This is a genomic window from Sphingobacterium bambusae (assembly GCF_033955345.1).
Taxonomy (GTDB): Bacteria; Bacteroidota; Bacteroidia; order Sphingobacteriales; family Sphingobacteriaceae; genus Sphingobacterium; species Sphingobacterium bambusae.
The window spans coordinates 3,632,256-3,689,926 of sequence record NZ_CP138332.1; the positions used below are offsets into that span (position 1 = coordinate 3,632,256).

The 57,671-nt window shown below is 46.0% G+C and carries 40 protein-coding genes, 2 tRNA genes and 3 rRNA genes (2 of these 45 cut by a window edge); 28 read left to right on the plus strand and 17 right to left on the minus strand.

Translation table 11 applies throughout. The features are described 5' to 3' along the window. The 4 genes from SCB77_RS15100 to SCB77_RS15115 form a co-directional block, all read left to right on the plus strand. Positions 1–612, plus strand: partial view of a deoxyguanosinetriphosphate triphosphohydrolase gene (locus tag SCB77_RS15100; protein WP_320182833.1) — the 3' portion only. The gene continues 735 nt to the left of window position 1, outside the view; the window shows 612 of its 1,347 coding nt (coding positions 736–1,347); its start codon lies beyond the left edge, outside the window; its stop codon occupies positions 610–612. A 92-nt stretch (positions 613–704) separates the two neighbouring features. Then, positions 705–2,816, plus strand: coding sequence for a type IA DNA topoisomerase (locus SCB77_RS15105; protein WP_320182834.1), 2,112 nt, complete (start codon positions 705–707; stop codon positions 2,814–2,816). Positions 2,817–2,891: 75 nt separating this feature from the next. Then, positions 2,892–3,875: a hypothetical protein gene (locus SCB77_RS15110; RefSeq protein ID WP_320182835.1), complete on the plus strand. Its 984-nt coding sequence runs from the start codon at positions 2,892–2,894 to the stop codon at positions 3,873–3,875. A gap of 33 nt (positions 3,876–3,908) precedes the next feature. Continuing rightward, positions 3,909–4,337, plus strand: coding sequence for an energy transducer TonB (locus SCB77_RS15115; RefSeq protein ID WP_320182836.1), 429 nt, complete (start codon positions 3,909–3,911; stop codon positions 4,335–4,337). Between the two features lie 50 nt (positions 4,338–4,387). Here the strand turns inward: SCB77_RS15115 and lat are convergent, their stop codons facing one another. Then, complete coding sequence (lat, locus tag SCB77_RS15120) at positions 4,388–5,680, minus strand: L-lysine 6-transaminase (RefSeq protein ID WP_320182837.1); 1,293 nt, start codon at positions 5,678–5,680, stop codon at positions 4,388–4,390. 33 nt (positions 5,681–5,713) lie between these two features. Beyond that, positions 5,714–7,243, minus strand: coding sequence for an L-piperidine-6-carboxylate dehydrogenase (gene amaB / locus SCB77_RS15125; RefSeq protein WP_320182838.1), 1,530 nt, complete (start codon positions 7,241–7,243; stop codon positions 5,714–5,716). A 719-nt stretch (positions 7,244–7,962) separates the two neighbouring features. Here amaB and SCB77_RS15130 point away from each other — a divergent pair. From SCB77_RS15130 to rrf, 5 genes are all read left to right on the plus strand, one after another. Next, positions 7,963–9,491, plus strand: a 16S ribosomal RNA gene (locus tag SCB77_RS15130). A gap of 182 nt (positions 9,492–9,673) precedes the next feature. Next, positions 9,674–9,747: transfer RNA gene (locus SCB77_RS15135), tRNA-Ile, on the plus strand. A gap of 93 nt (positions 9,748–9,840) precedes the next feature. Next, positions 9,841–9,914, plus strand: a tRNA-Ala gene (locus SCB77_RS15140). Between the two features lie 214 nt (positions 9,915–10,128). Continuing rightward, positions 10,129–13,012: ribosomal RNA gene (locus SCB77_RS15145) — 23S ribosomal RNA — on the plus strand. Positions 13,013–13,151: 139 nt separating this feature from the next. Beyond that, a 5S ribosomal RNA gene (rrf, locus tag SCB77_RS15150) occupies positions 13,152–13,264 on the plus strand. The 16S, 23S and 5S rRNA genes sit together here with 2 tRNA genes alongside, the layout of an rRNA operon. A 387-nt stretch (positions 13,265–13,651) precedes the next feature. On the opposite strand, the gene SCB77_RS15155 is transcribed toward rrf, so the two are convergent. Further along, a complete protein-coding gene (locus SCB77_RS15155) occupies positions 13,652–13,831 on the minus strand; it encodes a hypothetical protein (protein WP_320182839.1) in 180 nt (59 codons plus the stop codon). A 370-nt stretch (positions 13,832–14,201) separates the two neighbouring features. On the opposite strand from SCB77_RS15155, the gene SCB77_RS15160 reads away from it, so the two are divergent. The 7 genes from SCB77_RS15160 (at position 14,202) to SCB77_RS15190 (ending at position 27,098) form a co-directional block, all read left to right on the plus strand. Beyond that, a complete protein-coding gene (locus SCB77_RS15160; protein ID WP_320182840.1) occupies positions 14,202–14,390 on the plus strand; it encodes a hypothetical protein in 189 nt (62 codons plus the stop codon). A gap of 245 nt (positions 14,391–14,635) precedes the next feature. Then, complete coding sequence (locus tag SCB77_RS15165; RefSeq protein WP_320182841.1) at positions 14,636–18,508, plus strand: TIM-barrel domain-containing protein; 3,873 nt, start codon at positions 14,636–14,638, stop codon at positions 18,506–18,508. 230 nt (positions 18,509–18,738) lie between these two features. Then, positions 18,739–19,797: an efflux RND transporter periplasmic adaptor subunit gene (locus SCB77_RS15170; protein ID WP_320182842.1), complete on the plus strand. Its 1,059-nt coding sequence runs from the start codon at positions 18,739–18,741 to the stop codon at positions 19,795–19,797. Positions 19,798–19,809: 12 nt separating this feature from the next. Continuing rightward, positions 19,810–22,887 carry an efflux RND transporter permease subunit gene (locus tag SCB77_RS15175; RefSeq protein ID WP_320182843.1) on the plus strand — a complete coding sequence of 1,026 codons (3,078 nt, stop codon included), beginning with the start codon at positions 19,810–19,812 and terminating at the stop codon, positions 22,885–22,887. A gap of 4 nt (positions 22,888–22,891) precedes the next feature. Next, positions 22,892–24,196, plus strand: coding sequence for a TolC family protein (locus SCB77_RS15180; RefSeq protein WP_320182844.1), 1,305 nt, complete (start codon positions 22,892–22,894; stop codon positions 24,194–24,196). Positions 24,197–24,468: 272 nt separating this feature from the next. After that, positions 24,469–25,884, plus strand: a complete 1,416-nt coding sequence (locus SCB77_RS15185; protein WP_320182845.1) for a Gfo/Idh/MocA family protein — start codon at positions 24,469–24,471, stop codon at positions 25,882–25,884. A 131-nt stretch (positions 25,885–26,015) separates the two neighbouring features. Further along, a complete protein-coding gene (locus SCB77_RS15190) occupies positions 26,016–27,098 on the plus strand; it encodes a formylglycine-generating enzyme family protein (protein ID WP_320182846.1) in 1,083 nt (360 codons plus the stop codon). 46 nt (positions 27,099–27,144) lie between these two features. Here the strand turns inward: SCB77_RS15190 and carB are convergent, their stop codons facing one another. Further along, entirely contained in the window at positions 27,145–29,964 is a 2,820-nt protein-coding gene (gene carB / locus SCB77_RS15195; protein ID WP_320182847.1) for a carbamoyl-phosphate synthase large subunit, read from the minus strand. Between the two features lie 289 nt (positions 29,965–30,253). On the opposite strand from carB, the gene SCB77_RS15200 reads away from it, so the two are divergent. Further along, positions 30,254–30,751: a hypothetical protein gene (locus SCB77_RS15200; protein WP_320182848.1), complete on the plus strand. Its 498-nt coding sequence runs from the start codon at positions 30,254–30,256 to the stop codon at positions 30,749–30,751. Positions 30,752–30,812: 61 nt separating this feature from the next. On the opposite strand, the gene SCB77_RS15205 is transcribed toward SCB77_RS15200, so the two are convergent. After that, the gene (locus tag SCB77_RS15205) at positions 30,813–33,062 is read right to left on the minus strand and encodes a glycoside hydrolase family 20 protein (RefSeq protein ID WP_320182849.1); all 2,250 of its coding nucleotides are present in this window, start codon (positions 33,060–33,062) and stop codon (positions 30,813–30,815) included. A gap of 148 nt (positions 33,063–33,210) precedes the next feature. On the opposite strand from SCB77_RS15205, the gene lipA reads away from it, so the two are divergent. The 3 genes from lipA to SCB77_RS15220 all read left to right on the plus strand — a co-directional run bounded on the left by lipA (position 33,211) and on the right by SCB77_RS15220 (position 37,223). Beyond that, on the plus strand, positions 33,211–34,092 hold the full coding sequence (gene lipA / locus SCB77_RS15210) for a lipoyl synthase (RefSeq protein ID WP_320182850.1): 882 nt from the start codon (positions 33,211–33,213) through the stop codon (positions 34,090–34,092). A 129-nt stretch (positions 34,093–34,221) separates the two neighbouring features. Continuing rightward, positions 34,222–35,949 (plus strand): DUF1800 domain-containing protein, encoded by a 1,728-nt coding sequence (locus tag SCB77_RS15215; RefSeq protein ID WP_320182851.1) that lies wholly within the window; start codon positions 34,222–34,224, stop codon positions 35,947–35,949. An 11-nt stretch (positions 35,950–35,960) separates the two neighbouring features. Next, entirely contained in the window at positions 35,961–37,223 is a 1,263-nt protein-coding gene (locus tag SCB77_RS15220; protein WP_320182852.1) for a DUF1501 domain-containing protein, read from the plus strand. Positions 37,224–37,225: 2 nt separating this feature from the next. On the opposite strand, the gene SCB77_RS15225 is transcribed toward SCB77_RS15220, so the two are convergent. Further along, positions 37,226–38,869: an amidohydrolase gene (locus SCB77_RS15225; protein WP_320182853.1), complete on the minus strand. Its 1,644-nt coding sequence runs from the start codon at positions 38,867–38,869 to the stop codon at positions 37,226–37,228. 93 nt (positions 38,870–38,962) lie between these two features. Then, positions 38,963–39,373: a BrxA/BrxB family bacilliredoxin gene (locus tag SCB77_RS15230; protein ID WP_320182854.1), complete on the minus strand. Its 411-nt coding sequence runs from the start codon at positions 39,371–39,373 to the stop codon at positions 38,963–38,965. A gap of 222 nt (positions 39,374–39,595) precedes the next feature. On the opposite strand from SCB77_RS15230, the gene ahcY reads away from it, so the two are divergent. After that, positions 39,596–40,912, plus strand: a complete 1,317-nt coding sequence (gene ahcY, locus SCB77_RS15235) for an adenosylhomocysteinase (protein ID WP_320182855.1) — start codon at positions 39,596–39,598, stop codon at positions 40,910–40,912. A gap of 69 nt (positions 40,913–40,981) precedes the next feature. Here the strand turns inward: ahcY and SCB77_RS15240 are convergent, their stop codons facing one another. From SCB77_RS15240 to upp, 4 genes are all read right to left on the minus strand, one after another. Beyond that, positions 40,982–41,551, minus strand: a complete 570-nt coding sequence (locus SCB77_RS15240; protein WP_320182856.1) for an ATP-binding protein — start codon at positions 41,549–41,551, stop codon at positions 40,982–40,984. Continuing rightward, a complete protein-coding gene (gene pnuC, locus SCB77_RS15245) occupies positions 41,496–42,110 on the minus strand; it encodes a nicotinamide riboside transporter PnuC (protein WP_320182857.1) in 615 nt (204 codons plus the stop codon). Before pnuC ends, SCB77_RS15240 begins: the two co-directional genes overlap by 56 nt. 60 nt (positions 42,111–42,170) lie before the next feature. Next, on the minus strand, positions 42,171–42,644 hold the full coding sequence (locus SCB77_RS15250) for a ribonuclease H-like YkuK family protein (protein ID WP_320182858.1): 474 nt from the start codon (positions 42,642–42,644) through the stop codon (positions 42,171–42,173). 77 nt (positions 42,645–42,721) lie between these two features. After that, complete coding sequence (gene upp, locus SCB77_RS15255) at positions 42,722–43,369, minus strand: uracil phosphoribosyltransferase (protein ID WP_320182859.1); 648 nt, start codon at positions 43,367–43,369, stop codon at positions 42,722–42,724. A 131-nt stretch (positions 43,370–43,500) separates the two neighbouring features. Here upp and uvrB point away from each other — a divergent pair, with 131 nt between their 5' ends. Next, positions 43,501–45,543: an excinuclease ABC subunit UvrB gene (gene uvrB, locus SCB77_RS15260; RefSeq protein WP_320182860.1), complete on the plus strand. Its 2,043-nt coding sequence runs from the start codon at positions 43,501–43,503 to the stop codon at positions 45,541–45,543. Between the two features lie 12 nt (positions 45,544–45,555). Here the strand turns inward: uvrB and SCB77_RS15265 are convergent, their stop codons facing one another. Beyond that, positions 45,556–45,981, minus strand: a complete 426-nt coding sequence (locus SCB77_RS15265; protein WP_320182861.1) for a hypothetical protein — start codon at positions 45,979–45,981, stop codon at positions 45,556–45,558. 147 nt (positions 45,982–46,128) lie between these two features. Between SCB77_RS15265 and proB the strand changes: the two genes are divergently transcribed. From proB to SCB77_RS15280, 3 genes are read left to right on the plus strand one after another with little or no spacing between them, the layout of a single operon-like run. Beyond that, complete coding sequence (gene proB / locus SCB77_RS15270; RefSeq protein ID WP_320182862.1) at positions 46,129–47,163, plus strand: glutamate 5-kinase; 1,035 nt, start codon at positions 46,129–46,131, stop codon at positions 47,161–47,163. Between the two features lie 32 nt (positions 47,164–47,195). Further along, positions 47,196–48,446, plus strand: coding sequence for a glutamate-5-semialdehyde dehydrogenase (locus SCB77_RS15275; RefSeq protein WP_320182863.1), 1,251 nt, complete (start codon positions 47,196–47,198; stop codon positions 48,444–48,446). Between the two features lie 3 nt (positions 48,447–48,449). Beyond that, entirely contained in the window at positions 48,450–48,857 is a 408-nt protein-coding gene (locus SCB77_RS15280; protein ID WP_320182864.1) for a hypothetical protein, read from the plus strand. Positions 48,858–48,886: 29 nt separating this feature from the next. On the opposite strand, the gene SCB77_RS15285 is transcribed toward SCB77_RS15280, so the two are convergent. Beyond that, on the minus strand, positions 48,887–50,023 hold the full coding sequence (locus tag SCB77_RS15285; protein ID WP_320182865.1) for an acyl-CoA dehydrogenase: 1,137 nt from the start codon (positions 50,021–50,023) through the stop codon (positions 48,887–48,889). Between the two features lie 172 nt (positions 50,024–50,195). On the opposite strand from SCB77_RS15285, the gene SCB77_RS15290 reads away from it, so the two are divergent. After that, positions 50,196–50,831 (plus strand): peroxiredoxin, encoded by a 636-nt coding sequence (locus SCB77_RS15290; protein WP_320182866.1) that lies wholly within the window; start codon positions 50,196–50,198, stop codon positions 50,829–50,831. A gap of 69 nt (positions 50,832–50,900) precedes the next feature. Here SCB77_RS15290 and SCB77_RS15295 read toward each other — a convergent pair whose 3' ends face one another. The 3 genes from SCB77_RS15295 to SCB77_RS15305 all read right to left on the minus strand — a co-directional run bounded on the left by SCB77_RS15295 (position 50,901) and on the right by SCB77_RS15305 (position 54,345). Further along, positions 50,901–51,995 (minus strand): S1C family serine protease, encoded by a 1,095-nt coding sequence (locus SCB77_RS15295; protein WP_320182867.1) that lies wholly within the window; start codon positions 51,993–51,995, stop codon positions 50,901–50,903. 14 nt (positions 51,996–52,009) lie between these two features. Further along, the gene (locus SCB77_RS15300; RefSeq protein ID WP_320182868.1) at positions 52,010–52,579 is read right to left on the minus strand and encodes an RNA polymerase sigma factor; all 570 of its coding nucleotides are present in this window, start codon (positions 52,577–52,579) and stop codon (positions 52,010–52,012) included. Positions 52,580–52,791: 212 nt separating this feature from the next. After that, positions 52,792–54,345, minus strand: coding sequence for an SUMF1/EgtB/PvdO family nonheme iron enzyme (locus SCB77_RS15305; protein ID WP_320182869.1), 1,554 nt, complete (start codon positions 54,343–54,345; stop codon positions 52,792–52,794). A gap of 185 nt (positions 54,346–54,530) precedes the next feature. On the opposite strand from SCB77_RS15305, the gene ispF reads away from it, so the two are divergent. Beyond that, on the plus strand, positions 54,531–55,010 hold the full coding sequence (ispF, locus tag SCB77_RS15310; RefSeq protein WP_320186632.1) for a 2-C-methyl-D-erythritol 2,4-cyclodiphosphate synthase: 480 nt from the start codon (positions 54,531–54,533) through the stop codon (positions 55,008–55,010). Here ispF and SCB77_RS15315 read toward each other — a convergent pair. Next, a complete protein-coding gene (locus SCB77_RS15315) occupies positions 54,994–56,190 on the minus strand; it encodes a TCR/Tet family MFS transporter (RefSeq protein ID WP_320182870.1) in 1,197 nt (398 codons plus the stop codon). The genes ispF and SCB77_RS15315 overlap by 17 nt on opposite strands. 240 nt (positions 56,191–56,430) lie before the next feature. Here SCB77_RS15315 and porW point away from each other — a divergent pair, with 240 nt between their 5' ends. Continuing rightward, positions 56,431–57,671, plus strand: partial view of a type IX secretion system periplasmic lipoprotein PorW/SprE gene (gene porW, locus SCB77_RS15320; RefSeq protein ID WP_452654012.1) — the start only. Its footprint extends 1,921 nt past the window's final position; only the first 1,241 of its 3,162 coding nucleotides appear in the window; it begins with the start codon at positions 56,431–56,433; the stop codon falls past the right edge of the window.

The window sequence follows — 57,671 nt, forward strand, 5'->3', positions numbered from 1 at the left end:
GTGGAGGCTGCAGATGACATCTGTTATAATATCATCGATTTGGAAGATGCCCATCACCTTAAGATACTCGCTTACAAAGAAGTTGAAGAGTTGTTGCTTCCCTTATGCGGCGGCGAAGATCTCCGTGCTCGACTGGATGGCTTGACCGATACGGGGAGTAGGGTGGAGCTGCTGCGTGCAAAAGCAATCAATACACTTATACACGGCTGCGCTAAAGTTTTCGCGAAAAACCAAGACAAGTTTTTGGCGGGTAGCTTTGAAAGTGCACTGATCGATGCGTTGGATGCTCCTATTGTGGAGCAGATGAAGAAAATATCCAAGCTGTCGGTTGCGCAGATCTATAATGCGCCCACGGTAGTGCAGATTGAGATTGCTGGTTACAAGGTGATGAATGCACTTTTGGAAGAATTTGTGCCGGCCTATCTAAAAACCAACAAAACGATGTTTGATAAAAAATTGGTCGCGATGATTCCCGAGCAGTTTCATACCGATAGTAACGAGGCCTATGCAAAGATTAGAGCCGTGTTGGACTTTGTGTCCGGCATGACGGATGTGTATGCCGTGGATCTTTACCGAAAAATTAAGGGTATATCTATTCCCTCGTTGGATTAGGTAGATCCTAACAAATAAATTTTATGTTGCAGCTTTGCCAGCCCCTTTGATCTGGATAGGCAGCTTTTTTATTTTTACGTTTAATTTACCAAATGAAAGTCGTTATTGCGGAAAAGCCATCGGTGGCGAGAGATCTAGCGCGCGTTATGGGTGCCAAGGAGGTGAAGGATGGATATATCGCCGGCAATGGCTATGCATTCACCTACGCTTTCGGCCACTTAGTGCAGCTGTGCACACCACAGGCCTATGGCTATGCGACATGGTCGGTGTCTAATCTGCCTATCGTGCCCACGAGCTTTCGCTTGGAAGCGAAAAAGGTAAAAAGAGACGGCAAGCAAATCGATGATGCGGGGGCCGTCAAACAACTTAATACCATCAAACGCCTCTTAGAGGAAGCCGAAGAAATTATCGTAGCCACGGATGCTGGGCGCGAAGGAGAATTGATCTTTCGGAATATTTACTATTTCCTGAATTCGAAAGTTCCGTTTAAGCGATTGTGGATTTCCTCGCAGACCGATAAAGCCATTAAAGAGGGCTTTGCCAACCTGAAAGAAGGGACAGCATACGATAGCCTTTATATGTCTGCACGTTCACGATCGGAGTCCGATTGGTTGATCGGCATTAATGCCACGCAGGCGCTGACCTTGGCTGCCGGAAACAAGGGCTTGCTGTCGCTTGGTCGCGTGCAAACACCTACCTTGGCGATGATATGCTCCCGTTATCTGGAGAACAAGGATTTCAAACCGCAGGCATTCTATAAAATACAGGCCGGATTCGAGAAGGACAACATAAAATTTAAGGCCACCTCCAACAAGATCGATAAGAAGGAGGATGCAGAACAGGCTGTAGCGAAGATCACGGTAGGGTCGGAAGCCAAAGTGGTCAAGGTAGAGGCAAAGGAGACTAAAGAACCGCCTCCCTTGTTGTTCGATCTCACCTCTCTACAGCAAGATGCTAACAAAAAATACGGCTATTCGGCCGATCAAACATTAAGCATTGCCCAAACGCTCTATGAGAAAAAAGTCATCACCTATCCGCGTACGGGATCACGCTATATCGGTGAGGATGTTTTTGAGGAAATAGACAAACTCTTTCAGCATCTGGCCGATACCGCAGAGGAGGGGATTGCGACCATCAGCCGTAATCTTATCGGAGCTAAATTAAATAAGCGATCGGTAGACGATAAAAAGGTGACGGATCACCACGCGCTCTTGGTAACCGATGAAAAGCCAGGCCCCATGTTGAAGGAGCAGCAACATATCTATAATATGATCGCCAAACGCATGGTAGAAAGCTTCTCAGAGATATGTATTAAGGATATCACTACCGTGACCATCGATGCGCAGGGTGTTGAACTGATTGCTAAAGGTACCGTGATCAAGCAGTACGGATGGCGCCTTTCCGCCGATCAGGTGGAATTGCCGGATGAGGATAAAAATACCGACGATCAGGATAATGAAAATGCACAGCTTCCACGTCTTAGCGCCGAGGAGCTCTTGGAGATTCTATCGCTCGAGCTCGCCGAACGTTTCACGAAAGCGAGGCCAATCCATACGGAAGCTTCCTTGCTGAAGGCCATGGAAACTTCGGGTAAGGAAATCGAAGATGATGAGATGCGCCAAGCTATGAAAGATTGTGGTTTGGGTACACCTGCAACGCGTGCCGCTACTATCGAAACCTTGTTTCAACGCGACTACATCAAGCGGGAGAAGAAGAAGCTCATCCCAACAGAAAAGGGACTGGCTGTCTATAATTTGGTGAAGGACCGATCCATTGCAAAAGTAACGCTAACCGGAAAATGGGAGCAGAAACTGGAGGAGATGCGCGAAAACAAGGTGTCCTATGATATCTTCATGAAGCATATCAAGGATTACACCATCAAGATAACTAAAGAATTGCTGCAGTTGCGTATAGCAATACAGCAAGAGGAGGTTAAGCCTTTGCAGAAGGGGAAGATAAAATGCCCTAAATGTGAGCCTGGCCTTATCCAGCTATACGATAAGGTGGCGCAGTGCGATCACTATGCACGAGGCTGTGACTTTAAGATTTGGCGAACGCTGAACGGTGTGTTCTTGGAAGAGAAGGAAATGAAAAATTTGCTCGAGAAAGGGAAAACATCGGTCTTGAAGGGGCTTCGTACCAAAGAAGGTCAAGTATTGGACGGCAGTTTGGTTTTTCAGGATTTTAAGGTGAATGTAGGCTAGCTGGGGTCTTCTCCGCTAGCAAAATTGACCTCAAACAAACAAATGCACTTCTGAAAAGCAATATCTTTGCCCCCTATGGCAGCTACACTGTATAATCCGTTTTTGGATTTCAAATTCGATAATGATACCTGTTTTCTTTCGGGCCAAGCATTGAAATCACGCGATGAGCAGATTCAGGTCTTCCCATTATGGATGATGAGGCAATTTGATCTGGAAGAGAAACCTTTCAAGATGCTGGATGAGAATATCGTGACCTATAAGGCGCTCAAACTTCCTTGTTCGGCGGATACGGCAGCTTTATTCGAACAGCTCGAAGCTGACGTGGAAAAAGCGATGCAGCAAGGTTATGATGCCGTTAAGCAGCTATCTCAGGTGCAGCTTTTTCAGTGGGTAGCTAAGATCCTATATGGCGTAGTATTTAATGAAATTCAATCGGGCGTGCGGCAAGCGATGTTGAGCGGCGAGCCCATGAATTTTTCACAGGCCTTGGTACATAAATTTCGGAATTTGCATTTTATGCTGCAGTCTATCCGCACGGCGATGGAGTTCGAACATCGGAACCCATTCTCCGTTTTGATCCTTCCGGTAGATAATGCCACGGAAAACTTCAATTACCGCGACGAGATTAATACGCTTATCTTTTCGTTCAGGATGAACGATTTTGCGATTATAGCCACCTTGCAGGATAATGGTACACATGCCATCTATCATGAAGAGATACTGCAGGCTGTTGCCAATCAGCGATTGCATCCCATACAGTTTGAAGAAATCTGTGCCCGTTATTTTTATTCTGCCTACCTTTTTAATCGTTTGCCCGAATACACTTATATGGAAACTCCCGGCAAGGTGTATGTAGAGCCTATGCCACTCAACGACTGGACCATGAAGCCAATCTTTGACAACTGGCAGGTGAAAACATATGGACAGGTTTTGGAAAATTTTTGGAAACCTTGGGGTTTTACGCTGTTTGAGATTATTAAAAATCCGGATAACCCGATGAGCTTCATACGTGATGATCAGGGATACTTTAGGCAGGATGTGGATTTGGCGAAGGCGTAAATCTTCCTTATCTTTGGGTAATAGGAGGTTAGGATGAAAAAATGGACAATTTTTCTTTTTCTATTGGTTGCGTCTTGCTGGGTTCATGCGCAATCCATGCCCGATACCGCTATAGTAACCTCGGTAGATACTTATCCGCAGTTTAGGGGCGGCGTTCGTGGATGGAATAGGTTTGTACAACAACATCTAAATGTGCGTGATCTGCTTCAGAGCATCGATAGTACGTCCTATGTAGACTATGGACTGCGGCAGACTGCCGTGATGGAGTTTACCGTGTGCGAAGATGGGCGCGTGTGTGATGTGGAGATCGTGAACAAAAGCAAGATAAGCCCCGAATTTGCAGCGGAGGCGTTGCGCGTGATGAAGAAATCGCCCAAGTGGACACCCGCCAAGAAAGATGGACAAGGTGTCCGAACCCGCTTTAAACAGTCTATCACCGCACTTTTGGAGTCACCGAATTAACAACTTCAGCAGCCCGCTGTGCGGAGGCTGTTGAAGCTGTTCCAATTTTTTTACGCATGCAGCGATTGCTCAACGATAAGCATCGCTTGGTCTATATCTGCTTGTTTCACGTTTAGATGCGGCCTAAAACGAATACTTTTCTCCCCACAGCCGAGCAGTAGTAGTTTGTTTTCCATGGTTTTGGCAAGGAAAGAATCCCGCTGCTCGCTCGTCTCAAAGTCGAACGCCACCAAAAGGCCAAGTCCGCGTGGGTTCGAAAGGAACGTCTTGCGGCTTACCAAATCGCTTACCTTTCTCAAAAGATACTCGCCCACTTGAGCTGCGTGATCGACAAGGTCTTCCTGTTCGATGATCTCTAGAATAAACTGAAAGCGCAGCATGTCGACAAAGTTGCCGCCAAAGGTCGAGTTGATCCTACTTGATTGGACAAATACATGATCCTCCACACGGTCAAATTTTTCTTTGTTGGCAAGTATGCCGCATACTTGGGTTTTCTTACCAAAGGCGATCAGATCTGGAATAATCCCAAAATGTTGATAGGCCCACATCTTACCTGTCATTCCCAAGCCCGTTTGTACCTCGTCCAAAATCAGTAGTATATCATGCTGATCGCAGATGTTGCGTAATGCTTGGAAAAACTCTTTTCGGAAGTGGTTGTCTCCGCCCTCGGCCTGTATGGGCTCAAGGATAATGGCGGCAATATCATCCGGATTATTGCTGATGGCCGCTTCGATCTGCCTTATCGCTTCTTTTTCATTTTCGATGGTTTCGTTAACGGATGCCTCTGTTAGGGGGAAATGAAGTTTTGGGTTGCTGATGCGCGGCCAGTCGAATTTGGGGAAGTACATATATTTTCTGGGATCCTTGGTGTTCGTCATGGATAGTGTATAGCCAGAACGACCATGGAAGGCCTGCTTAAAATGTATGATTTGCGAGGCTTCCTTTGTTTTTCCTTGACGCAGGTTAAGCCTCGTTTTCCAGTCGAAAGCTGCTTTTAGTGCATTCTCCACAGCCAATGCTCCGCCACAGATGAAAAAGCAGTAGGGGAGCTCGGTAGGGATGGCAACACGGGCAAAGGTTTCAATGACGGCACCGTACTCCTGTGGGTAGGCGTCCGATAGCGCAGGTTTGTTTACGGCCATCTTGCCGAGAAATTCTTGTTGCGCAACGATATGTGGGTGGTTATACCCGACAGGGGAGGATGCGAACATGGAAAACATATCGAGGTAAGTGTCGCCATTTACATCCTGTATATAGGAGCCGTTGGAATGGATAAGGTCAAGCACAATAGGCAGTCCATCCGCTAAGATATGCTGTGCTAATATTTCGTGTAGCGCTCTCATGATTTTTTAGGGTTTTGATGAACCTGTTGTATGCTACAGGTTGAATGTGATACCTTGCGCGAGCGGTATGCTGTCGCTGTAGTTGATGGTGTTTGTTTGTCGGCGCATATAGGCTTTCCATGCATCGGAACCCGACTCGCGTCCGCCGCCAGTTTCCTTCTCGCCGCCAAAGGCGCCGCCAATTTCTGCGCCCGAGGTGCCGATATTTACGTTAGCAATGCCACAGTCGGAACCCCGATGGCTTAAAAAATGCTCGGCTTCGTGCAGGTTATTGGTCATGACGGCCGATGACAAGCCTTGGGCGACGTCATTTTGAAGCGCAATGGCATCGGCTATGGTCCCTTCGTAGCGTATGAGGTATAGGATCGGAGCAAATGTTTCGGTTTGCACGATGCGGTAATAGTTCTCCGCTTCGGCTATGACGGGTTTCACGTAACACTTACTTTCATAGCCCTTGCCCTGCAGAACTCCACCCGCAACGAGCAATCGACCACCTTCAGACTCGATATCTTCCAGCGCAGCGAGGTAATTGTCTACCGCCTGTCGGTCGATTAACGGACCAACGTGGTTTTCCACATCCAGCGGATCTCCGATTTTTAGTTGCCCGTAAGCATCAATAAGTGCGGTTCGTACTTGATCGTACACGTCGTTATGCACGATAAGCCTGCGCGTGCTGGTGCAACGCTGGCCTGCCGTACCCACGGCGCCAAACACTGCCGCCATGGTGGTCATCTTTAAATCAGCATGGGGCGTGACAATGATCGCGTTGTTGCCGCCCAATTCTAGAAGTGATTTTCCTAGACGTGCTGCCACTGTGCTGGCCACCTCCTTGCCCATACGGGTCGATCCAGTCGCTGACACGAGATCGATGCGTTTGTCTGCAGCCATCCATCGTCCAAGTTCCGCTCCGCCTGTGCAAATGGACGAAATACCTTCCGGTAGATCATTATCTGCCAATACTTCGGCGAGGATCATTTGGCAAGCAATGCTGCATACAGGCGTTTTCTCGCTCCCTTTCCATATAATGACGTTCCCGCAAACCAAGGCGAGGGCGGCATTCCAAGCCCAAACGGCCACGGGAAAATTAAATGCGGAGATGATGCCTACGATGCCTAAAGGATGATATTGTTCGTACATCCGATGGGCCGGACGTTCTGAATGCATGGTGAAACCATATAGTTGTCGTGATTGACCTACTGCGAAGTCACAGATATCTATCATCTCCTGAACCTCGCCCAGTCCTTCTTGGTAAGATTTTCCCATTTCATAGGATACCAATTTTCCGAGTGCCGATTTTTGCGCACGTAGTCGATCGCCAAATTGACGGACGATTTCTCCTCGCTTCGGTGCTGGGATACTCGACCATATACCTTTCGCAGCGATAGCCTTTTCTAGTACTTGCTCGTAGTCTTGCTTGCTGCTGGAGAAGACGCGTTTAAGGTCTTTTCCGTCCACCGGAGAGCTTGATGTCAGTATTTCTCCCTCTCCAAACCAGTGCTGACCAGTGGACGTTCCTTCTTTGGTAGAAGCGATGTTTAATGACTTTAATTCTTTTCTTATCATAAAATGGTTTATTTTATTCTTTTGTATTGTGAATATAGTGAATTTTATTTTATTATTTTCATTTTGGGTTGAAGAAATCTTTTATCGAAAAAAATGGGAAAGGGTAGCTTTGTCTATTAAAAGCTTAATTACATATTGTGCGAGGTCTATATTTCCTGTGGTCTTATGCTCAATGCGGTTCTGCGGAGCTTTTACTTTAAATCAGGAATCTATTTATCAAAAATATAGCACAGTATTCCAGCGTCTTGTGTGCTGTCTGAAAGAAATAAGCTGGAATAATTTGCAAGATATGTGCCAAAGTTTCTATCTTTGCACCACTCCGCAAGGGAGGGACGATTGAAAAGCGAAAAACAGAAGATGGAAAAAGCCTTTAACGAAGGGCGTTTCCACGGTTAGAAAGCCTGAAAGGGTATCGAAAAAAAAGTTCAACTTTATTTTGCGAAACCGAAAAAGTCTTCTACCTTTGCAGTCCCAACGAGAAGGAGGGAAACAAACAAGATAATTCGGGCAGCGATGCCACGATATATAAAAAGCCAAAGCGCGACGCGGCGGCGAGAAAAGTTCTTTAAGAAAGATGATCATGTAGCGTAACGAGTAGTCGGAAGATGAAAGTTATACAATAACAAAAAATCAACCTGTCAATTACGGATCGTAAGATACAACAAAAACGATTCCGGTTATTTATTAGTAAATAGCTTGGTATCGAACAATTCATTATTACAATGGAGAGTTTGATCCTGGCTCAGGATGAACGCTAGCGGCAGGCCTAATACATGCAAGTCGGACGGGATCTATCGGAGAGCTTGCTCGAAGATAGTGAGAGTGGCGCACGGGTGCGTAACGCGTGAGCAACCTACCCATATCAGGGGGATAGCCCGGAGAAATCCGGATTAAGACCGCATGAGACAGCACCTTCGCATGGAGAAGCTGTTAAATATTTATAGGATATGGATGGGCTCGCGTGACATTAGCTAGTTGGTGAGGTAACGGCTCACCAAGGCGACGATGTCTAGGGGCTCTGAGAGGAGAATCCCCCACACTGGTACTGAGACACGGACCAGACTCCTACGGGAGGCAGCAGTAAGGAATATTGGTCAATGGGCGGAAGCCTGAACCAGCCATGCCGCGTGCAGGACGACTGCCCTATGGGTTGTAAACTGCTTTTGTCGAGGAATAAACCTATCTACGTGTAGATAGCTGAACGTACTCGAAGAATAAGGATCGGCTAACTCCGTGCCAGCAGCCGCGGTAATACGGAGGATCCGAGCGTTATCCGGATTTATTGGGTTTAAAGGGTGCGTAGGCGGTTTTTTAAGTCAGGAGTGAAAGACGGCAGCTCAACTGTCGCAGTGCTCTTGATACTGAAGAACTTGAATGCCGTTGAAGATGGCGGAATGAGACAAGTAGCGGTGAAATGCATAGATATGTCTCAGAACTCCGATTGCGAAGGCAGCTATCTAAGCGGTGATTGACGCTGATGCACGAAAGCGTGGGGATCGAACAGGATTAGATACCCTGGTAGTCCACGCCCTAAACGATGATGACTCGATGTTAGCGATATACCGTTAGCGTCCAAGCGAAAGCGTTAAGTCATCCACCTGGGGAGTACGCCCGCAAGGGTGAAACTCAAAGGAATTGACGGGGGCCCGCACAAGCGGAGGAGCATGTGGTTTAATTCGATGATACGCGAGGAACCTTACCCGGGCTTGAAAGTTACTGAATGATCTAGAGATAGATCAGTCCTTCGGGACAGGAAACTAGGTGCTGCATGGCTGTCGTCAGCTCGTGCCGTGAGGTGTTGGGTTAAGTCCCGCAACGAGCGCAACCCCTATGTTTAGTTGCCAGCATTTAAGGTGGGGACTCTAAACAGACTGCCCGTGCAAACGGTGAGGAAGGCGGGGACGACGTCAAGTCATCATGGCCCTTACGTCCGGGGCTACACACGTGCTACAATGGATGGTACAACGGGCAGCTACACAGCAATGTGATGCCAATCTCTAAAAGCCATTCACAGTTCGGATCGGGGTCTGCAACTCGACCCCGTGAAGTTGGATTCGCTAGTAATCGCGTATCAGCAATGACGCGGTGAATACGTTCCCGGGCCTTGTACACACCGCCCGTCAAGCCATGAAAGTTGGGGGTGCCTAAAGCATGTAACCGCAAGGAGCGTGTTAGGGCAAAACCGATAATTGGGGCTAAGTCGTAACAAGGTAGCCGTACCGGAAGGTGCGGCTGGAATACCTCCTTTCTAGAGTGTCCTAATTGACACTCGTTGCGCCACATCATGATCGTTAAAAAGTATTTAGTAGATAGTATGTAGTATATAGACCCTGTCTAAGTACTAATATCTACCTACTAACATCTAAGAAAAGAAGAAAGTGCCCACCCCGAGAGGACGTGGATACCGAGAGAAGATGAGAAAGATAAGCTAGTCCCGTAGCTCAGTTGGTTAGAGCACTACACTGATAATGTAGGGGTCAGCAGTTCAAATCTGCTCGGGACTACGGAAAGTAATGCGTATAGCGTATTGCGTACCGCGAATTTTTATGGCGACATTGAAATCGCACTACGCACTACCCATTACCCACTACAAAAAAGGGGAATTAGCTCAGCTGGCTAGAGCACCTGCCTTGCACGCAGGGGGTCAACGGTTCGAATCCGTTATTCTCCACATTTCAAAGTAAAAAGTCAAAATTTAAAAGTCAAAAGCTGTACAGTTTTTTTAATTTTTACTTTTTAATTTTTACTTCGAATCCGTTCTTTGACATATTGAAAGAAAGAAAACACAAGAGAAGACAACAATGGTCAGAACGTGTTCGAGCATTAGTGCACGAATACAAGTAGGACAAAGGCAGCCATATACCTAGCAAAAGGGGTATATGAGCGAAGAAAGTAACAAAGGGCACACGGGGGATGTCTAGGCTCTCAGAGGCGATGAAGGACGTGATAAGCTGCGATAAGCCACGGGGATCAGCAAATGTGACTTGATCCGTGGATTTCCGAATGGGGCAACCTAACATACTGAAGGTATGTTGTATAATACGCGAACGCGCCGAACTGAAACATCTAAGTAAGCGTAGGAGGAGAAAATAATAATGATTTCCCAAGTAGTGGCGAGCGAACGGGAAAGAGCCCAAACCGCTATTGTTACGGCAATAGCGGGGTTGTAGGACCACGAGATGTGATTCGTCGAGCGAAGTGGAACCGGATGGGAAGCCGGGCAATATGGGTGATAGCCCCGTACACGTAAGCGGAACGACGCTAGTGGTATCCTGAGTACCGCGGGACCGGAGAAATCCTGTGGGAATCTGCCAGCACCATCTGGCAAGGCTAAATACTCCTGAGAGACCGATAGTGGACCAGTACCGTGAGGGAAAGATGAAAAGAACCCCGAACAGGGGAGTGAAAAGAACCTGAAACCGTGTGCTTACAAGCGGTCGGAGCAGATTTATTCTGTGACGGCGTGCCTTTTGCATAATGAGCCTACGAGTTACTCTTATCTGGCAAGGTTAAGTCCTTCAGGGACGCAGCCGAAGCGAAAGCGAGTCTGAATAGGGCGCATAGTCAGGTGAGGTAGACGCGAAACCTTGTGATCTACCCTTGGGCAGGTTGAAGTTGCGGTAACACGTAATGGAGGACCGAACCGATAAACGTTGAAAAGTTTCCGGATGACCTGAGGGTAGGGGTGAAAGGCCAATCAAACTGGGAAATAGCTCGTACTCCCCGAAATGTTTTTAGGAACAGCGTCGGCATAGAGTCTAGTAGAGGTAGAGCTACCGATTGGGTGCGGGGGAGTCAAATCCTACCAAATCCAGACGAACTCCGAATGCTACATAGATATGGCCGGCAGTGAGGCTTTGGGTGCTAAGGTCCAAGGCCGAGAGGGAAAGAACCCAGACCATCAGCTAAGGTCCCCAAATATACGCTAAGTTGAACTAACGAGGTCCGGTTGCCCAGACAGCTAGGATGTTGGCTTGGAAGCAGCCATTCATTTAAAGAGTGCGTAACAGCTCACTAGTCGAGCGGCCGGGCGTGGATAATAAACGGGCATCAAGTGTATTACCGAAGCTATGGATTTGTAGCACAAGCTACATCTGGTAGGGGAGCATTCTATGAGGGGTGAATCCGTCAGGTGACTGATGGTGGACTTTATAGAAAAGCAAATGTAGGCATAAGTAACGATAAGGCGGGTGAGAAACCCGCCCACCGAAAGACTAAGGTTTCCTGATCAACGCTAATCGGATCAGGGTTAGTCGGGGCCTAAGGCGCATCCGAAGGGAGCAAGCCGATGGACAACGGGTTAATATTCCCGTACTTTTTATAACTGCGATGTGGTGACGGAGTAGTGACACTGCCGCGAACTGACGGAATAGTTCGTTAAAGTGCGTAGGTATACAGACTGTAGGCAAATCCGCAGACTGTGCTGAAACATGATAGTACCGCAAACCTTCGGGGGCGTGGATAGTGCAGGTAATCAGACTTCCAAGAAAACCCGCTAAGCTTCAGGTTATAAAAACCCGTACCGTAAACCGACACAGGTGGTCGAGGAGAGAATCCTAAGGTGCTCGAGTGAATCATGGCTAAGGAACTCGGCAAAATGGCCCTGTAACTTCGGGAGAAGGGGCGCTGTCTCGCAAGAGCAGCCGCAGTGAAAAGGCCCAGGCGACTGTTTAGCAAAAACATATGGCTTTGCGAAATCGAAAGATGAAGTATAAGGCCTGACACCTGCCCGGTGCTGGAAGGTTAAGAGGGGATGTCATCGCAAGAGAAGCATTGAATCGAAGCCCCAGTAAACGGCGGCCGTAACTATAACGGTCCTAAGGTAGCGAAATTCCTTGTCGGGTAAGTTCCGACCTGCACGAATGGTGTAACGATCTGGGCGCTGTCTCAGCCATGAGCTCGGTGAAATTGTGGTATCGGTGAAGACGCCGGTTACCCGCAACGGGACGGAAAGACCCCATGCACCTTCACTATAGCTTAACATTGAAATTGGGTACAGGATGTGTAGGATAGGCGGGAGATGTTGAAGCGGGTTCGCTAGGATCCGTGGAATCAACCTTGAAATACCGCCCTTTCTGTATTCGGTTTCTAACTCGATCATGTCGAGGACATTGTTTGGTGGGTAGTTTGACTGGGGTGGTCGCCTCCAAAAAGGTAACGGAGGCTTTCAAAGGTAAGCTCAGTACGCTTGGTAACCGTACGTGGAGTGCAATGGCATAAGCTTGCTTGACTGTGAGACCAACAAGTCGACCAGGGTCGAAAGACGGACATAGTGATCCGGTGGTTCTGTATGGAAGGGCCATCGCTCAAAGGATAAAAGGTACGCTGGGGATAACAGGCTGATCTCCCCCAAGAGCTCATATCGACGGGGAGGTTTGGCACCTCGATGTCGGCTCGTCACATCCTGGGGCTGGAGAAGGTCCCAAGGGTTGGGCTGTTCGCCCATTAAAGTGGCACGCGAGCTGGGTTCAGAACGTCGCGAGACAGTTCGGTCCCTATCTGTTGTGGGCGCTGGAAGTTTGAGTGGATCTGACCTTAGTACGAGAGGACCGGGTTGGACGGACCGCTGGTGAACCTGTTATGCCGCCAGGTGTACGGCAGGGTAGCTACGTCCGGAATAGATAAGCGCTGAAAGCATCTAAGTGCGAAACTAGCCACGAGATGAGACTTCCTCATAGGGTCGTTGTAGATGACAACGTTGATAGGTCATAGGTGTAAAGGTTGAGAGACCAAAGCCGAGTGATACTAATAGCCCGAAGCTTTCCACGCCGGTAGAACGTTGTTGTCTTCCTTCTTTTTCTTTCTTTCAATGCATGTCATTATGCAATTAAAAATTAAAATGTAAAAATTAAAAAGTCCTGTATGGTTTTTTACTTTTGAATTTTGACTTTTTACTTTGCAAAGATATTCAGGTGCCTATATCGGCGGTGTCTACCTCTTCCCCATTCCGAACAGAGAAGTCAAGCCCGCCAGAGCCGATGGTATTGCCGTAACAGGTGGGAGAGTAGGTCGGCGCCTAATTTTAAACGAGGCCCCTTCAGGAAACTGGAGGGGCCTTTGTGTTTTATGGTCTAGCTGCCAGCGCCGCTGATATTGTCCGCCAGCTGGCGGATGGGAGAGTAGTCCGGCTACTGACGGATAATTTTAAACAAGGCCCCTTCAGGAAACTGGAGGGGCTTTTTGTGTTTGTGTTTTACACGCCATCTAATTCGCATTACCCAATACGCATTACGCACTACCAAGATATTGTCCGCCAGCTGGCGGATGGGAGAGTAATCCGGCTACTGACGAATAATTTTAAACAAGGCCCCTTCAGGAAACTGGAGGGGGCTTTTGTGTTTTACCCACCTCAAAATACGCACTATCAGCTACCCTCAACGTACTACTTTTCTTTAACAAAAAGCGTCTTCAGGGAGCCTGTGGTCCACTTTTGGCATTTTCCGAGCTGCGAATGCTACGTAGCATTCGTTTATCGGCAAGGGGATACTTTCCTTTGATGGGCTTCAGGAACTCTTCTTCACCTGTTTTGTTTCTGTCGTAAGGTGTTCGGTTCTCTTCCGCAGGTGTTTTTTCCGTATCGGAGAACAACAGAATCTACTTGCGTAGCATCAGGTTCTGTTTGACGGATGTCTTTATTGCACCCTCATAGGCTTCAGTTATTCATTTGTGAATCAAATAGACAACGACCGGCTTCAAGATTGGGAGAACAGACTGCTGCGCGCCGTTGACGTTCTGCAGCATCCCTCAGGAGGGGAATAAGATGTTTGTGACAACCTTTTGTTTCGGGAAGGTGGGTGTTGTTATAGTTAATTGTATTGTCGGCTAGCGAATGCTACGTAGCATTCGCTAGCTGATCTGCGGCGGATCGACGTTGATGTTCAACAATGTAACATTGATCTTTAAGGCGGCAACATTGATGTCCTACACAACCGTACTGATGGTCTAGAATGCAACACTGATGTTTGCTAACGAGACGTTGATGTCCGTTGCCAAGGTATTGATGGATGAGGATAAACTTTTGACACTCATCGATGGAGAGTTGATTGCGGAGGGAAACTTGCTGATGCTATGCTTTGCTTTACCGTCGTCTGCAATTAAAGCATTGTTGACCCGTAAAGGCTCGCCGATGAGCGACGACAACTTATAGAATAAAGCAATTGGGGTTTTATACAATGTAAAGGATCTCGGATGCTTGCGCTTGGCTTTCATGGTATGCCGCCTTTTATTACGCGTATTCGTGCAACATTATTATTGGACAATCGTTTGCATTTCGTTCGCTTTTTTTTAGATCAATTTACTGTTGTATTATTGTCTATCAGCATGTAAGCCTTAAGCGATCTAAACTACAGATGAAACGGTGGAAACATGACTCGTAAAATATAAATTATCGATATGCATTTTTTTTGTTGGTATAGGAAAGGCAGCATCTGTTTGTTGCTGTTGTTGATGAGTTCATTTGTTGTGCAAGCGCATGTGTATAGGACATCTCTGAGTATGATGTACGACCGTTCGTTGGAAAGGACAACCATATTAGACAGCCCAAAGATAGTCGGTATACGGAAAGTTAACAATACGACCGTTGAAGTGGTCTACGCCAATGCACAGGTATTGACCTTTGATTTCTATGCAAACCATATCTTTCGCATGTTTCAGGATGTGAAAGGGGGGATTATCCGAAACCCGCAGGCAACACCTAACGCACAGATTTTAGTCGATCAGCCGAGGAAAGCTGTTGATTTTCTGGACATAGCCGATGCCGCTGATCGTGTTACCCTGACTACTGCTGATATACAATGTTCTATTGATAAAGAGACCTCGATATTCAGGATTATTAACCGTAAGAGCAATAAGGTCGTGCTGGAGAGTTTGGCGCCCATTACTTTTGAGGAGGCGCAAGTGACTATCTTGTTGAAAGAAAACCCGACGGAGTATTTCTTTGGCGGAGGTGTACAAAATGGCCGTTTTTCACATAAGGGAAAATCAATAGCTATTGAGAACCAAAATAGTTGGACCGATGGTGGTGTGGCTTCGCCGACCCCTTATTATTGGTCTACAAGTGGTTATGCTATGATGTGGCATACCTTTAAAAAAGGGAAATATGCTTTTGGTACGCCCGATAAGGGGGTGGTACGACTTTCGCATGAGACCGCGTATCTGGATGTTTTTTTTATGATAAACGATGGTGCTGCTGCGTTGTTAAACGACTTCTACCAGCTAACGGGAAATCCCGTTCTACTACCGAAATTTAGTTTGTATGAAGGTCACCTGAACGCATACAATCGAGATTTTTGGAAGGAAGATGAAAAAGGCCTTTTGTTTGAAGATGGGAAGCGTTACAAAGAGAGCCAGAAGGATGAGTCCGGTATTAAGGAGTCACTAAATGGAGAGTTGGCTAATTATCAGTTTTCGGCGCGTGCCGTAATTGATCGTTATAAGGCTTATGATATGCCCTTGGGTTGGATTTTGCCCAATGATGGATATGGTGCCGGCTATGGACAAACGCAGACCTTGGAGGGAAACATTAAAAATCTGCATGACTTTGGAGAATATGCGCGTAAAAATGGTGTAGAGATTGGTCTGTGGACACAGTCTGATCTACATCCACGAGATAGTGTTGGGGCCTTGTTACAGCGGGATATTGTACGGGAGGTGCGAGACGCAGGTGTGCGCGTTCTGAAAACGGATGTGGCCTGGGTAGGCCCCGGTTATTCCTTCGGCTTAAATGGTGTGGCCGATGTGGGACATATCATGCCCTATTATGGCAATAATGCACGTCCCTTTATTATCTCGTTAGATGGTTGGGCAGGAACACAACGTTATGCTGGTATTTGGTCGGGTGACCAGACCGGCGGTGTGTGGGAATACATCCGTTTTCATATTCCTACATACATTGGCTCAGGCCTATCCGGACAACCTAATATTACGTCGGATATGGACGGGATCTTTGGTGGAAAGAATATGAAGGTAAATATTAGGGATTTTCAGTGGAAAACGTGGACCCCGATGGAACTGAATATGGACGGATGGGGTGCCAATGAGAAATATCCGCATGCTTTAGGTGAACCAGCAACCTCCATCAATCGTTTGTATTTAAAATTAAAATCGCAGCTGGTGCCCTATAGTTACAGTATCGCGAAGGAGGCTGTCGATGGCCTACCCATGATTCGGGCAATGTTTCTCGAACAGCCAAATCGTTATACGTTGGGAAAAGCAACGCAGTACCAGTACATGTATGGCCCTAATTTTCTAGTCGCGCCGATTTATCAGGAAACTAATGCTGATGAAAAGGGAAATGATATCCGTAATGGTATTTATTTACCAGACGGCGAGTGGATCGATTATTTTACCGGCGAAAAGTATAGCGGTGGTCGCGTCATCAATAACATCGATGCACCCCTGTGGAAGGTGCCCGTTTTTGTAAAGAATGGCGCCATTATCCCGAGGACCAATGCCAACAACAACGTGCAGGAAATCAAGAATGATCAACGGATCTATGAACTGTATCCCTTTGGTAGGTCCAGCTTTAATGCGTATGATGATGATGGTAGGACGGAGGCATACCGATATGGTAAAGGTGTCAATACGCAGCTTTCGTCATTGCAGACAGCCGACAAAGCGACGTTTACTATTCACCCATCAACCGGCGAATTTGAAGGATACGAACGTATGAAGACTACAGAAGTTCGTTTTAACGTGACCGAGGAGCCGAAAAAAGTACGTGCCCAATTGAACGGAAAAACGTTGAAGCTGAAAAAAGTACATTCAATCACCGAGTTTCAAGGAGGGGATAATGTCTATTTTTACGATGCCCAACCCGATCTCAATCAATTTGCTAGCAAAGGATCTGCTTTTGAAAATGTGAAGCTGATTAAAAATCCGATGGTAATGATACGTATTGGAAAACAAGATGTGTCATCAACGGCCATCACCTTGCAAATCGATGGTTTCCAGTTTGCCCCTATAGATAGGAATCTGGTAAACACCGCTGCATTGTTGGCGCCCACAGCCGAGATAAGCGATAGCCTCACTCAGGCCTATTCCTTAACACCCACTTGGAACAAGGTGTCCAATGCCGATTACTATGAAATTGCCTTCGATGATCTTATTTATTCGACCATTAAAGAGAACCATTTGCTTTTTGATGGTCTAGAAGCAGAAACAGATTATACCTTTAAGATTCGTGCCGTAAACAAAGCAGGGACATCCGAATGGCGATCATTCCATGCCAAGACGAAAGCCAATCCGCTGGAATTTGCCATCACTGGAGTAGAAGCGAAAACTTCGGTTGCCAATCAAGGAGGTCATGAAATCAATAAGCTCTTTAATAAGGACGAAGGTGACATGTGGCATACGAAATGGGGAGAAACCGCTGTTCCGTTTGACATGATCTTAGATCTGAAGTCGGTTAACCAGCTTGATAAGTTCGCCTACCTTCCGCGGACGGACGGCGGGAATGGTACCATCTTGAAGGGATCTGTATTGTACAGTAATGATGGTGACGCTTGGACAGCGGCAGGCACCTTCGACTGGAAGCGAGATGCGGAGGTGAAAGGCTTTACCTTTAGTGAACATCCTGTGGCCCGCTTTATCAAGATTTCCGTCAGCGAGGCCGTTGGAGGTTTTGGTTCTGGCCGCGAGTTGTATGTCTTTAAAGTTCCCGGATCAGCGAGCTACCTGCCGGGGGATATCAATAACGATCGTTTGGTTGATGAAAACGATTTGACAGCTTATGTAAATTATACGGGCTTGCGCATGGGCGATGGAGATTTTGAAGGCTATGTGAGCAACGGCGATGTGAATAAGAACAACTTGATTGACGCGTATGATATTTCAAATGTGGCCGTGCTGCTTGAAGGAGGCGCCAAGCCCAATGAGGAGGAAAAGGTGGGCGGCCGTTTACAATTGACTGCATCCAAAACCATCCTGAAAGCAGGAGATATCGTCGAGGTGACCGTAAGCGGAGAGCACCTGCAGTCTGTTAATGCGCTCAGCTTTGCATTACCGTATAGCCAAGCAACATTTGAATTTGTGGGTGTAGAAGCATTGCAGATGAAAGACATGAAAAACTATACCAATGACCGGCTGCATACAAACGGTGATCGAGCGATCTATCCCACTTTTGTGAACTTGGGCGATAAGGGGCCGTTAAATGGTTCAGAGGTACTGTTCAAGATCAAACTGAAGGCCAAGCATGATACACATTTTCAATTGAAAGCGGTGGACGGTATACTCGTGGATAAGAAACTCCAAACGATTAGTTTTTAAATGAACAGGGGGATTTTTAGGATCCCCCTTTTTATTTAGGGAGAAAGTCTGTCTTCCCGTAGAAATTTTCTTGATGTTCGATCTCGTGTATAATGTGCCACTCGGCAGCATTTAACCACCGCCAGACCAGCAGTGGGAATACCTTTATATTAAGATTTTTACAAGTCCTTTTGCACAATTAGCGGTATCTTGTGATCGTATTTTAATTCTCGTGTCAATTTTAGACAATCATGAGTAAGAAAGTTTCTGTAGTTCTAATTATCCTGTTTCTCATTGTCGGTGGTCTAGTGGGATACCGTATCATGGTAAATAAAGAAAAGTCGACATCTGGAAATGTTGGCGCTGGTCAATCAGGATCTAAAGTATATGGCGTGGTGGTGCAGGGGAAGCCTTTTTCCGATTTCCTTTCGCTCACTGGGGCCATTGAGCCCAATGAAGTGGTGAGTCTTCGATCGGAGATCTCGGGAATCGCCGAGGAATTAAATTTCTCCGAAGGAGGTAGGGTGGCTGAAGGTCAGGTGTTGATTCGCATAAACGACGGTGAGCTGCGTGCGCAGCTGGCACAGGCCAAGACACAAAATATTTTATCCGCCGAGAACGAACGACGTGCCAAGCTTTTGTTGGAAAAGGAAGCAATCAGCCAAGAGGAGTATGATATTGCTAGTGCGGAATACCGGACGGCGGAATCGCAGATACAATTGATCGAAGCTCAGCTGCGTAGAACCCTGATTCGCGCGCCCTTTAGTGGTACGATTGGTTTGCGAAACATCTCCAAGGGGAGCTACATCACTCCCACCACCGATATTGCGCAGCTGGTTAATATCAGTAAGGTGAAGTTACAGTTTTCCATTCCTGAGAAGTATGCTACTAAGGTAAAGATAGGAAGTGCCGTACGATTTACCGTACAGGAGAGTCGGACGGAATTTGCTGCGCATGTATATGCTATCGAGCCCATTGTGGAGGCTACAACACGTACCTTACGTGTTCGCGCATTGGCCGACAACGGTGATAGCCAACTGATACCGGGGACATTTGCCAATGTGATTTTCCCGCTGGAAACAGTAGCCGAAGGCTTATTGGTTCCCACGGAAGCTCTGATCCCGATACAGAATGGGAAAAAGTTATTTGTTCAAAAAGGAGGCAAAGCCGTGGAGGTATTGGTGGAAACAGGCGGAAGAACGGATGCGGAAGTGTTGATCACGAAAGGTATCGCTGCAGGCGATACAGTACTAACATCGGGCGTAATGTCGCTACGCGATGGAAGTACGGTGAACGTCACCCTCCGTTAAACATTTAGGTATATGAGTTTATCGACGTTAAGCATTAAGCGCCCCGTGTTGGCCATCGTGATGAATCTCTTATTGATTCTTTTCGGGATAATCGGCTATACTTTTTTAGGGATTCGAGAATTCCCTTCGATCGATCCAGCACAGATTTCCGTGCGAACGAGCTACGCCGGAGCGAATGCTGATATTATCGAATCCCAAATCACGGAACCACTGGAGAAATCTATCAATGCTATTGATGGTATTCGAAATATATCCTCGTCCAGTAACCAGGGCAGTAGCAATATTACCATCGAGTTCAACTTGGGTAAAAACCTAGAGGAAGCAGCAAATGACGTACGCGATAAAGTATCGCAGGCTCTACGAAATTTGCCGCAAGACATCGACGCGGCGCCCGTGGTATCCAAGGCAGATGCTGACTCGGAGCCCATCATCACGATGACGGTGCAGAGCACGACAAAAAATGTGTTGGAGCTTTCTGACTACGCGGAGAATATAATCGCGCAGCGGTTACAGACCATACCCGGCGTTAGTTCTGTACAAATTTGGGGGCAACGTAAGTATGCGATGCGTTTGTGGATAGACCCCAATAGACTGGCTTCCTATGGTCTAACAGTGTTGGACGTACGTACCGCGTTGAACAATCAAAATGTAGAACTTCCGTCCGGAAAGTTGACTGGCGCGAATACGGAACTAGCCGTAAAGACGGTCGGTAACCTAGCGAGTGAGGAGGAGTTTAATAATATTATCATCAAGTCGGATGCAAACCGGATTATCCGAATGGGTGATGTGGGATCGGCGGCTTTGGAGGCGGAGAACTTCGAAACCAAAATGTCGGATTCCGGTTACCCGATGGTCAGTTTGGCGGTAATACCACAGCCGGGGACAAACTACCTCGATATTGCGGACCAGTTTTACGCGGAGTATGATAAGCTTAAGGCGGATGTGCCGCCCGGCTTTGATCTCAATATTGCGATTGACAATACGCAGTTTGTCAAAAAAGCGGTGTTGGAGGTAGTAGAAACGCTATTGATAGCCATCGTATTGGTGGTGTTGATTATCTATCTGTTCTTCAGAAATTGGGCTATTGCCTTTCGTCCCTTGATCGATATTCCTGTTTCTTTGATTGCCACCTTCTTTATCATGTACCTATGCGGGTTTTCTGTAAACGTGTTGACACTGCTCGCTATCGTTCTAGCAACCGGACTGGTGGTGGATGACGGTATCGTGGTGACCGAGAATATTTTTAAGAAAGTCGAGGAGGGGATGTCTCCCATCGAGGCTGCTATAAAGGGATCTAACGAAATCTTTTTCGCGGTTATATCTATCTCCATTACCTTGGCGGCGGTGTTTCTACCCGTTATTTTTTTGGAAGGATTCGTAGGTAGGCTGTTTAGGGAGTTTGGTGTGGTGATCGGTGCAGCGGTGCTGATATCGGCATTTGTGTCCCTTTCTTTAACACCTATGTTGAACGCTTACTTGATGAAGGGGGGCGAGCAGCGTCGCTCGAAGTTCTACGACAAAACCGAACGTTACTTCGAAATGATGAATAAAGAGTACGAAGGATCACTTCGTGGCTTTCTGAAGTTGAAATGGCTGAGTTTCGCGGTTATTGCGGGCTGTTTTGTGCTGATCTATTTTTTCTATTCGGTATTGCCAAAAGAGACTGCACCTTATGACGATCGTAGCTATCTAAGTCTGCGTGCTACCGCCCCGGAAGGTGCTTCCTATGAATATATGGATCGGTTTATGACGGATCTAACCATGTTGATCAACGATTCTGTACCCGAGAAGAAAGTTAGTTTGGTGATTACTTCACCGGGTTTTGGATCGGCTTCCACCAATAGCGGAGTCGTCAGGTTAGGCTTGGTGCAGCCAGATGAGCGCACACGCTCGCAAGAAGAGATAAGCAATTACCTGTCCTCATTGACCAAGCAATATTCGGAGGCGCGGGTGGCCGTTTCGCAACAACCCACCATATCGGTGAATAGGCGTGGAGGATTGCCGATACAGTATATCATTCAAGCACCGAATTTTCAGCAATTGGAAGAGAAAATCCCAATTTTTATGGATGAGCTCTCCAAGGATAATACCTTCTCCATGGTTGATGTCAATCTGAAGTTCAATAAACCAGAGATATTTGTGACGATCGATCGTGCAAAGGCACAGTCCTTAGGAGTCTCCGTATTGGACGTTGCGCAAACCTTGCAGTTGTCTCTGTCGGGACAACGATTTGGGTATTTCATGATGAACGGGAAGCAATATCAGGTCATGGGGCAGTTTGATAGAAAAGATCGGGCAACGCCTATGGATTTGGCATCTATCTTTGTGAAAAGCCAAAGTGGACAATTGATCCAACTGGATAACATTGTCGAAATGGAGGAGCGTAGCAGCCCACCTCAACTTTACCACAACAACCGCTATATGTCGGCTACTGTTTCAGCGGGCTTGGCTCCCGGAAGGAGTATGGGCGAGGGGATCGAGGCCATGGATGCCGTAAAAGAGAAAGTATTGGATGCTAGTTTTACAACAGATCTCGGTGGTGAAGCGCGTGATTTTGTGGAGAGTGGCTCCAACACGATGTTTGCGTTTGGATTGGCAGTATTGCTAATTTTCCTTATCCTAGCGGCTCAATTTGAAAGTTTTGTCGATCCGATCATCATCTTGCTTACGGTACCTATGGCTGTCGGCGGAGCGCTGTTTTCTTTATGGTTATTCGGTCAGACTTGGAATATCTTCAGTCAGATTGGTACCATCATGCTGATCGGACTGGTCACTAAAAATGGTATCCTCATCGTCGAGTTTGCCAATCAGCTTCGCGACCAAGGGCTGGAAAAATATCAGGCTGTTGTCACGGCATCCGAGGCTCGCTTGCGTCCTATTTTGATGACTTCCTTAGCCATTGCGCTTGGAGCGTTGCCCATAGCTATGTCTTTAGGTGCCGCTTCGACAAGCCGTATAGGTATGGGCGTCGTGATTGTTGGCGGTACCATGTTCTCTTTGATCTTGACGCTGTATGTCATACCTGCATTTTATCTCATGATGTCCCAAAAACGAAAGAAAAGACCCGAATTTGATCAAATCGATGCGTAAAGTCATGAACAATATATTGCTGCTGCTTTCATTTATGTGCTGTTCCTTATCGGTAGCTGTTGCACAGGATCTACTGACCGTTCGCGATGCTGTAGGAATTGCCTTGGAAAATAACTACGCCATACGCCTAACCCAAAACGTGCAACGCGCAGCGAAGGAAAATAATACATATGGCAACGCAGGACTGTTGCCTACCGTTACGGGAAACCTGACACAAAATAATAGTGTTCAAAATTCAAATCAGATACAGAATAACGGCGAAGAGCGTTCCTTGGATAATGCACGAAACAACAGTCTAAATTACGGCGTGAATATCGGATGGACTGTGTTCGACGGATTCGGCATGTTTGCACGCATGGAGCGGCTGCGAGAGCTGGAGAAGCAGGGCGAATTAGAGATGAAGCGAGCGGTTCTGACAACCATAGGCGATGTCATTACGATGTATTATACGATTCTCGAACAGCAGAATATGCTATCGGCCTTGGATTCCAGCATTCATATCTCTAATGAGCGCCTGCGGACGGCACAAAACAGGTTTTCGATAGGGAAGGCGGCCAAGCTAGAAGTGCTGAATGTGCAGGTAAACCTCAATGAGGACGTTTCGGCACGCCTTAGACAGGCGGAAACGGTAAAAAACCTGAAGACCTCGCTCAACAGCTTACTGGCAAGGGAGCTGGATATTGATTTTATGGTGGATACCTTGGTGAATATCGATGGTGCCCTAGTTTATACGGATCTGCTGGACAAGGCCAATCAGTTTAATCCGGACTTGCAGCTTATCGTTTTAAACAAGCGCTTGGCAGAGTTGGATTTGAAGAACGTAAAAGCAGGACGATATCCCGTCGTACGGCTGAACACGGGATACAATTTTTCCCGATCGGAATCGAGTTTGGGCTTCGTAGCACAATCGAATTCAAGAGGCTTTAATTATGGCGTAACGGCCTCTGTCAATATTTTTGACGGCTTCAACCAACGTAGAAACGAGCGGATTGCAAAAATTCAGATTGACAATGCCAGTTTGTTGATCGAGCAGCAACGGCTCTTGGTACATACCAATCTAAAGACCGCTTATGAAACGTATCTCACCAATTTGGAATTGGTGAAATTGGAAGAAAAAAATGAAGATATCGCTCGACAAAATCTGACGATCACTTTGGCGAAATATACCATCGGCTCCATTAGTTCGGTAGAGTTCCGTGACGCTCAAGAGAATTTCATTGCTGCAATCTCTCGCTTTAATACGGCACAGCTGCAAGCTAAATTATCAGAAATTCAACTGAAAGAATTGATTGGGCAGATTGATTTTTAATGATAGCACCGTGTCGAGCCCCTCGATTTATGTATCATTTCTGTTAACGAAAAATTGAGCAAACGTTTGCTTTGCGTTTTCGTTTTTTTTTACCTCCGAATAGCATTATACTTGTGTCATTAAGGTGATATTACCTTGATGTATAACCATGTTAAGCCGATTTCCATCGCGTAAATAGGTTATTGGGATAGACTGTTTAGTTTGTTTTAAAATAGGTGATTTAAGGGGGGCGCTGGTCGTCCCCTTTAATATGCTAGAAAAGTTATCTGATTATGGATTCAAATAGAAGAGAATTTTTAAAGAAGGCGTCGCTCTTGTCCAGTGTAGCCATTACGTTGCCGACGATTAACAGCCATGCCTTTGCTGGGGCTGCTCGATTTAACATGAGCGGCTATGCTGCACCGAAAATAGAAAAGGTGAGGGTGGCGGTAATTGGTCTTGGTATGCGTGGCCCGGGAGCGGTGGATCGTCTTTCCTATATCGAAGGTGCAGACATTGTAGCTTTGTGTGATAAGCATGCCGATCGGGTGGCGAAAGCACAACGTATATTGACCAATAAAGGGTTAGCGGAAGCTAAGTCTTATTCAGGTGAAGATGGTTGGCAGCAACTGTTGAAAGAAGTGGAGGTCGACCTTGTGTATATCTGTACACCATGGCCCTACCATGCTCCAATGGCAATCGCTGCCATGAAAGCCGGTGCGCACGCCGCTTGTGAGGTGCCTATAGGATTGACCTTAAAAGAATGTTGGGACGTTGTCAAGACTTCAGAAGAGACCAAGAAACACTGCATGATGTTGGAAAACTGTTGTTATGACTTTTTTGAGATGTTGACGTTGAACATGGTGCGGCAAGGGCTTTTTGGAGAATTGGTGCATGCAGAAGGTGCTTATATCCACGACCTACTGTCGCTCAACTTTGATAAGAATGGTTACGATAACATGTGGCGCCTGCGGGAGAATATCAAGATGAACGGGAATCTATATCCGACGCACGGTATCGGCCCTATAGCACAATGTCTTAACATCAATCGCGGCGATCGAATGACGCATTTGGTGGCCATGCAATCCAATGATTTTATGATGGCCAACAAAGCCAGTGAGCTTGCTGCACAAGACTCTTTTTTTCAAGAGTTTGTAGGTAAGAAATATCGCGGCAATATGGACACTACACTGATAAAGACAGAAAAGGGCAAGACAATGATGGTGCAGCACGACGTGACCTCGCCAAGACCCTATTCGCGTATACACTTGCTCAGCGGAACGAAAGCTTATGCGCAGAAGTATCCGAAAGAGGGCATTGCCTTTGGCCACAGTTTTATTAAAGAAGATGAGTTGAAGGCGCTGTATGACAAATATACGCCGGAGTTGATTAAATATATTGGGGAGCAGGCTAAGCAGGTAGGCGGACATGGCGGTATGGACTTTATGATGGACTGGCGCCTGATCGACTGCTTGCGTAACGGCCTGCCGCTGGATCAAGATGTGTACGACGGGGCTTCTTGGAGCGCAATCGTTCCCTTGAGCTGCGAATCGGTTGCTAAAAACAGTAAGACGGTAGCGATTCCTGATTTTACCAACGGCGCTTGGCAAAGCAACAAGCCGCACGATCTTACCTTGAACGGTGGTGGAAACACCGGCATACGCCCGAAGGTATCGAAAGAGCAAAAGAACCAGCTTAAAGTGGAATAGCAATATCCGCGGTAAAGCAAATCACCAATAGATTGAGCGATCTGGATGCCTCAGAAAATGTAACGTATTTTCTGGGGCATCGTGTTTTCTGCTAATTTTCATTTCAACAAAATAGTGTTATATTGTAGCCTATGAAGGCAATATTTTACCTTTCTGTAGCGCTGTGCGCAGTCTATGCCGCTTGCGGTTCAGCTGCGAGTGAACAGCAGCAAGCACAGACCGCAGACTCCGTGGCGATGTGCCATACCGGACAGATTCCTTCGCGTTTTGCCGCGATGCGGCAAGATTCTTTGATAAAAGCGGGGAGCAGCGACGAAAGGGGTATGGTGCTTATTCCTTCGGGAAAATTTAAGATGGGTTCTTTAAATTTCGAGGATGCACAACCTATACATGAAGTACAACTCGATTCTTTTTATATGGATGAACACGAAGTGACCAACGCGCAGTTTGCTGCCTTTGTGGAGGCTACGGGTTATGTGACCGTGGCGGAACAGCCGCTAGATCCTAAAGATTTCCCGGGGGTAGATCCCAAGCTACTGGTGCCCGGTTCAGCTGTTTTTGCAGCACCGGAGGAGGTTGCTGGATTGAGCGATCCGATGCAATGGTGGAGTTATGTGCCGGGAGCAAATTGGCAACATCCGGAGGGGCCTTCGAGCACGATCAAAGGGCGCGAGCAGTTTCCCGTTACGCAGATTGCCTATCCCGATGCGGCGGCTTATGCTAAATGGGCGGGCAAGCGATTGCCTACGGAAGCGGAATGGGAATATGCCGCCAAAGCGGGGCGGCATAGCAATGAAACGTACTATTGGGGGAATGATAAAAAAGAAGATGGAAAATGGTTGGCCAATATTTTTCAGGGAACATTTCCGACGAGCAATACCAAGGAGGATGGCTACGTAGGAACGGCTCCAGTGAGAAGTTTCCCCGCGAATGCCTGGGGCTTATATGATATGGAAGGCAACGTGTGGGAATGGTGCGTGGACTTTTATCGGCCTGATGCCTATACACTTGACCGCGGGCAGCAAAATCCGAAAGGCCCGGCAGATTCTTATGATCCACAGGAGCCCGGCGCAGTAAAACGTGTTCAGCGCGGTGGATCTTTCCTGTGCAACGATCAGTATTGCGAACGTTATAAGGCCGGAAGTCGGGGGAAAGGGGAGGTCAATAGCCCGACTAACAACGTCGGTTTCCGTTGTGTAAAAGATATAAACTAAAAGAGCCCGCGATGTTGCGGGCTCTTTTAGTTTTATACTGACGATGTTATTGAGCGTTCAAGAACATCGATTTTTGGCTGTAAAGCTCTCGGAAGAACGGATCTTGAAGATCTTTGATAAAGCGGATAGCTTCACCTGTAGATTTCATCTCTGGCCCTAATGTCTTATCTACTTCAGGGAATTTAGAGAAGGAGAATACCGGTTCTTTGATTGCATAGCCATTCAATTTACGCTCGATCTTGAAATCTTTCAATGTGTTCACTCCCAACATCACTTTCGTAGCGATATTGATGTAAGGCACGTCGTAAGCTTTTGCGATGAAAGGAACTGTACGTGACGCGCGTGGATTGGCCTCGATCACATAAACATTTTCACCTTTTACAGCAAATTGGATGTTAAGCAATCCCTTCACGTTAAGTGCTTTGGCTAATTTAATGGAATATTCTTCCATTTTTTGCTGCACGGCATCCGACAAACTAAATGGAGGCAATACTGCAGATGAGTCTCCAGAGTGTATACCTGCAGGCTCGATATGCTCCATCATACCAATGATATGCACATCTTCTCCATCACAGATAGAATCGGATTCCGCTTCTTCCGCGCGATCTAAGAAGTGGTCAATCAAGATTTGGTTTCCAGGAAGGTTCTTCAATAGATTAACAACCGCTTTTTCTAAATCTTCATCGTTGATGACGATACTCATGCCTTGTCCACCAAGAACGTAGGAAGGACGAACGAGTACAGGGTACCCTACCTGATTTGCTACTTTCAATGCTTCTTCTGCAGAAGTGGCCACACCATATTTAGGATAAGGAATCTCTAGCTCTTTTAATAGATCAGAAAAGCGACCGCGATCCTCTGCCAAGTCCATATTTTCAAAAGATGTACCGATAATTTTCACGCCGAGGGCTTCCAAACGTTCCGCCATTTTCAAGGCTGTTTGGCCACCAAGCTGCACGATAACACCTTCTGGCTTCTCCATTTCGATGATCTCGCGTACATGTTCCCAAAATACAGGCTCAAAGTACAGCTTATCCGCCATGTTGAAGTCGGTTGATACGGTCTCCGGATTACAGTTGATCATGATTGCTTCGAATCCAGATTCTTTGGCAGCAATTAATCCGTGCACACAAGAGTAATCAAATTCAATACCTTGACCGATACGGTTAGGACCGGATCCCAAAACAACGATTTTTTTCTTATCAGAAACGATGGACTCGTTCTCCTCTTCGAAAGTAGAGTAGTAGTAAGGTGTCTGTGCTGAAAATTCTGCAGCACAAGTGTCCACCATTTTATAGACGCGGTTAATGCCTAGCTCTTTACGACGAGCATACACATCGTCTTCAGATACATTACCTAGCAACCAAGATATTTGCGCATCTGAATATCCTTTTTGTTTCAATGTCAGGAAGAAATCGCGAGGTATGTTGTTCAACTGGTAACGGCGAAGCTCTGTTTCCAAGTGAACAAGTTCTTGGATCTGTACTAAGAACCATTTGTCGATACGCGTAACTTTGCGGATAGACTCCAATGGCACACCAAGTTCGAAGGCATCTTTAATGTGGAAGATACGGTCGCCGCTAGGATGCTCCAAGCTGTCCATGATTTCTTCCAAGTTGCGTAACTGACGGCCATCAGCACCAAGACCCCAACGGTTGGTCTCTAGCGACTGACAAGCTTTCTGTAATGCTTCGATAAAAGTACGTCCAATAGACATCACCTCGCCAACAGCTTTCATCTGTAGGCCCAATTCTTTATTGGCACCTTTGAACTTGTCGAAATTGAAACGAGGGATCTTCACGATGACATAGTCAAGTGTAGGCTCGAAGTAAGCAGAAGTGGTCTTCGTGATCTGGTTCTGTAATTCATCCAAGTTATAGCCGATCGCCAATTTAGCGGCAATCTTAGCAATAGGATAACCTGTTGCTTTCGATGCTAAGGCTGATGAGCGGGATACACGAGGATTGATCTCGATGGCAATAATATCTTCGTTTTCTGGGTTCACGGAGAACTGTACATTACATCCACCAGCGAAGTTGCCGATCGAGCGCATCATGCGGATCGCTTGATTACGCATATCTTGATAACATTTGTCGCTCAAAGTCATTCCCGGCGCAACGGTAATGGAGTCTCCAGTATGGATACCCATGGGGTCAAAGTTTTCAATCGTACAGATGATGATCACATTGTCATTGGTGTCGCGCAACAATTCCAATTCAAACTCTTTCCATCCCAATACGGCTTGCTCTACAAGCACCTCATGTGTAGGTGAAGCATGAAGACCGCGGTTAAGGGCTGCGTCAAAATCTTCCTTTCTGTGTACGAAGCCACCACCCGTACCGGCTAAGGTATATGAAGGACGGATAACCAGTGGGAAACCGATTTGTTGTGCCGCTTCTTTACCTTCCAAAAAGGAGTTCGCAATTTTTGATGGCGCAACACCGACGCCGATGTCAATCATGAGTTGACGGAATTCCTCTCTGTTTTCTGTTTTCTCGATCGCCGCAACGTCTACACCGATTACTTTTACATCGTATTTTTCCCAAAGACCAAGGTTAGAGGCTTCAATACAAAGGTTCAAAGCTGTCTGTCCACCCATGGTAGGTAAAACGGCGTCGATCTGTTGTTCCTGAAGTATCTTCTCGATACTTTCGCAGGTAAGCGGCAACAAATAAACATGGTCTGCAATAACCTTATCGGTCATAATCGTCGCAGGGTTCGAATTGATGATGGATACGGTGATGCCTTCTTCCTTAAGCGAAAGCGCAGCTTGCGATCCTGAATAATCAAATTCACAGGCTTGACCGATGACAATTGGTCCCGAACCAATGATTAAAACGGAGTTAATGGAGGTGTTTCTAGGCATTATTTTTCTTCTTCAAAAAATTAACTTTCAATCTGTTGTGCTGGACAGAGCAACGAAACGTGCCTTTTTAGAGAGGGTATTCCGACTGCGTTGTCGGAGTGCAAAGTTACATTATTTTTATTAAAGTGTATGTCTTTTTTGAAACTTTACGGCACGATTTATGTTTCATGTTTTGCGCTCAAATACCAGACCGTAGCATAATAGGTTGTTTCACCGGGACGATTTGTGCATATTGATTCGTTTACAATTACATTAATTAAACTTTGTTATTCATTTCAAATTAAAATTTATGAAAAAATCCATCTTAGCTCTTGTAGCGCTATTCTTTACTGTAGGTGCCTTCGCCCAAGATTACAAAAACTCAATTGGTATTCGCTTAGGAAGCGGTTATTACGATATGGTAGGTGTTTCTTTTAAGACGTTTATTACTCAGCCTGGAGCATTGGAGTTTAATGCTGGATTTGATACAGATAGATTTGTGGGAGATAATTTCACTAATGTATCTTTCTCGGGTACTTACCAACATCACTTTCCTATTGGAAATATCCAAGGATTCAAGTGGTTCGTAGGTGGCGGTTTAGCCTTGTCTAATACGTTTTCTGATTTCGATGAGGTAAAAGGCTTTAACGTAGGTATTTACCCTACAGGCGGTGTGGATTACAAATTGAAAAATGCACCATTTGCATTTTCTGCAGATATCCGCCCAACAATCCATGTGGTTAACGGCGCTGGATATTACAATAATTTCTACGCTAACGGCGGTATCACGGCGCGTTATACGTTCTAGTTGCCACGTTCAACAACATAAAAAAAGCAGCTCCTTTTGTTGAGCTGCTTTTTTTATGTCTTTAATAGACTACAATTTCATCGGTAAACAAGAATCCTTTTTGGACATTACTGGCAACAATCTTGATGTATCGTGCCATTTGAGGTTTTTCGAGTTTTATCTCGAAAGTTTTAAACTTTAAACTAGGATCTTTGCCGTCTTCCAAATTTTTCAAGGTACCCACTTCACGGTAATTCTTGCCATTGTCGGAAAGGAATACTTGAAACTCGCCAGGGAAGAATACGCCGGGACCTGGTATTTGCATAAAACGCATGGCCACGGATTTTATCTCTTCGCGGCGCTCAAAGTCAATGTAGGCATCGAAGTTCTTGGTAAATCCCTGCCACTGTCCATCATGATAGCTTAATCCGCCAACGACACCGTTGGTCAAGGTCAATTCCTTTTCCGCTGGATAGCCATCCCAACTATTGTTGTAGAATACCTTCTTGCCTATAGCCTTATGGATGTCCAGTTTTATTTCTTCAACGGGGCTCACTCTGGCCGAGTCGATAAAAGAAGCCGCCTTGATGAGGGTTGTTGTGGTAAATTCAATAGGGTTGGTGAACGGTGTGGATCGGTGTGATGGCTCCGTCCCATCCGTCGTGTAGTATATATTAGGAACCAGTTGCTCTGCCGTCAGCATCAAGGTATTACTTAGCCGTTCCTTATTGAAGATAATTTCCGAAACGACATTGTACGAAGGACGATAATAGTTCACATCCAATTGTTGCAAGAGTTTGTAATGTTGCTGCAAGCGTTCTTTAAAGTCCAGCCAGTTTCTAGTTTCTTGGCTTGTCCAGTTTACCTCGGCCAGAGCTAGTGCGCGCGGAAAAGTCATATATTCCACATGTTGGTAGGTAGGCATGTACTCCGTCCATACATTGGCTTGTGCCCCTCGGATGTGCTTAGCTTTATCAGCATCTAGTTCTTTTGGAACAGGATTGTAAGCATATACCTTATCTAGTGTCAAATATCCGCCGATAGCTTCCGGTTGCGTTCTAGGGTCGGTTTGGTAACTGTCGAAGTAGAGATAGCTGCCGGGCGTCATAATGACGTCGTGTCCCATCGAAGCAGCTTTGATGCCACCTTCTTCGCCGCGCCAACTCATCACGGTTGCTCCTTTTGTTAGGCCGCCTTCTAGTATCTCATCCCATCCAATCAATTTTCTACCTTTGGACTGTAGGTATTCATCCATCTGCTGGATGGCATAACTCTGCAGCTCATCTTCGTCTTTCAGTCCCTTTTGCTCCCTTAGGGCTTGGCATTTTGGGCAGGTCTTCCAATGTTTCTTCTCCGCTTCATCCCCACCGATATGTATGTATTCCGAAGGGAAGATAGCGAGCACTTCATCCAAAACATTTTTTAAGAACGTAAAGGTTTCTTCATTGCCTACACAAAATTCTCCTTGGGTGTATGGCGCACCGGAGCAAGCGAGTTGTGGGTATACTGCCAGCACTTCTTCCGAATGTCCGGGCATTTCGATTTCCGGAATTACAGTGATCCCTTTTTGTGCGGCATAAGCTACCAATTCACGGGCTTCGGCCTGTGTGTAGAAGCCTCCACTAGCATTTGGCGTGCCCTGCTCCACATATTGACGTCCGTTGTTCATCCATGCTTTCCAGTTGCTGTAGTTGCGCCAAGCAGCTTTTTGTGTCAACTCGGGGTATTGTTTGATCTCTAGACGCCATCCCGCTCCGTCGGTGATATGCCAATGGAAATGGTTGAATTTGTAAAGCGCCATGATGTCGATATATTTTTTAACGAAGGATAGCGGCATAAAATGACGGGATACGTCTAGATGCAAACCACGATAGTTGAAACGAGGTTTGTCATCAATCGTAAGCTGCGGTAACTCCAGCGGATTGTTTTGCAGCATGCCCATCTGAATAAGCGTGTAGAGTCCATGAATCATCGCCTGAGGCTCATTGGCCTTGATTAGAATCCCTGATGCATCGATCTGCAAACGAAAGCCGTTGGCCGGTATTTTATCTACCTGCTCTGCAGGGAAAAGACGGATGCCGTGTTGGTATTTTTTGTTTACTTTCTTGACGATCTCTAGCGGTGCTGTTTGCAATTGCGGATACTCTTTTAGGAGGGCACTGGCCTCTGCAAAAGTTTCGGTGCTGTACAGTGCAACGTTAGGGGCGATTTGAAAACTGCCCTCACCATAGGTCACTTTGTCCGGTTTTGGGATTAAATTCAAGTGACTTTTCTGTGCTTCGCTAAGCAGAGGATACAGTAAGATCAAAACAAGTAGTGGGATAATTCGCATGTCTAGTTCTCGTATTAGTTTGATGCTACAAATATCACAAAATATTTTCTATCGCTATCCACAGAGTTTTGCACGGACTGTGTAATATGATATTGTAACTACAATCGAGATATCGTTTTTTTAGCAGAATAATGATTAACTTTGTAGCATGATTGAACTTCCTGTAATTCCAGTAACGGAAACGCAACGCAAGCCAGATTGGTTACGTGTAAAATTACCTGTGGGTAAAGAGTATCGTCATGTAAGGAATCTCGTGGATGAGCATAAACTGCACACCATTTGCGAGAGCGGCAATTGCCCGAATATGGGCGAATGTTGGGGGGCTGGTACGGCGACCTTTATGATTTTGGGTAATATATGTACACGCTCCTGCTCGTTTTGTGCGGTGGCTACAGGGCGTCCCAAAGCTGTTGATATGGATGAGCCTAATCGTGTCGCTAATTCGGTGAAGTTGATGCAGGTAAAACATTGCGTGATCACTTCCGTGGATCGTGACGATTTGAAGGATGGCGGTTCTACCATTTGGGCCGAAACAATCAACGCGATACGTCGTGAAAGTCCAGAAACAACGTTGGAAACCCTTATTCCCGATTTCAAGGGACAATGGGATAATTTGGATCGCGTGATCGCGGTTCGTCCAGAAGTGGTGTCGCACAATTTGGAGACCGTTCGTCGTTTGACCCGCGAGGTGCGTATCCAAGCGAAATATGATCGTTCATTGGAATGTTTGCGTCGTATCTCCGCAGCAGGTCTGCGCACAAAATCGGGTATTATGCTTGGTTTTGGGGAAACTGAGGAGGATGTCATCGAAGCTATGCAGGATTTATATGATGCGGGCGTTCATATTCTGACGATAGGACAATATTTACAGCCTACAAAGGCACATCACCCGGTGGTAGAGTGGATCACGCCGGCGCAATTTGAAAAATATAAGGAAATAGGCTTGCGTATGGGCTTCAAATATGTGGAATCTGGACCATTGGTGCGTTCTTCGTACCATGCCGAGAAGCATCTTTTCGATATGCAATAATAAGCAGAAACAGCTATATAGCCCCGACTGATTCAGCCGGGGCTTTTTTGTGCCTTTACATAAAAATAATATACGGCAGAAACTATATCGCTTACCTTTACGTTGATATACCATATGATCAGGTAAGAAATGAACATCCGTCATACCATATTTTTATGCCTAAGCCTCGTACTTAGTTTACTGCACCAATTGGCACTGGCACAGCGCGCGGCGAAGCTATCTTTCCCTTATGCGAAAGAGGGATTGACGAAAGAGGAAGCTGCAGTACATCTCTTAAGCAGATTCAGCTATGGATACAACGCCGCCGACGTGAAAGAGACCATGGAAATGGGCTTGGAGAAATGGTTTGCCGAGCAACTAGCAGGATCTGAAAGCGATACAACCTTGGCACGACGCTTGGATGCTTTTAAAGACGTGTTGAAAAGCAACCAAGAACTTTACAGCTTGTATCCAAAAGCATTTCGTGTTCGTAGGCAAGCAATCGAGGAAGGCGTTTGGAGTAAGGATTCGGTAGGTGTAGCTGGAAATTCGGCTTTGCTGGCCGAGTACATGGCCAGTAAAGGGTATAAGAGGGAGAAGGAACTTATTGATCAGTTTGTGTCGGCGAAGGTGGTTCGCGCCGTATATAGCCCGAATCAGCTTAGAGAGCTGATGACCGATTTTTGGTTCAATCATTTCAATGTATCTTTTTCAAAGGGAGAGTGTACTACATTTATCCCCAATTACGAAGCTGCGGTAATTCGTCCCAACGTATTTGGCCAGTTCTTGGATCTCTTGACCGCTACGGCACAATCGCCAGCGATGCTGTACTACTTGGATAATGCGACAAGCGTTGCCGCTACAAAGAACGGCAGGAAAGGGCTGAATGAAAATTATGCACGGGAGCTTTTGGAGTTACATACTTTAGGTGTCGACGGCGGATACACGCAACAGGATGTGACCGAAGTAGCCCGCGTCTTAACGGGCTGGACGGTAAAACCGATGGCCGAGCCCAATCGCAAGGGCAATCAAAAGGCTAAGGCTGGCGGACGTAGAGAAAACGGTGATTTTCTCTTTAAAGCGGCTACGCACGACCGTGGTACGAAAACCGTGCTCGGACAGCATTTCTCGAATCAAGGCTACGATGAGGGACTTCAGCTGCTGGCTTTGCTCAGCGAGCAGGAGGCCACAGCTCAGTTTATCAGCAGGAAGCTAGCTATTCGCTTTGTTGCCGATACGCCTTCGACTGTACTTGTTGACAAAATGGCCAAGCGTTTTCTCGATACCAAAGGGAATATAGCCGAAGTTCTCGTGACGATGGTAAATGCGCGTGAATTTTGGGACAGGGATGTGCAGCGTACAAAAGTTAAAACACCTTTTGAGTTGGCTGTCAGCGCCGCACGATCTCTACGTGGTGATATCAATGATCCGGTTAAATTTAATAATTGGGTTTCGCGCATGGGCGAGAAGAAGTTCTACTATATTGCTCCTACAGGCTTCCCCGATTATGCCGCTTACTGGATCAATAGCGGATCTTTATTAAATAGAATGAACTTCGGATTAAACTTTGCTAATGAGAAATCTACCGGAGTTTCCATAGATCTGCTTGCTCCACTATCTTTCCGCGAGCCGGAAAGCATGCGCGATGCACTGAAAAAATACAGCAACAATATGTTGCCGGCCGTTGATACCGAACGTTTGCTGGAACGCTTGGAGCCCCTCCTTACAGTGGATAACCTGCAAGCGCGCGTAGGGCGAAAGCTGAACGATGCTGCGGCAGATGGCAGTAAAGGGCAACGCAAGAATAAGGGAACACAGGAAGAATTGGCGCAGGTGCTGGGATTGATTATAGGATCGCCAGAATTTCAACGCCGCTAACTATAAGGTACATGGTAACACGTAGAGCATTTTTAAAATCTTCGGGCATCGGTCTTTTTGGCGTTGGCCTATTAGGCGGTATTCCATCCTTTCTGGCAGATGTCGTTGCTGAACACAAGCGTGCCAGCTTGTATAGCAAGCGCAAGGTGTTGGTTTGTATTTTCCAACGTGGTGCTATGGATGGCCTTATGGCCGTGACGCCTTTTGATGATAAATACCTACAAGCCGCTCGGCCTGATCTCTATGTGGGGCCAAGCCTTGTGCAGGGAAAAGGGGCAAGTATCGATTTGGACGGCCGTTTTTCGCTACACTCGAGCTTAAGTCCTTTGGAACGTCTGTTTCGAGAAGAACGGTTGGCCATTGTGCATGGTATCGGTTCGCCTAATACAACGCGATCACATTTCGATGCGCAGGATTATATGGAATCGGGAACGCCATTTGAAAAAAATACAACCAGCGGATGGTTGAACCGTGCCGTTGGCCTGTTGGGCCATGAGGCGATAACGCCCTTTTCTGCGGTAAGCATGACACCTTCGTTACCACGGTCTTTTTATGGGCAGAATAATGCATTGGCCATCCAAGATCTAAAGAATTTTAAAGTGCAGGAGCGAGCATCGCTTCGCGGAACGGCTAAGAGTTTTGAAGAACTGTATGAAGAGACTTCAAGTAGTCTGCTAAGGGAAACCAGCAAGGAGAGCTTTGAAGCGATGAAACTGTTGCAGAGCGATGTGGTGAAAAACTACACGCCTGCAAAAAATGTACGTTACCCCGTCAGCAACCTAGGTAAATCCCTTAAGCAGGTCGCACAATTGATCAAGTTGGATGTAGGATTAGAGGTTGCCTTTACAGAGTCAAATGGATGGGATACCCATTACAACCAAGGAGGACCAAACGGTTCCTTCGCGCGTAATGCCGAAGACCTAGCGCAGTCTATTGCTTCCTTTTGGGAGGATATGGACGGGTATCAGGATGAGGTTGTGCTGATGACAATGACCGAGTTCGGACGGACGGTTCATCAGAATGGTACCAAAGGAACGGATCATGGTAGGGCCTCTTGCAATTTTATATTGGGAAATTATGTGGACGGAGGAAAGGTGTATGGTGATGTGCCTGTGTTAGCTACCGAAAACTTGGAGGACGGTCGAGATCTCCCCGTCACGACCGATTTTCGCGCGGTGTTTGCTGGGGTGGCGCATGACCATTTGCAGCTGCAGGACGCTGATAAGCTGTTCCCCGGCTATACCGGAGATCGCTTCGCCCTGTGGAAAAAGTAATGTTATAGCTTGGAATAGACGGTTTCACCAGCTATTACGGTGCGTAATGTCTTTATCGTTCGTATTCGATCCAAGGCAACCTGCATAATATCGTCATCCAAGATCACAAAATCAGCATCCTTCCCTCGCTCTATGCTACCGCGCTGTCTTTCTTGAAAACAGGAATATGCAGCCCATATGGTCATCCCTCGTAATGCTTCTTCGCGCGATAGCGCATTCTCCATTTGGAATCCACCTTGTGGGAACCCGCTTTTATCTACACGGGCAACAGCAGCATGAAACCCATACAGTGGGTTGAAATGCTCTACCGGAAAATCGCTGCCAAGAGCCAGCATGCCATACTGTTTTAACAACTCTTTGTAGGCGTAAGCTCCTTTCATCCGCTCTGCGCCGAGCCTTTCTTGTGCCCAATACATGTCTGAGGTGGCATGGGTGGGTTGTACTGAGGGGATAATGTGGTATTTGGAAAATTTAGCAAAGTCGTTTGGAGCAATCACCTGTGCATGCTCTATACGCCAGCGTCTTTTCTGAGGTTCTTTGAGGTATTTGCCGTAGGTGTCGAGCATCAGCCTATTGGCGGAATCGCCGATAGCATGGGTGTTGACCTGAAATTCGGTGGCCGCCAATCTTTTAACAACGGCATCAAACTGCTCGGGACTGTATAGTAAAAATCCGCGTGTGGGCGCATCATGGTAGTGATCAAGTAGGCAGGCGCCGCGAGAGCCCAATGCTCCATCGGCCATGAGCTTGATCGATCGAATGGACAGCCGATCGGATTGATAAAACCCTTCGTTCAGGTATTTGTCTATACTGTTCGGATTTCCGGCAATCATCGCATAGTCGCGGATTTTCAATGAATCCTGCTGGTAAAATTTCTTGAGGTAGTCCAGCTGTTCCATCGTTAGGCCGGCATCGACAATCGAGGTCAAGCCTACCGAAAACAAAGAATCCTGTGCCCGTCGAAGACCCAATAACAAAGGACGTTCTTCGGGAAGGGGGATATGTTGCGCCACCAAAGACATGGCATTGTCGACGAGTACGCCACTCGGACGGCCGATGCTATCGCTCACGATTAGGCCGCCTTCCACCCGAAATAGGGAGTCGATCTGTGCCAATTCGAGGGCTTTGCCGTTTACTAAGGCCGCATGATAGTCCACGCGCGATAAAAAGATCGGTGTGTTGGGGAAGTACTTGTCTAGACTGTCTTTTGTTGGGAAGCCAGCAATACCCCATTTGTTCTGATCCCATCCACCACCAATAATCCACTTTCGGTCTGGGTAAGCATCTTGGTAAATCTTTAACTTTTCCACCACTTCGGCAAGCGATCTGGTATTGCTTAGATCGACTTGATCCAGCAGGTCGGCAAACATAAAAAAGTGCGCATGGGCATCGTAAAACCCAGGATATATCGCTTTGCCCAGCGCATTGATGCTGTCTTTCGCAACGTACTTACGTTGTATCTCTTTGCTGGTACCCATATCTACGAATACGCCATTTTTTACCGCTAATGCCTCGTAGATGGTAAAGTTGGAGTCTACGGTATATATCTTCGCGTTATAGACGATCAAATCAACTTCTTTATTGGTGGTGCATGAGGAGAACAACACAACAAAGAATAGTACTATAACGGAATATAACAATCGCATACAAAGAGGTTTAAATACGTGTAAAAATAATAAAAAAGAGGCTTCCCGAAAAATTAGGAAAGCCTCTTCATTCAAAAATCAAAAATAGGAAGACTAGCAGTATTCGTCGAATGCTGCAATCAGGTTGTCGGCGATCATTTGTGCCGGACGTCCTTCGATCATGTGTCTTTCAATCATGTGTACCAATTTTCCGTCCTTAAACAAGGCCATTGCTGGTGAAGATGGAGGGTATGGCAACATGTAATCGCGCGCTTTATCTACCGCGTCTTTTTCCATTCCTGCAAATACAGTTACCAATTTGGTAGGCTTTTTGCCATTTTCAACGGCAAAGCGAGCTGCTGGACGTGCATTTGCCGCCGCACATCCGCAAACGGAATTGACAACGACGAACACTGTTCCTTCGGCAGGGATTGCTGTATCAACCTCTTCCACCGTTTTTAATTCTTGGAAGCCCGCGTCAACTAACTCTTGACGCATTGGCGCTACTAAATATTCTGGATACATCTTTTTTTTATTAAAACGTCTAAATTACAATATGATACTTTGTGCTAATAGCCAAAAGCCATGGGCCAAGGTATATGAACTCTTCTTGACAAAGGTAAGTGATTAGGGGGCTTGAATCAAGATAGCATCCTCAAGATAATGTCAGATTTGAAGTGAAAGGGTACTAAAACGCTTTGAAATCAACCCTGTATAGGTTATTTTTGTAGTAAAATATAAAATATTATGTCTTCGATAGAAACTACGTATGTACCTTACAAAGTAAAAGATATCTCTTTGGCGGAGTGGGGTAGAAAAGAAATAGAACTGGCGGAAGCTGAAATGCCAGGATTGATGAGTCTTCGCAAGGAGTTTGGCGCAGCCAAGCCTTTGCAGGGCGCGCGCATTGCTGGATGTTTGCACATGACTATTCAAACGGCTGTATTGATAGAAACATTGGTGGAGCTTGGTGCAGACGTATCTTGGTCTTCTTGCAATATTTTCTCGACCCAAGATCATGCGGCGGCGGCGATCGCTGCAGCGGGCATTCCGGTGTATGCCTGGAAGGGAATGAATGAAGAGGAATTTAACTGGTGTATTGAGCAGACGTTGTTTTTCGGTGAAGAGCGTCAGCCCCTCAACCTGATTTTGGATGATGGTGGTGATCTAACTAATATGGTGTTCGATAAATATCCGGAATTGATCGAAGGGATCAAAGGATTGTCGGAGGAAACAACGACAGGTGTGCACCGTTTGTATGAGCGCATGAAAAATGGTACACTACATGTCCCAGCGATCAATGTCAACGACTCGGTTACCAAATCAAAGTTTGACAACAAATATGGTTGTCGCGAATCCTTGGTTGATGCAATCCGTCGTGCTACAGATTTGATGTTGGCCGGTAAGGTTGCCGTAGTTGCGGGGTATGGTGATGTTGGTAAGGGATCGGCGGAATCTTTGCGTTCGGCAGGTGTTCGTGTTATCGTGACGGAGATCGACCCTATCTGTGCGTTGCAAGCAGCAATGGAAGGCTATGAGGTTAAAAAGATGGCGGATGCGGTGAAGGAGGCTAACATTGTGGTTACCACAACAGGAAATAGAGATATTGTACGTCCGGAGCACTTCAAGTTGATGAAAGATAAAACAGTGGTTTGTAATATCGGTCACTTTGATAATGAAATCGATGTATCTTGGTTGAATAGTAACTATGGCGGAAGCAAAGTAGAAATTAAACCACAGGTAGACAAATATACCATCGACGGGAAAGATATCATCCTCTTGGCGGAAGGTCGTTTGGTAAACCTTGGATGTGCCACAGGACACCCTTCATTCGTGATGTCTAACTCCTTCACCAACCAAACATTGGCGCAACTGGAGCTGTGGATAAACACGGATCAATATGGTAAAGAAGTATATACTTTACCTAAACATTTGGACGAGAAGGTTGCGCGTTTGCACTTGGCGCATATCGGTGTTGAACTGGATACCTTGACGGAAGAACAAGCTTCGTATATCGGTGTTACCGTGGAAGGTCCTTACAAACCTGAAGCATACCGCTATTAGTCGAGTTATATCGTATAAATAAAATCCCCGTCTGCTACAGATGGGGATTTTATTTTTATAAGCCTGTGGCTATGGCTGGCAGAAAGCCAAGGCTTTTTCCAAGCGATCGTCACCAAGACCGGAGACAATATGGTAGTTGGCAGAAATGGCGTCGAGCTCTTTTTGCCAAATAGCTAAGAAGTGTGCGCGGTCATTTGGAAAGTCACGCAATGGATCATCCTGCCAAGGAAGGTCAATGTCCATCAGTAGATAAAGGTCATATTTTCTCGACTTGATTTCGTTCGTTACTTCCTTGGGTGTATTGCCAAAAAGATGGTCGCACCAGATTTTTACCGTTAAGATCGTGGTGTCGCAGATCAGTGTTTCGTTCTTTGCAAGTGGGAGCAGAGCATCTTCCAGTGCACGTTGGCCATAGAACATGTTGACTTCATCCTGCAACGTGTATTGCCGATTTAGCTCCGCACAGTAGTAGCGGGCATATTCCGGTACGCACACGGTGTCCAATCGGCGGGCAAGGTAGTTGGCCACGGTAGATTTTCCGGTAGACTCTGGGCCGACAACGGCTATTTTCTGTATATGATTGTTATGCAAGTTGATTTCTTTCTTTTTTGTACGTATGGCGCCAAGCGCGATAGCCATTCCATGCAATTATAGTAAAAGCAACGTAAAGTATCGCGGTCAACACTAAATCTTTGTGCATATACAGCGGAATGTATACGATGTCCACCAAAACCCAAATGAGCCAGTTCTGCAAAATTTTCCGCGTCATAAGAAACTGCGCGACGAAACTCATGGACGTGCATAGCCCATCAATATAAGGTACATCAGAATCGGTAAATCGGCGAAGCAGCGCTCCCAAAACGGTGCCTAGTAGCAAGATGACGACCGTCGTTAGCAGCATATGTCGTTTTGTAAGCTTTTGGACGGGCTTAGTATCACTGCTATCAGCCGATTGCCAATAATACCAGCCATAGACGGCCGTAGAAAGGAAATAGATTTGGAGTACGGCGTCGCCATACAATTTATTTTGATAGAAGAGGTAGGCGTAAATGGATACACTGATGATGCTGATCGGCCAATTCAAGATATTTTGACGCGCGGCTAGATAAACGCATAGAAATCCTGTGATGGTGGCTATCCATTCTAATACCGTGGTGGAAAGAAATTGCTGATATAAAGAGGTGAAAAGTTCAGGCATACCTTTAAATTGTCGTTTAAAGATACACTTTCATTCGAGATGTGTACTAAACCAGCGGTACTATTGTACGATTTTGTTTGCGCAGTTGGTGCTGGCAAACGACTCCGGCTTAGCTTTAAATTGAAACCCCATACCCATGATGTAGCCCATGGCCTCTTTCAGTGCTACGTTGGATTCGAAATTGGGATTGGTGTTGATGTCGACATGTACTTCGAGATCGATGTGGTACTGATCGAGAAGCGGACATAGGAGGTAAGCAATGTCGATGGATTTTTGTACTTCGGTAAGCATGCGTTCCTTGATGCTTTGCCGCTGGGTTTTCCTATCGCGATGGATAAACATAAAACCACCTTTGTGTTCCCGAAGAAAAACAATAACGGTAGCGAATTCGATGATGCCCCGTTTTACTTGGGAATCCGTGCCTATGTAAACTTTTAGCTTGTTACCTAGGTGGGTTTCTACCTTGATGATTTCTTCAACGGCCTCGTTTATCGAGGAGCGAATCGTTTCGCCATTGTATTTTTGCCAAACCATAATGATGAAATATTTGATATAAATTTATTGATAAATAGCGCATTATGTTTTTTGTTAATATTAATTTTCTGTTATTATTAAGCTTCTCTGTTCCCGTAAGCAAGGTCACCCGCATCGCCAAGACCCGGAACGATGTACGCTTTTGATGTCATCTCCTTATCAACGGCACCCACCCATAAATGAGCTTCGGGCAGAAAGGCACGCACATGTTGCAGACCTTCTTCGGAAGCAATGACAACGGCGATATGCAGCTCTTTGATGGCATATTCTGCAAGGAGTTCTTTGCAGCACAATACCAAGCTTTGGCCGGTAGCCAACATAGGATCGGCGACTATAACAACCCGGTTATCCAGATTTGGTGTATTGCTGTATTTTTTATGGATTTCAATTTCCCCACTTTTCTTGGTGTGTCGGTAGGCAGCTATGAAAGCGCTGTCCGCGCGGTCGAACACATTAAGTAGACCTTGGTGAAAAGGAAGTCCAGCACGGATTATAGTGGCTAAGACAGGTTGTTGTTCCAGCACATTGTGCGAGGCAACGCCGAGGGGCGTATCAACCGAAGCAGGTTTGTAAGCAAGTGTCTTGCTGATTTCGTATGCCGTGATTTCGCCCAAACGCTCTAAATTTCGGCGGAAGCGTAAGCGATCTTGTTGGATGTTGACATCGCGCAACTCTACTAGATAGTGATTGGCGATACTATTTTCTTTGGTCAGAATCGTTACCATATCGTGGATTGTTAACCTGTTTTTACTAATTTACAAAAAGCCTTTCAATTTTTGTACCATGAACATGACAGTCTGCCGATAAAAATTTATTCTTTTTTGATTATTTTTAAGCTTTAATCGGAAGGATTTGAATGAAATTTAGTTTAACATCGGAATATAAACCGACAGGAGATCAACCGCAGGCCATTCAAGAGTTAGTAGCAAGTATAGGACAGGGCGAGCGTTACCAAACATTATTGGGCGTAACGGGGTCGGGAAAGACATTTACCGTTGCTAACGTTATTCAAGAAACGCAACGTCCTACCTTGATTTTGAGCCACAATAAAACGCTGGCTGCGCAGCTCTACGGAGAGTTCAAACAATTTTTTCCGGAGAACTCGGTGAATTATTTTGTCTCTTATTACGACTATTACCAGCCGGAGGCTTTTATAGCCTCTTCCAATACTTATATCGAGAAAGATCTCGCGATCAATGAGGAGATCGAGAAATTGCGTTTAGCGACCACCAGCTCGCTGATGTCGGGGCGCAGAGATATTGTGGTGGTCTCTTCGGTATCCTGCATTTACGGTATGGGAAATCCCGAGGATTTTTCCCGATCTATCTTCCGTTTTGCCGTAGGCATGACCATCAGTAGGAATGCCTTTCTGCATCGACTGGTGGAAATCTTGTATGCACGCACCACGGCGGATTTTAAAAGAGGAACATTTCGCGTGAAGGGAGATATTGTAGACGTGTATCCGGCCTATTTGGATTATGCCTTCCGCATATCTTTCTTTGGTGACGAGATTGACGAGATTACGGAAATCGATCCCGTATCGGGCAAGACCCTATCGAAAATTGAAGATATCGCCCTGTTTCCTGCAAATCTTTTTGTGACACCTAAAGATAAATTCACCAAATCGATTTGGGAGATCCAAGATGAGTTGGTGCAACGCAAAACGCAGTTGGAAGAAGAAGGAAAGATGCTGGAGGCCAAAAGGCTGGAAGAGCGCGTGAATTACGATTTGGAGATGATGCGGGAACTGGGGTACTGTTCGGGAATAGAGAATTACTCGCGGTTTTTCGACGGCCGAGAGCCCGGCATGCGCCCGTTCTGTCTGCTGGATTATTTCCCGGAAGACTATTTATTGGTGATCGACGAGAGCCACGTTACCTTGCCTCAATTGCGCGCCATGTATGGTGGAGACCGTTCGCGCAAGGTTTCGCTCGTGGAGCATGGTTTCCGCTTGCCGGCAGCCTTAGACAACAGACCGTTAAACTTTCCGGAATTTGAGTCGCTGACCAACCAGACGATTTACGTGTCGGCAACGCCCGGCGATTATGAATTGCAGCAAACGGAAGGTGTAGTCGTAGAGCAGGTTATCCGCCCGACAGGGCTCTTAGATCCTATTATAGAGATTCACCCGGCGATCAATCAGGTCGACGATCTCTTGGAGGAAGTGGATAAAACGATCAAAGAGGGTGGACGGATATTGGCTACTACCTTGACCAAGCGTATGGCCGAGGAGCTGACGAAATACATGAGCCGACTGAATATCAAGGTTCGTTATATACATTCCGAGATCAAGACCTTGGAACGGGTAGAGATTCTACGTGGACTACGTTTAGGGGAATTTGATGTGTTGGTAGGAGTCAACCTCTTGCGGGAGGGACTTGATTTGCCGGAAGTGACTTTGGTAGCCATCTTGGATGCCGATAAGGAAGGTTTTTTGCGGTCGGAGCGATCCTTGATCCAAACGATCGGTCGTGCAGCACGTAACGATAAAGGTCGTGTGATTATGTACGCGGATCAAATGACGGATAGTATGCGGATCACGATTGATGAAACGAACCGACGTAGAGAAAAACAAATAGCCTATAATACGGAACACGGTATTACGCCACGTACGGTGGGTAAAACCCGAGAGGAGATTATGGAGCAGACATCTGTGGCCGATTATAAGCCGGGCGAGGCGAAAGCTTATGTGGAACCGGATGCAGCGAGCATGATTGCAGCAGATCCTGTGATGGAATATTTGGGTGATAAGGATTTGCGGAAAGCTATCGAAAATGTGCGTAAGCAGATGGAGAAGGCCGCGAAAGAGATGGATTTCTTGGGAGCAGCCAAGCTTCGCGATGAGATGTTTGCCATGGAAAAGCTCTATGAAGACCGATTTGGCAAAGAAATAAAGTAGGTAGAGCCTACTTTATTTCTTTTCTTCGTAAAGGGTATCGTTTTGATGGATGAGCGACCAACAGTGGTTTTCCTGTGCAAGGGTATATTGCTTGTTTTTGTATAATAACGGAGAAATGCTATCCAATAGGATGCTTTCATCTTCTTCCTTTAAGAACAGTTCAGCCTGTTGCTTGGTAGAATCGATCAATACAAAAGCGGCTGTTTCAAAATTTGTCGACGTGTCGGTAACATTCATCGTAATAGCCTCCTCCCAAGGGCGTATACAGTCTTCCCTTACTTTCGACCAAGTATAGCCGGCAGAAGTAAGGCATCCGTTGTTATCTTTGTCGCCCCCTAGCTGCGCTAAGTTGGACGTATTATTTGAATTGTTGCCTTCCGTAGAGCCGTTGCAGGCCGTTAGCGATAGCGAAACGATTAGTAGGGCAAAGTACTTCATAGGATCTCCTTTTGATTTAAAGACTAACCACAAACCATACCAAAGTGTTTTCTAAAATTGATCCAATAGTTTACTTTTTATAAAAAAGCTTGTTACATTTACATTTGTTTAAATAAAACCTATAATGTTTGTCAAATTGTTAATCAAATGAAGAAGCCGGTACTGGTCATTAAGTTCGGGTCGGCCTCTATCACGACGAAAGAGGGAGATATCGATGAACGTATTGTGTTGGAGATCGCGCGACAGACGGCGCAGCTCCAGAAACGATATAATATTGTTTTGGTTTCTTCGGGTGCAGTAGCTGCCGGGAAGAAGTTTTTGCTCAATTATGAGGGCAGCCTATCTGAGCGTAAGGCGGCGGCCGCTATTGGAAACCCACTGTTGGTACGCACGTATAGCACCTACTTTAAGCCATTCAAGATAGCGCTTGCGCAAAGTTTGTGCGAACGACAGCATTTTGCGAATCGGGAGCAGTTCTTGCAGCTTAAGGATACCTATCAGGAGCTTTGGAAAAACAATGTAATACCCATCGCAAATGAAAACGATGTGGTAAGCAATAAGGAACTCAAATTTTCGGATAACGATGAACTGGCGACGCTGATTGCCGTTGGGTTCGGCGCAGAACAGATTCTGTTCAGTACGTCCGTTCCTGGCGTGTTGGATGCAAAAGGAGCTGTTGTCCCGGAAATCCGTACCATCGATAAGGATGCGCTATCGCTGGCGCGTAAGGAGAAATCTGCAGTTGGTCTTGGTGGTATGACATCCAAGTTGAATTTTGCACGACTGGCCAACCAGATGGGTATCCAGGCGGTTATATTCAGTATGCAGACCGAAGATGGTATTTTGAAAGCCGTTCGCGGGGAGACCGGCACAGTTTGTCGACCACAAGAGAAGAAGGTGTCCTCCCGCAATAAATGGATGGCTAGTGGTAGTTTGATCAAAGCATTGATACAGGTGGATGCCGGAGCCGCGAAAGCTATACAGAATCGTAAGAGCTTGTTGGCTGTGGGTATTATCGCAATAAACCAAGGGCTGGAAACGGGAGAGGTATTTCAGATTTGCGATACCGAAGGGGTTGTTTTCGCTGTGGCGAAAGCGAAGATTGATGTGGTCGATTTGCCATCGATCCATAAAAAGAAAAATGTCGCCGTTGCACATGCTGACGATATCGTCTTGTTGTGACAATTGAAGGACAGTGTTGAAAAGAGGATAACATGAAAGAGGATATTCAAGAGGAATTGAAGGCTGCACATGCGGCTACTATATATGCGAAAAAATTGTCGGACGAAGGGAAACGAGAATTGCTGCATGCCATTGCTGTTGGTTTAGAAGAGCGCGTAGCGGAAATCTTAAGCGAAAATGCGAAAGATTTGGCGCGGATGGATGCTACTGATACGCGATATGACCGATTATTGCTGACAGAGCAACGTGTCTTTGCTTTGGCTTCCAGCGTTCGCGAGGTGGCTGCATTGGCCGATCCGACAGGGCAGTTGCTATCTCAAAGATTATTGGAGAATGGACTTACCGTGGAAAAGAAAACAGTACCGTTAGGTGTGGTGGCTGTCATCTATGAGTCGCGACCCAACGTAACGGTAGACGTTGCTGCGCTCTGTATTCGATCGGGGAATGTATGCTTGCTGCGGGGCGGGACGGATGCTTGGCATACTAATAATGCCTTGGTTGGTATTATTCGCGACGCGATTGATGCCTTCCGTTTACCTCAGGATATGGTGCTGCTCCTGCCTACCGATCGGAAATTTGTTTCCGAGCTATTGACAGCAACAACCTATGTCGATATCATCATTCCTCGAGGTTCACAGGCATTGATAGACTTTGTGCGGGAGCACGCTAAAGTGCCTGTAATCGAAACAGGTGCTGGTGTTTGCCATACCTACGTAGAGCAAACGGCTGATTTGGACAAAGCAGCACGCATCGTTGCCAACGCAAAGATCTCTAGGCCATCTGTATGTAACTCCTTAGACACGGTGCTTGTTGATGATGTTCTTGGTGAAGCGTTTCTAGCTAAGTTGGTGCCGTATTTTTTGGAACATGAGGTGCGTGTTTTTACGGATCAGCGAGCTTATTCACTGTTAGCGGACATGCAATATCCTTATTTGGAGCAGGCTGCCGATGAAGATTTTGGACGGGAGTTCCTGTCCCTACAATGTTCGGTAAAATTGGTGCATTCATTTGAAGAGGCTTTAGGCCATATAGGCAAATATTCTTCAAAACATTCGGAGTGTATCGTGTCGCAAGATGCCGAAAAGATTGCTACTTTTATGGATGCGGTAGATGCCGCTGCGGTATATGCCAACGCGTCGACCCGTTTCACGGACGGCGGTGAGTTTGGCCTTGGGGCCGAGATTGGCATATCTACCCAAAAACTACATGCCCGCGGACCGTTCGCTTTGGAGAAGTTGGTAACCGAGAAATGGTATGTAACAGGAGATGGACAGATAAGATAGTATATGGGTATTCGATATGAAAAAGATACGATCCTGAATTGGGTCAATGAGATGGGCAAATTCTTACGCCTATTGGTCGATAAGCACGAAGCATTTGAGGATCCTGTTGATCCAGTGCTGTTAGAAAACGGCTATCGTGAATTTTTTAATAAGGAGCGTTCTTGGATGATTACGGCGACAGAGGAAGAGTTGAAGGCTTATGTCGACCAAGATCTGCTTGTGGAGCAAATCCGTCCATTGGCATTGCTCTTTCTACGGGATGCCTTGCTAGCTGCAGATGCGGTTGAAAAGCAGCAGTTATTGCTACGGTCTAAATTTTTGCTCGGCTATGTGTCGGAAAAGTTGGGGAGCTTCTCCTTCGAGGATTATGGTAATTTGGCAACCATCGACAGCCTGTTGGCTTCAAAATAAAGAAATGTGGGAAACGGGTAACCGTTTCCCTACTTCAAGATATCGCGCGCTATGACGAGGCGCTGTATCTCGGATGTCCCTTCATAAATTTGCGTGATTTTCGCGTCACGCATCATGCGCTCCACATGGTATTCTTTCACATACCCATATCCACCATGTATCTGCACGGCTTCAACGGTCGTTTTCATGGCCACTTCTGAAGCATACAGTTTAGCCATGGCCGCTTCCTTGGCATAAGGCTTACCTTGGTCTTTAAGCCAAGCAGCTTTATAGGTAAGCAGTCTTGCGGCTTCTATTTCCATTTCCATGTCGGCTAGCTTGAATTGGATAGCTTGGTGCTCACAAATTGCTTTGCCAAAGGTTTTCCGTTCCTTGGAGTAGGCCAAGGCGAGTTCGTAGGCACCGGCAGCGATACCGAGTGCTTGTGCTGCAATCCCGATTCGTCCTCCATCCAGGGTTTTCATGGCAAACTTGAAACCGAAGCCATCTTCTCCGATCCTATTTTCTCTGGGTACTTTGACATCGCTGAATAACAGGGAATGCGTGTCGGAACTTCTTATACCTAGTTTATTCTCTTTAGGGCCTATTGTAAATCCATCCATCCCTTTTCCCACGATAAGGGCATTTATTCCGCGATGACCCTGTTCGGGATGCGTTTGTGCGATAACCAAATAGATGTCTGCATTACCACCGTTCGTGATCCAGTTTTTGGTACCGTTTACCAAGTAATGGTCTCCTTGATCCTGCGCTGTCGTATGTTGCGAGGTCGCGTCTGATCCAGCTTCGGGTTCGGATAGGGCGAATGCGCCCAGCTTTTCGCCGGAAGCTAAAGGCTTGAGGTATTTTTCCTTCTGGGCGTCTGTGCCGAAAGCCTGCAAGCCGTATAATACAAGGGAATTGTGTGCCGACATGATCACGCCAGCGGAGGCATCTACTTTCGAAATTTCTTCGATCGCGATAACATAGGCTAAGGTATCCATACCTGCTCCGGCATACCGCTCTTCCACCATCATGCCCATAAAACCTAGCTCGCCCATTTCTTTAACATGGGAAAAGGGAAAAATAGCCTTTTCATCGCGTTCGATAGCGCCTTCACGTAAAGACTTCGCAAACTCCTTAGCTGTCTGCCGGATGAGTTGATGCTCTTCGTTTAGTTCAAAATGCATAATCGATTTATATATAGTTAACCAAATATAAGGAAAAATAATATGCTAGCATAGTAAAAGAAATGTAATGTTTGTCTGTTTTTTTTCAATAGGAGAGGGTAACATTTTGAAAATTAAAATAATCTACTAAATTTGTAGATAATAATTTAAAATTCTAAAATAGACAGACGATATGAGTTTAAGACTAGGAGATACAGCGCCTAATTTTCAGGCAGAAACATCGGTAGGACCTATAGATTTCTACGAATATATTGATGGCGGATGGGCGGTATTGTATTCGCATCCCTCTGATTATACACCTGTTTGTACGACCGAATTGGGGCGTACAGCGCAGTTGAAATCGGAGTTCGAAAAACGGAATGTAAAGGTGCTTGCTTTGAGTGTGGATTCGGTGGAAGATCACCTCAATTGGATCAAGGATATCAACGAGACTCAAAATACCTCGGTCGAGTTTCCAATTATTGCGGATAAAGACCGTACAGTGGCTGAGCTGTATGATATGATTCACCCGAATGCCTCGCTTACGGCAACGGTGCGCTCGGTTTTTATCGTAGGGCCGGATAAGAAAGTAAAGTTGACCTTGACCTATCCTGCATCGACGGGCCGTAATTTCAACGAGATCTTGCGCGTGATCGATTCGCTACAGTTGACGGATCAATATTCGGTGGCAACGCCTGCAGACTGGTCTGATGGACAGGATGTGATCGTCGTGCCGGCTATTAAAACGGAAGATATACCTGCGAAATTTCCAAAAGGATTCACGGAAATTAAGCCGTATTTGCGGGTAACACCACAGCCTAATAAATAGGGGGCTGTACACTATAAAATAAAAGCGCGGATCGATGATCGATCCGCGCTTTTATTTTATGGCGTTATTTTAGTAAACTTTTACGATGTAAATATAGTCCTGAAGACGTTTGATTTGATCGGTGCGATTGAGATTGCTTAATCCGTTGCGATTGCTCAATACGATGTTTCCTTTTAATGCATCTGCCGGAATGCTGTTTAGTGTTTCCACCAAGGCTTTTGTCTTTATTGCAAAGGCTGCTCCGTCAATACCTTTTTGCTTGCCGCTGATGATCCCTATTACATTACCATCTTTGTCCAGCACCGGGCCACCACTATTACCAGGGTTAACCGGAATAGATATCTGGTAGGCCAATGTATCACCAGCATAACCTGTGGAAGAGCTCAAGTAGCCTTGTCCATAAACGGCTTCATCACGAGGGAATCCGATGGTGTAGATGTCTTCTCCTAAATCAGAATCCTGCTTTTTAAATGTATAAGGGATATTCTTTAGGGATTTAAACGTAGAGTCACTGATATGAAGAATCGCTAAATCTTTCTCTGGGTTGGTGAAAATGATATCCGCTTTAAAGGATTGGCCGCGATGGTTTTGCAGATGCACGGAATCGGCACCAGTGATCACATGGTAGTTGGTTACCACATAGCCATCTCGAGTGATCATAAAACCGGTAGCACCAAAATGCATAGCTTCGGTGTTATCCTTGTCGCTTTTGATGTTTTTGATTTCCGCATTGTGCGCATTGACATTACGCTTGACATTGTTCATGTCACGGCGCAAAGCACTATAGTCTGTGCTAGTTTTCTTGAGTGTGCTGTAATATCCGGTAAGCCAAAGAGTGGAAAAGACCGAAACAATTGCAATGGCTGCAGCAACAGCTGCATTCAGCTGTAATTTTTGCCATAGCTTGATAATCTTAGCCGGCTTCTTGATTTCATGATCCAAAGTATAACTATTGGCTGTTTTTGCTAGATTTTTCTTGAAAGCCATTCTAGCTTCCGTCTGCCGTAGGCTTTGTATCAATGCTTTATGTTCGGCGAACATAGCGGCATATGTGGGATTCTCCACACAATATTTTTCAAAATCTGATTGCTCCGCCAGCGATAACTCGCTGCGAAGATAACGATCTGCCCACGTTAAAAATTCTTGATGACTTAAGCCTTCCATGACACGCTTGTACCTTACTTTTTAAAAAACATTTTTTTGAGGCGCTGAAGACACTTGTATTTTTGGTTTTTCGCGTTGTCGGGATTGGTATATCCAAACTTTTCACAAATATCCGTCATCGAGGCATTTTTAATGTAAAAATCATGCAGAATAGTTCTACACGGCTCTCCAAGGCTATGCAGTGCGTCTTCCATCTGCACTAAGTTTGCCTCAGTCATTGTGTGTTCCTCGATGGCTTCTTCAGCAGCCAATGAATCCTCTAAGTCATCAATTTGATCTTTATGATACTTAGATTCTCCACGAGTAAGTTGTTTTAGCCATAGTCTTTTTGAGACAGCATATAGAAAGGTCTGTAGCTTACTACTCAGTTCGAAATTCCCTCGGCTTACTTTGTCATAGAGGACCATGACGGTTTCTTGAAAGATATCTTGAGCTTCTTCTCTGCTTCCTTGATTATTGATAATCATCTTGGCGATAGGTGGGAAATACACTTTATACAGCTTTTGTATAGCTAAACTATTTCCGGATTCAATACCGCGAAGGATTTCCAAATCAATGCTTATATCGCTTTTCTCCTTACTCACTTGTTAATACCTTTTTAGCTAAATAGTAACCTTCGTATTGACGTTTTTTTTCTTTTTTATGATGATCCGCTGCGTAAAAGGCTAGTGCGGTCTAGGAAACTACACGCTACGCCTTAATGGATTCATCAAACAGCTTTCGTTGCTGTTCGCGAAAATATAAAGTTGGCTGTTCATGAAAAGATGCTTTTGGGCACATTTTCATGAACAGCAGTTTAAGGCGCAGAAGTGCGACGCGGCCTGTTCTTTGCAGCTCCTTGCGCAGGCCCGAAAACGTTACCTACCATGGTCATCGCACAGCGAAAGCCGGTCATCGCATTAGATTCATCCTGTTGCATAAAACGGCGTGTCGCTGGATTTAGCCAGTATGCGCGGTCGTTCCAAGAACCTCCTTTGAAAACTCTGCTCTTATTGTTCACCAAGGTTGTCTTGCCATACAGCTCTTTCATTTCCTCATCATCGGCGCCACGTGCATCGTACTGATAGGTACTGCTTTGATCTTCCGATCCACGTTGTGCTTGTAGTTCTTCCCAAGTTTGTTTGCGTGGTGCCTTCGCAGGAACTTTTATCGGCCGTCCATATTTATCTTTAGCCAAGACGCGTCCTTCCGTGTTCTCATATTGATTGTCCATAAAAACATTCCCTCGGAAAGGATTGAAGTCTTCAAAATCTTCAAACGATAGTTGGCGATAAACATCGTTTACCCATTCGTTAACGTTTCCTGCCATGTTGTACAAGCCAAAATCGTTAGGTCCGTAGCTCATCACCGGTACGGTAATATCGCCTCCGTCATTCAGGTCTCCCGCCACGCCCATATTATTTCCGCTCGTGATCTTGAAGTTGGCCAACATGCGGCCTTGGTTCTTTCTTTTGTCAGAACGAACGCCCAATCCACTCCAAGGATAGGTGCGGCTATTTTCGATATTGCCGGCAATGGTATTTCCGATCAGCCCTAATGCGGCATACTCCCATTCCGCCTCCGTAGGCAAGCGGTAGGGTTGCTTTAAGATACCGTCTTCCATACGAACGGTGCGGCGTGCATTGGCTTGCGCGCCAGGTCTGTTGTCGTTGGGCATGTTCGGCCCATCGATTCCCGCGCCACGTAGCTGCCCATTCAGGTATATCTCTGTATTGAAGGCTTCGCCTCCACTATTTTGAGTTGCTTTGGTTTTGTAGTCTACCAACACGCCCGACTGCCGTAGCACGTTTTCATTGACCCGATCGGTTCTCCATTGGCAATAAGCATTCGCCTGTTCCCAAGATACTCCAACCACAGGATAGTCTTGAAAAGACGGGTGGCGAAGGTAGAGGTTTACGTAGGGCTCATTGTAGGACAGCGGATGGCGCCAAACAAGGGAATCCGGTAACGCGTCATAGTATAACTTGCCATCGTCTGGGAAGTTTTGCGCAATCCAATGTAAATATTCCAACCAATCGGCATTGGATACTTCCGTTTCGTCTATGTAAAAGGAGGCCACGGTAACGCGGCGTTTTAGGTTGTCGTGTGCATAGCCCAAATCTTCGTTTAAGCTTCCTCCCATAACAAAGGTTCCCCCTTCCACGGCTACCAAACCTGGCCCAGGTGTCTCCTTAACTTTTCTGTTGATCTGCAATCCTCCATTGTTTGGGTCATTATAGGCCACGCCAGTTTTTGGAGAAAGGTCTTTGCCCGCTCTTTTGCTTTTGCAGGAATGAAATGTAGCCATGAAGGATAAAAGCACCACAAGGATGACGATCCTTTTTAGCATAAACCGATCTGTTCTTATCATAGGGTAGAGTTATGAACTTACACGTCAAAAGTAGTAAATAAATATTACTATGTATAGCTAAGGAGGTTTAAATGATGTTTTTTAGCGTTCTCGCAATATTTATGGGTGTGATCTACAAGCTCGTTTGGAGTTGCTTATCGATATTTAATCGATCATAATGCATTATTACATAAATTAGCGGTATGATGAAAATAAAGGTTGGTTTTGGTTTTGATGTTCACCAAATGAGAGAAGGACATCCGTTTGTGGTAGGTGGAGTAACCCTCGATCACCATGCAGGAGCCTTTGGGCATTCCGATGCTGATGTGCTGGTTCATGCCATTTGTGATGCCATTTTAGGCGCGGCAAATTTAGAGGACATCGGGTACCATTTTCCCAACACAGATCCCAAATGGAAAGGAATAAGCAGCTTGCTGCTGCTCAAGGAGTGCGTACGTCTTATCGGTGAGAAAGGTTATGAATTAGGCAATATCGATGCCATGTTGGTGTTGGAGGCGCCGAAGATTAAGCCCTATATTCCCGCCATGAAAGCGCATCTGTCGGAGGTGACGGGTTTGGACGCCGACGATATATCGATCAAGGCTACAACCAATGAAACGATGGGATTTATTGGTAGGGAAGAAGGTGTCGTTGCCTATGCCGTTTGTCTTATTTCGAAACCCTAGTTTTCTGGAAGTAAACATAAGCGATGAGCAAGGCCGTAAGTGTCATGGCTCCTCCCATGACAAACGGAGCGCCCGGAAAGTAGTAGGCTGTGCTATCTTTGGCAAAGAATGCGAATAGGTTGCTCATTAACAAAGGTCCGAAAATAGCGGTCAGGCTAATCAGCGATGCAATTCCTCCCTGTATTTGTCCCTGTTCATTAGCGGGGGTTAGGTTGGAGATGAGGCTTTGTATCGCTGGGCCGCCGATACCACCACATACATAGATGACACTAAATGCGAACAACATCCAAGTGGATGGTGCCAGTGCGATAAGTGGAAGGGAAATGCTATGCAGAAGGAGGCCGATTAAGATCGATCGTGGCAGACCCAATTTTGGAATGGCAATACGCAGCAGGCCGGCCTGTACGATGGTGAGCAGGGTACCAATAAAACCGAGCGAGATGCCTACCATTTTTTCGTCCCATTGAAATTTTTCCATGGTGTAATATGACCAGGTGCTCTGCACCGCGTGAGCGGCAAGATTGACGAGGAATATACAGCTCACGAGGGCATATATTTGCGGGTACTTTTTCATGTGTTGAAAAGCACCAACAGGATTGGCATTGCGCCAGGAGAAGCCGCGTCGATTTGCTGATGGTAGGGATTCGGGTACAACAAAGTATCCGTAAATCAAATTTAGCAGGCTGAGGCCCCCGGCCGCAAAGAAAGGAATGCGTGATCCAAACTGGCCCAGCAACCCACCGATAACGGGGCCGATGATAAAGCCCAACCCAAAGGCGGCACCAAGAAGACCAAAGTTTTGGGCTTTCTTCTGCGGCGTGCTGATGTCAGCGATGTAGGCTGCAGCTACCGTGTGACTGGCGCCGGTGACACCAGCAATGAGCCTTCCAAGAAACAGCCAGCCTATAGATGGTGCAAACCCCATCAACACATAATTTATCGAAAAACCTAAAAGGGAAAACAGAAGCACAGGGCGCCGACCATAACAGTCACTGAGGTTGCCCAGCACCGAAGCAAAGATAAACTGCGTGAAAGCATAGCAAAACATCAACCATCCCCCGTAACGGGAAGCTTCGCTTAGATCGCCGTGGATCAGTTCCTTGATGAGCGAGGGGAGAACGGGTATGATGATGCCGAGGCCGATTGTATCAATGACTACTGTCAAAAAGATAAAAAACAAACCTGAGGTCTTTTTGTGCAACATGAAGATATAAAAAAGGTAGAACCAAATTTTTTCCTAAAGTAGTGTTTTAATCCATACAGCCCTATAAAAATCAACTGACAAATCGGCTAAAAGCTATAACTGAAGAAAGTATGCAGGATTTTTCGCGAAAATTGGATTGGAATTCTCTGAATAATGGTATTTTTGCTATGAAGATAATCTCCAAGCATATAAGCCTAAAAGAGATTCAACTGCTGCATGAAATTAATAGACGACAAACTAATTTGGAACCGGTTTCCGTTATGCCTTATTTTACCGTTTTTTTGCCTGATAGTAGTCAGCTCATGTCAGCTATTTCGGGGTAGTCGCTCAGGTGTAAAGCAGATCAGCGAAGATAGCCTCAAGACCGATTTTTTTCAAAATGTTACATCGAGATATAATATTTCGTATAATGCCAATCTGATGTTGGAACAGGAGCGACGAGCCATTTATCTAGCTGCGGACAAAAATTATCAGGTTCGACTCTCCGTGTTTGACGAGCCAACGACAAAAGGTGATCCGCACAAAGCAATGGATTCACTAATTCAAAAAGCTTACAAAATTGTTAACAACAAGCAGGAAAGCCGGTATATCAATGATGCCTACTTTTTGATCGGACGAGCCTACTACATGAAAGGTTCTTACTATACGGCGTCGGCATTTTTTGATAAGTTGATTCAAGATGCGCGCCCCGAGCAAGCGTCCTTCAAGGCTTTAGCTTACGCTTGGAAATCCCGAGCCTATCTGCAGCTCGGAAAGCTTGATGCCGCAGGATATTTGGTGGATTCGGCTTTTATGTTTTTGAATGATGAGGCCAAGACAAAAACATTTGTGCATGCAGCCAAGGCCAATTATCTCTTGCAGGTAGGGAAAGAGGAGCAAGCAATACCATTTTTGAAGTACGCCATTGCATCCACTAAACGAGGAGCTGAACAGTATCGGTGGAAGTTTCTGTTGGCACAATTGTACCGAGATAGCAACAATGAGGAGGCCTATGCACTATTTCGCACACTCGCTAAAAGTAATGTGCCTTTTGATATGGCTTTTGAAGCGTCATTGCAATCTGCATACGGCCAAAGCGCTCAGGATAGCTCCAATTTGGCGCTTCGCGTTAAGCCTTTTTTGCGTATGCTCAACGAAGGCAAGAACAGTGGTTATCGCGATCAGATTTTATTTGAAATAGGAAAGATCTACCTCCATGGAGGCGAGGAGGAACAGGCGATGCGTTATTTTAACAGATCGTTAAATCATGTGGACAGAAACCCTTATCAGCAAACGGAGACGTTTTTAGTGATAGCTGACTATTTATTTTCCAAAGAAAAGTATCATTATGCGCAGTTGTATTATGATAGTACGGCTACTGTTCTGCCAAATACTTATACCGACGTCAACAAGCTGCGCCGAAAGCTGGCTTATATGAACGAACTAACCACGCATTACCAAGAAATCCTTTGGCAGGA

Excerpts from the sequence above, each read along its gene's own strand:
- SCB77_RS15200 (WP_320182848.1), top strand. The coding sequence starts at position 30,254 with ATGAAAAAATCCATCTTAGCTCTTGTAGCGCTATTCTTTACTGTAGGT.
- SCB77_RS15230 (WP_320182854.1), bottom strand. The coding sequence starts at position 39,373 with ATGTATCCAGAATATTTAGTAGCGCCAATGCGTCAAGAGTTAGTTGAC.
- SCB77_RS15285 (WP_320182865.1), bottom strand. The coding sequence starts at position 50,023 with ATGCATTTTGAACTAAACGAAGAGCATCAACTCATCCGGCAGACAGCT.
- SCB77_RS15110 (WP_320182835.1), top strand. The coding sequence starts at position 2,892 with ATGGCAGCTACACTGTATAATCCGTTTTTGGATTTCAAATTCGATAAT.
- SCB77_RS15225 (WP_320182853.1), bottom strand. The coding sequence starts at position 38,869 with ATGCGATTGTTATATTCCGTTATAGTACTATTCTTTGTTGTGTTGTTC.
- SCB77_RS15190 (WP_320182846.1), top strand. The coding sequence starts at position 26,016 with ATGAAGGCAATATTTTACCTTTCTGTAGCGCTGTGCGCAGTCTATGCC.
- SCB77_RS15220 (WP_320182852.1), top strand. The coding sequence starts at position 35,961 with ATGGTAACACGTAGAGCATTTTTAAAATCTTCGGGCATCGGTCTTTTT.
- amaB (WP_320182838.1), bottom strand. The coding sequence starts at position 7,243 with ATGATAAGAAAAGAATTAAAGTCATTAAACATCGCTTCTACCAAAGAA.
- pnuC (WP_320182857.1), bottom strand. The coding sequence starts at position 42,110 with ATGCCTGAACTTTTCACCTCTTTATATCAGCAATTTCTTTCCACCACG.
- lipA (WP_320182850.1), top strand. The coding sequence starts at position 33,211 with ATGATTGAACTTCCTGTAATTCCAGTAACGGAAACGCAACGCAAGCCA.
- SCB77_RS15305 (WP_320182869.1), bottom strand. The coding sequence starts at position 54,345 with ATGATAAGAACAGATCGGTTTATGCTAAAAAGGATCGTCATCCTTGTG.
- SCB77_RS15295 (WP_320182867.1), bottom strand. The coding sequence starts at position 51,995 with ATGGAAGGCTTAAGTCATCAAGAATTTTTAACGTGGGCAGATCGTTAT.
- SCB77_RS15240 (WP_320182856.1), bottom strand. The coding sequence starts at position 41,551 with ATGGCTATCGCGCTTGGCGCCATACGTACAAAAAAGAAAGAAATCAAC.
- SCB77_RS15185 (WP_320182845.1), top strand. The coding sequence starts at position 24,469 with ATGGATTCAAATAGAAGAGAATTTTTAAAGAAGGCGTCGCTCTTGTCC.
- SCB77_RS15180 (WP_320182844.1), top strand. The coding sequence starts at position 22,892 with ATGAACAATATATTGCTGCTGCTTTCATTTATGTGCTGTTCCTTATCG.
- SCB77_RS15165 (WP_320182841.1), top strand. The coding sequence starts at position 14,636 with ATGCATTTTTTTTGTTGGTATAGGAAAGGCAGCATCTGTTTGTTGCTG.
- SCB77_RS15275 (WP_320182863.1), top strand. The coding sequence starts at position 47,196 with ATGAAAGAGGATATTCAAGAGGAATTGAAGGCTGCACATGCGGCTACT.
- SCB77_RS15280 (WP_320182864.1), top strand. The coding sequence starts at position 48,450 with ATGGGTATTCGATATGAAAAAGATACGATCCTGAATTGGGTCAATGAG.
- upp (WP_320182859.1), bottom strand. The coding sequence starts at position 43,369 with ATGGTAACGATTCTGACCAAAGAAAATAGTATCGCCAATCACTATCTA.
- SCB77_RS15170 (WP_320182842.1), top strand. The coding sequence starts at position 18,739 with ATGAGTAAGAAAGTTTCTGTAGTTCTAATTATCCTGTTTCTCATTGTC.
- ahcY (WP_320182855.1), top strand. The coding sequence starts at position 39,596 with ATGTCTTCGATAGAAACTACGTATGTACCTTACAAAGTAAAAGATATC.
- SCB77_RS15265 (WP_320182861.1), bottom strand. The coding sequence starts at position 45,981 with ATGAAGTACTTTGCCCTACTAATCGTTTCGCTATCGCTAACGGCCTGC.
- SCB77_RS15175 (WP_320182843.1), top strand. The coding sequence starts at position 19,810 with ATGAGTTTATCGACGTTAAGCATTAAGCGCCCCGTGTTGGCCATCGTG.
- SCB77_RS15115 (WP_320182836.1), top strand. The coding sequence starts at position 3,909 with ATGAAAAAATGGACAATTTTTCTTTTTCTATTGGTTGCGTCTTGCTGG.
- uvrB (WP_320182860.1), top strand. The coding sequence starts at position 43,501 with ATGAAATTTAGTTTAACATCGGAATATAAACCGACAGGAGATCAACCG.
- carB (WP_320182847.1), bottom strand. The coding sequence starts at position 29,964 with ATGCCTAGAAACACCTCCATTAACTCCGTTTTAATCATTGGTTCGGGA.
- SCB77_RS15205 (WP_320182849.1), bottom strand. The coding sequence starts at position 33,062 with ATGCGAATTATCCCACTACTTGTTTTGATCTTACTGTATCCTCTGCTT.
- lat (WP_320182837.1), bottom strand. The coding sequence starts at position 5,680 with ATGAGAGCGCTACACGAAATATTAGCACAGCATATCTTAGCGGATGGA.
- SCB77_RS15290 (WP_320182866.1), top strand. The coding sequence starts at position 50,196 with ATGAGTTTAAGACTAGGAGATACAGCGCCTAATTTTCAGGCAGAAACA.
- ispF (WP_320186632.1), top strand. The coding sequence starts at position 54,531 with ATGAAAATAAAGGTTGGTTTTGGTTTTGATGTTCACCAAATGAGAGAA.
- SCB77_RS15160 (WP_320182840.1), top strand. The coding sequence starts at position 14,202 with ATGTTTGCTAACGAGACGTTGATGTCCGTTGCCAAGGTATTGATGGAT.
- SCB77_RS15250 (WP_320182858.1), bottom strand. The coding sequence starts at position 42,644 with ATGGTTTGGCAAAAATACAATGGCGAAACGATTCGCTCCTCGATAAAC.
- SCB77_RS15105 (WP_320182834.1), top strand. The coding sequence starts at position 705 with ATGAAAGTCGTTATTGCGGAAAAGCCATCGGTGGCGAGAGATCTAGCG.
- SCB77_RS15215 (WP_320182851.1), top strand. The coding sequence starts at position 34,222 with ATGAACATCCGTCATACCATATTTTTATGCCTAAGCCTCGTACTTAGT.
- proB (WP_320182862.1), top strand. The coding sequence starts at position 46,129 with ATGAAGAAGCCGGTACTGGTCATTAAGTTCGGGTCGGCCTCTATCACG.